The organism is Nonomuraea sp. NPDC050153, from assembly GCF_044460125.1.
Taxonomy (GTDB): Bacteria; Actinomycetota; Actinomycetes; order Streptosporangiales; family Streptosporangiaceae; genus Nonomuraea.
The window spans coordinates 53,719-110,576 of the sequence record NZ_JBITJQ010000026.1 but is presented as its reverse complement, the minus strand read 5'-3'; the positions used below and the strand labels follow the sequence as shown (position 1 = coordinate 110,576).

50 protein-coding genes (2 of these 50 only partly in view) are annotated in these 56,858 nt (G+C 70.6%); 28 read left to right on the top strand and 22 right to left on the bottom strand.

The annotated features are described in order from the left end of the window. Together ACIBQ1_RS43220 and ACIBQ1_RS43215 are read right to left on the bottom strand one after the other, a co-directional pair. Nucleotides 1-730, bottom strand: partial view of a 3' terminal RNA ribose 2'-O-methyltransferase Hen1 gene (locus ACIBQ1_RS43220; RefSeq protein ID WP_397286482.1) — the start only. The gene continues 776 nt to the left of window position 1, outside the view; the window shows 730 of its 1,506 coding nt (coding positions 1-730); the start codon lies at nt 728-730; its stop codon lies beyond the left edge, outside the window. 44 nt (nt 731-774) lie between these two features. Then, nucleotides 775-1,689, bottom strand: a complete 915-nt coding sequence (locus tag ACIBQ1_RS43215) for an LLM class F420-dependent oxidoreductase (protein ID WP_397286481.1) — start codon at nt 1,687-1,689, stop codon at nt 775-777. A 118-nt stretch (nt 1,690-1,807) separates the two neighbouring features. On the opposite strand from ACIBQ1_RS43215, the gene ACIBQ1_RS43210 reads away from it, so the two are divergent. The 5 genes from ACIBQ1_RS43210 (at nt 1,808) to ACIBQ1_RS43190 (ending at nt 6,409) form a co-directional block, all read left to right on the top strand. Continuing rightward, nucleotides 1,808-2,818, top strand: a complete 1,011-nt coding sequence (locus tag ACIBQ1_RS43210; protein ID WP_397286479.1) for a hypothetical protein — start codon at nt 1,808-1,810, stop codon at nt 2,816-2,818. A 51-nt stretch (nt 2,819-2,869) separates the two neighbouring features. Further along, nucleotides 2,870-4,024, top strand: coding sequence for a sensor histidine kinase (locus ACIBQ1_RS43205; RefSeq protein WP_397286477.1), 1,155 nt, complete (start codon nt 2,870-2,872; stop codon nt 4,022-4,024). Next, complete coding sequence (locus tag ACIBQ1_RS43200) at nt 4,021-5,112, top strand: sensor histidine kinase (protein WP_397286475.1); 1,092 nt, start codon at nt 4,021-4,023, stop codon at nt 5,110-5,112. Before ACIBQ1_RS43205 ends, ACIBQ1_RS43200 begins: the two co-directional genes overlap by 4 nt. Beyond that, nucleotides 5,109-5,708, top strand: coding sequence for a response regulator transcription factor (locus tag ACIBQ1_RS43195; RefSeq protein WP_397286473.1), 600 nt, complete (start codon nt 5,109-5,111; stop codon nt 5,706-5,708). The genes ACIBQ1_RS43200 and ACIBQ1_RS43195 overlap by 4 nt, the downstream gene beginning before the upstream one ends. Nucleotides 5,709-5,830: 122 nt before the next feature. Next, the gene (locus ACIBQ1_RS43190; protein WP_397286471.1) at nt 5,831-6,409 is read left to right on the top strand and encodes a hypothetical protein; all 579 of its coding nucleotides are present in this window, start codon (nt 5,831-5,833) and stop codon (nt 6,407-6,409) included. A 33-nt stretch (nt 6,410-6,442) separates the two neighbouring features. Here ACIBQ1_RS43190 and ACIBQ1_RS43185 read toward each other — a convergent pair whose 3' ends face one another. Continuing rightward, the gene (locus ACIBQ1_RS43185; RefSeq protein WP_397286469.1) at nt 6,443-7,348 is read right to left on the bottom strand and encodes an LLM class flavin-dependent oxidoreductase; all 906 of its coding nucleotides are present in this window, start codon (nt 7,346-7,348) and stop codon (nt 6,443-6,445) included. A 355-nt stretch (nt 7,349-7,703) separates the two neighbouring features. Here ACIBQ1_RS43185 and ACIBQ1_RS43180 point away from each other — a divergent pair, with 355 nt between their 5' ends. The 5 genes from ACIBQ1_RS43180 to ACIBQ1_RS43160 all read left to right on the top strand — a co-directional run bounded on the left by ACIBQ1_RS43180 (nt 7,704) and on the right by ACIBQ1_RS43160 (nt 13,214). Then, nucleotides 7,704-9,461, top strand: coding sequence for an ABC transporter substrate-binding protein (locus ACIBQ1_RS43180; RefSeq protein WP_397286467.1), 1,758 nt, complete (start codon nt 7,704-7,706; stop codon nt 9,459-9,461). A 63-nt stretch (nt 9,462-9,524) separates the two neighbouring features. Further along, entirely contained in the window at nt 9,525-10,520 is a 996-nt protein-coding gene (locus ACIBQ1_RS43175; protein WP_397286464.1) for an ABC transporter permease, read from the top strand. Then, the gene (locus tag ACIBQ1_RS43170) at nt 10,517-11,401 is read left to right on the top strand and encodes an ABC transporter permease (RefSeq protein WP_397286462.1); all 885 of its coding nucleotides are present in this window, start codon (nt 10,517-10,519) and stop codon (nt 11,399-11,401) included. Before ACIBQ1_RS43175 ends, ACIBQ1_RS43170 begins: the two co-directional genes overlap by 4 nt. Further along, nucleotides 11,398-12,339 (top strand): ABC transporter ATP-binding protein, encoded by a 942-nt coding sequence (locus ACIBQ1_RS43165; protein ID WP_397286460.1) that lies wholly within the window; start codon nt 11,398-11,400, stop codon nt 12,337-12,339. The genes ACIBQ1_RS43170 and ACIBQ1_RS43165 overlap by 4 nt, the downstream gene beginning before the upstream one ends. Continuing rightward, the gene (locus ACIBQ1_RS43160) at nt 12,339-13,214 is read left to right on the top strand and encodes an ABC transporter ATP-binding protein (protein WP_397286458.1); all 876 of its coding nucleotides are present in this window, start codon (nt 12,339-12,341) and stop codon (nt 13,212-13,214) included. The genes ACIBQ1_RS43165 and ACIBQ1_RS43160 overlap by 1 nt, the downstream gene beginning before the upstream one ends. A gap of 19 nt (nt 13,215-13,233) precedes the next feature. On the opposite strand, the gene ACIBQ1_RS43155 is transcribed toward ACIBQ1_RS43160, so the two are convergent. From ACIBQ1_RS43155 to ACIBQ1_RS43145, 3 genes are all read right to left on the bottom strand, one after another. Further along, a complete protein-coding gene (locus tag ACIBQ1_RS43155) occupies nt 13,234-13,914 on the bottom strand; it encodes a DUF6879 family protein (RefSeq protein ID WP_397286457.1) in 681 nt (226 codons plus the stop codon). Nucleotides 13,915-14,001: 87 nt separating this feature from the next. Next, entirely contained in the window at nt 14,002-14,568 is a 567-nt protein-coding gene (locus ACIBQ1_RS43150) for a DUF1707 domain-containing protein (RefSeq protein WP_397286455.1), read from the bottom strand. Next, entirely contained in the window at nt 14,569-15,300 is a 732-nt protein-coding gene (locus tag ACIBQ1_RS43145; RefSeq protein ID WP_397286453.1) for a PadR family transcriptional regulator, read from the bottom strand. A 363-nt stretch (nt 15,301-15,663) separates the two neighbouring features. Here ACIBQ1_RS43145 and ACIBQ1_RS43140 point away from each other — a divergent pair, with 363 nt between their 5' ends. Continuing rightward, nucleotides 15,664-16,392 carry a metal-dependent hydrolase gene (locus tag ACIBQ1_RS43140; protein WP_397286451.1) on the top strand — a complete coding sequence of 243 codons (729 nt, stop codon included), beginning with the start codon at nt 15,664-15,666 and terminating at the stop codon, nt 16,390-16,392. A gap of 147 nt (nt 16,393-16,539) precedes the next feature. Further along, nucleotides 16,540-19,269 (top strand): aconitate hydratase AcnA, encoded by a 2,730-nt coding sequence (gene acnA, locus ACIBQ1_RS43135; protein WP_397286449.1) that lies wholly within the window; start codon nt 16,540-16,542, stop codon nt 19,267-19,269. A gap of 262 nt (nt 19,270-19,531) precedes the next feature. Here acnA and ACIBQ1_RS43130 read toward each other — a convergent pair whose 3' ends face one another. The 3 genes from ACIBQ1_RS43130 to ACIBQ1_RS43120 form a co-directional block, all read right to left on the bottom strand. Further along, nucleotides 19,532-20,296, bottom strand: a complete 765-nt coding sequence (locus ACIBQ1_RS43130; protein ID WP_397286447.1) for a neutral zinc metallopeptidase — start codon at nt 20,294-20,296, stop codon at nt 19,532-19,534. Nucleotides 20,297-20,378: 82 nt separating this feature from the next. Further along, nucleotides 20,379-20,714, bottom strand: a complete 336-nt coding sequence (locus ACIBQ1_RS43125) for a type II toxin-antitoxin system PemK/MazF family toxin (RefSeq protein ID WP_397286445.1) — start codon at nt 20,712-20,714, stop codon at nt 20,379-20,381. Beyond that, the gene (locus tag ACIBQ1_RS43120; protein WP_397286443.1) at nt 20,695-20,925 is read right to left on the bottom strand and encodes a hypothetical protein; all 231 of its coding nucleotides are present in this window, start codon (nt 20,923-20,925) and stop codon (nt 20,695-20,697) included. Before ACIBQ1_RS43120 ends, ACIBQ1_RS43125 begins: the two co-directional genes overlap by 20 nt. A gap of 197 nt (nt 20,926-21,122) precedes the next feature. Here ACIBQ1_RS43120 and ACIBQ1_RS43115 point away from each other — a divergent pair, with 197 nt between their 5' ends. From ACIBQ1_RS43115 to ACIBQ1_RS43095, 5 genes are all read left to right on the top strand, one after another. Further along, the gene (locus tag ACIBQ1_RS43115) at nt 21,123-21,857 is read left to right on the top strand and encodes a TSUP family transporter (protein WP_397286442.1); all 735 of its coding nucleotides are present in this window, start codon (nt 21,123-21,125) and stop codon (nt 21,855-21,857) included. Nucleotides 21,858-22,010: 153 nt separating this feature from the next. Beyond that, nucleotides 22,011-23,129, top strand: a complete 1,119-nt coding sequence (locus tag ACIBQ1_RS43110; protein WP_397286440.1) for a sugar ABC transporter substrate-binding protein — start codon at nt 22,011-22,013, stop codon at nt 23,127-23,129. Nucleotides 23,130-23,179: 50 nt separating this feature from the next. Next, nucleotides 23,180-23,944: an ATP-binding cassette domain-containing protein gene (locus ACIBQ1_RS43105; protein WP_397286438.1), complete on the top strand. Its 765-nt coding sequence runs from the start codon at nt 23,180-23,182 to the stop codon at nt 23,942-23,944. Further along, nucleotides 23,941-25,203, top strand: coding sequence for a sugar ABC transporter permease (locus tag ACIBQ1_RS43100; RefSeq protein ID WP_397286436.1), 1,263 nt, complete (start codon nt 23,941-23,943; stop codon nt 25,201-25,203). Before ACIBQ1_RS43105 ends, ACIBQ1_RS43100 begins: the two co-directional genes overlap by 4 nt. Nucleotides 25,204-25,238: 35 nt before the next feature. After that, on the top strand, nt 25,239-26,444 hold the full coding sequence (locus tag ACIBQ1_RS43095; protein WP_397286434.1) for an ROK family protein: 1,206 nt from the start codon (nt 25,239-25,241) through the stop codon (nt 26,442-26,444). Between the two features lie 19 nt (nt 26,445-26,463). Here the strand turns inward: ACIBQ1_RS43095 and ACIBQ1_RS43090 are convergent, their stop codons facing one another. From ACIBQ1_RS43090 to ACIBQ1_RS43080, 3 genes are read right to left on the bottom strand one after another with little or no spacing between them, the layout of a single operon-like run. Further along, entirely contained in the window at nt 26,464-27,219 is a 756-nt protein-coding gene (locus tag ACIBQ1_RS43090) for a neutral zinc metallopeptidase (RefSeq protein WP_397286432.1), read from the bottom strand. Between the two features lie 22 nt (nt 27,220-27,241). Next, the gene (locus ACIBQ1_RS43085) at nt 27,242-28,054 is read right to left on the bottom strand and encodes a neutral zinc metallopeptidase (RefSeq protein ID WP_397286430.1); all 813 of its coding nucleotides are present in this window, start codon (nt 28,052-28,054) and stop codon (nt 27,242-27,244) included. Between the two features lie 43 nt (nt 28,055-28,097). Further along, a complete protein-coding gene (locus ACIBQ1_RS43080; protein WP_397286428.1) occupies nt 28,098-28,982 on the bottom strand; it encodes a neutral zinc metallopeptidase in 885 nt (294 codons plus the stop codon). A 133-nt stretch (nt 28,983-29,115) separates the two neighbouring features. Between ACIBQ1_RS43080 and dxs the strand changes: the two genes are divergently transcribed. Further along, the gene (dxs, locus tag ACIBQ1_RS43075; RefSeq protein ID WP_397286597.1) at nt 29,116-30,996 is read left to right on the top strand and encodes a 1-deoxy-D-xylulose-5-phosphate synthase; all 1,881 of its coding nucleotides are present in this window, start codon (nt 29,116-29,118) and stop codon (nt 30,994-30,996) included. A 138-nt stretch (nt 30,997-31,134) separates the two neighbouring features. Beyond that, on the top strand, nt 31,135-32,607 hold the full coding sequence (locus tag ACIBQ1_RS43070) for an amino acid permease (RefSeq protein WP_397286426.1): 1,473 nt from the start codon (nt 31,135-31,137) through the stop codon (nt 32,605-32,607). A gap of 44 nt (nt 32,608-32,651) precedes the next feature. On the opposite strand, the gene ACIBQ1_RS43065 is transcribed toward ACIBQ1_RS43070, so the two are convergent. The 4 genes from ACIBQ1_RS43065 to ACIBQ1_RS43050 all read right to left on the bottom strand — a co-directional run bounded on the left by ACIBQ1_RS43065 (nt 32,652) and on the right by ACIBQ1_RS43050 (nt 37,178). After that, nucleotides 32,652-33,038 carry an SSI family serine proteinase inhibitor gene (locus ACIBQ1_RS43065; protein WP_397286424.1) on the bottom strand — a complete coding sequence of 129 codons (387 nt, stop codon included), beginning with the start codon at nt 33,036-33,038 and terminating at the stop codon, nt 32,652-32,654. A 91-nt stretch (nt 33,039-33,129) separates the two neighbouring features. Next, nucleotides 33,130-35,232: a 3-hydroxyacyl-CoA dehydrogenase NAD-binding domain-containing protein gene (locus tag ACIBQ1_RS43060; protein WP_397286422.1), complete on the bottom strand. Its 2,103-nt coding sequence runs from the start codon at nt 35,230-35,232 to the stop codon at nt 33,130-33,132. Beyond that, nucleotides 35,229-36,392, bottom strand: coding sequence for a thiolase family protein (locus ACIBQ1_RS43055; RefSeq protein WP_397286596.1), 1,164 nt, complete (start codon nt 36,390-36,392; stop codon nt 35,229-35,231). Before ACIBQ1_RS43055 ends, ACIBQ1_RS43060 begins: the two co-directional genes overlap by 4 nt. A 57-nt stretch (nt 36,393-36,449) precedes the next feature. Next, a complete protein-coding gene (locus tag ACIBQ1_RS43050) occupies nt 36,450-37,178 on the bottom strand; it encodes a hypothetical protein (protein ID WP_397286421.1) in 729 nt (242 codons plus the stop codon). Between the two features lie 222 nt (nt 37,179-37,400). On the opposite strand from ACIBQ1_RS43050, the gene ACIBQ1_RS43045 reads away from it, so the two are divergent. From ACIBQ1_RS43045 to ACIBQ1_RS43020, 6 genes are all read left to right on the top strand, one after another. Continuing rightward, nucleotides 37,401-38,882, top strand: coding sequence for an LCP family protein (locus ACIBQ1_RS43045; protein ID WP_397286419.1), 1,482 nt, complete (start codon nt 37,401-37,403; stop codon nt 38,880-38,882). 339 nt (nt 38,883-39,221) lie between these two features. Continuing rightward, nucleotides 39,222-40,460, top strand: coding sequence for a hypothetical protein (locus ACIBQ1_RS43040; protein WP_397286417.1), 1,239 nt, complete (start codon nt 39,222-39,224; stop codon nt 40,458-40,460). 65 nt (nt 40,461-40,525) lie between these two features. Further along, entirely contained in the window at nt 40,526-41,518 is a 993-nt protein-coding gene (locus ACIBQ1_RS43035) for a LacI family DNA-binding transcriptional regulator (protein WP_397286415.1), read from the top strand. Beyond that, entirely contained in the window at nt 41,515-42,288 is a 774-nt protein-coding gene (locus tag ACIBQ1_RS43030; RefSeq protein ID WP_397286414.1) for a sugar phosphate isomerase/epimerase family protein, read from the top strand. Before ACIBQ1_RS43035 ends, ACIBQ1_RS43030 begins: the two co-directional genes overlap by 4 nt. 26 nt (nt 42,289-42,314) lie before the next feature. Then, complete coding sequence (locus ACIBQ1_RS43025) at nt 42,315-43,241, top strand: alkaline phosphatase family protein (RefSeq protein ID WP_397286412.1); 927 nt, start codon at nt 42,315-42,317, stop codon at nt 43,239-43,241. A 60-nt stretch (nt 43,242-43,301) separates the two neighbouring features. Next, nucleotides 43,302-45,872 (top strand): PEP/pyruvate-binding domain-containing protein, encoded by a 2,571-nt coding sequence (locus ACIBQ1_RS43020; protein ID WP_397286410.1) that lies wholly within the window; start codon nt 43,302-43,304, stop codon nt 45,870-45,872. 128 nt (nt 45,873-46,000) lie between these two features. Here the strand turns inward: ACIBQ1_RS43020 and ACIBQ1_RS43015 are convergent, their stop codons facing one another. From ACIBQ1_RS43015 to ACIBQ1_RS42995, 5 genes are all read right to left on the bottom strand, one after another. Next, the gene (locus tag ACIBQ1_RS43015; protein ID WP_397286408.1) at nt 46,001-46,873 is read right to left on the bottom strand and encodes a sugar phosphate isomerase/epimerase family protein; all 873 of its coding nucleotides are present in this window, start codon (nt 46,871-46,873) and stop codon (nt 46,001-46,003) included. Then, nucleotides 46,870-48,039 carry a dihydrodipicolinate synthase family protein gene (locus tag ACIBQ1_RS43010; RefSeq protein WP_397286406.1) on the bottom strand — a complete coding sequence of 390 codons (1,170 nt, stop codon included), beginning with the start codon at nt 48,037-48,039 and terminating at the stop codon, nt 46,870-46,872. Before ACIBQ1_RS43010 ends, ACIBQ1_RS43015 begins: the two co-directional genes overlap by 4 nt. Next, complete coding sequence (locus ACIBQ1_RS43005; RefSeq protein ID WP_397286404.1) at nt 48,036-49,181, bottom strand: Gfo/Idh/MocA family protein; 1,146 nt, start codon at nt 49,179-49,181, stop codon at nt 48,036-48,038. The genes ACIBQ1_RS43010 and ACIBQ1_RS43005 overlap by 4 nt, the downstream gene beginning before the upstream one ends. Nucleotides 49,182-49,524: 343 nt before the next feature. Further along, entirely contained in the window at nt 49,525-50,751 is a 1,227-nt protein-coding gene (locus tag ACIBQ1_RS43000; RefSeq protein ID WP_397286402.1) for an HRDC domain-containing protein, read from the bottom strand. A gap of 45 nt (nt 50,752-50,796) precedes the next feature. Then, the gene (locus tag ACIBQ1_RS42995; protein WP_355367711.1) at nt 50,797-51,393 is read right to left on the bottom strand and encodes a DUF3000 domain-containing protein; all 597 of its coding nucleotides are present in this window, start codon (nt 51,391-51,393) and stop codon (nt 50,797-50,799) included. Between the two features lie 598 nt (nt 51,394-51,991). Here ACIBQ1_RS42995 and hemE point away from each other — a divergent pair. The 3 genes from hemE to katG all read left to right on the top strand — a co-directional run bounded on the left by hemE (nt 51,992) and on the right by katG (nt 55,833). Continuing rightward, nucleotides 51,992-53,020, top strand: a complete 1,029-nt coding sequence (gene hemE, locus ACIBQ1_RS42990) for a uroporphyrinogen decarboxylase (protein WP_397286400.1) — start codon at nt 51,992-51,994, stop codon at nt 53,018-53,020. Between the two features lie 135 nt (nt 53,021-53,155). Further along, nucleotides 53,156-53,578 carry a Fur family transcriptional regulator gene (locus ACIBQ1_RS42985; RefSeq protein WP_397286398.1) on the top strand — a complete coding sequence of 141 codons (423 nt, stop codon included), beginning with the start codon at nt 53,156-53,158 and terminating at the stop codon, nt 53,576-53,578. Nucleotides 53,579-53,607: 29 nt separating this feature from the next. After that, the gene (gene katG / locus ACIBQ1_RS42980; protein ID WP_397286396.1) at nt 53,608-55,833 is read left to right on the top strand and encodes a catalase/peroxidase HPI; all 2,226 of its coding nucleotides are present in this window, start codon (nt 53,608-53,610) and stop codon (nt 55,831-55,833) included. Nucleotides 55,834-55,888: 55 nt separating this feature from the next. On the opposite strand, the gene ACIBQ1_RS42975 is transcribed toward katG, so the two are convergent. Continuing rightward, a protein-coding gene (locus ACIBQ1_RS42975; RefSeq protein WP_397286394.1) for a DUF4349 domain-containing protein crosses the window boundary here: on the bottom strand, nt 55,889-56,858 show its 3' portion. The gene runs 8 nt beyond the window's last position; 970 of the gene's 978 nt are visible here — the last part of the coding sequence; its start codon lies beyond the right edge, outside the window; its stop codon occupies nt 55,889-55,891.

Below are 56,858 nucleotides of genomic sequence, written 5' to 3'. Positions count from 1 at the left end.
GCTCGGCCAGGCGCGCGAGCGCCGTGCGGGCCAGCGCCCAGCGCCGCCCCAGGTAGCGCCGGGTGATCAGGCCGCGTTCGGGGTGCCCGTGCAGCCAGCCCTCGCCCGCTCTGACCAGCTTGTCGACCTCGTCGGGCGCGATCCAGTAGTGCTTGCCGTCGTCGAGCACCGGCAGCAGCACGTAGAGGTGGTTGAGCGCGTCGGCCAGGCGCACCGTGCCGCGCAGGGTGACCTGGACATAGCGCGAATCGCCCCACTCGGGGAAGCCCTGGTCGAGCGGCACCGCCCGCGCGTCCACCGCCCACCCGAGCGGCTCGAACAGCCGGGCGGCCAGCTCGGGGCCGCCCCGGCAGGGCAGCGCGGGCAGCCGCAGCTCCAGCGGCAGCGGCGTGCCCGGCAGCTCGGGCCTGGCCGTGCAGCGGCCCGCCCGCGCCGTGCGGAACACGTCGGCCAGCGCCACGGCCAGCAGCGAGGAGGCCGCGTAGGGGCGGTCGTTGACGTACTGCGAGAGGCTGAAGTCGGGCGAGTTCTTGCCGCGAGACCTGACCAGCGCGATCGGATCCACCTCGAGCAGGAGCGCCGCCGTGCAGCGCTCCTCGTCCGCCTCGGGGTAGAACACCGTCGCCGTGCCGAACGACTGGCCGAACTCCTGCACGCGCCCGGGGTGCTTGTGCAGGAGGAAGCCCAGGTCGGTGGCGGGCCTCGCGGTGGTCGTGATCGTCAGCAGCACGCCCCAAGTCTGCCGTACCGTCGCGAAGCGCCGCCAATGATTACTTATACGTGCGGGAGCACCTCGGCGGCGATCAGCTCCAGGTGTTCGAGATCGCTCAGGTCCATGATCTGGAGGTAGACCCGCTCGGCGCCCAGTTCGGCGAACTTGCCGATCTTCTCCACGATCTCGGCCGGGGTGCCGCACAGGCCGCCCACGGGCAGGGTGTCGGGGTTCTCGCCGATGGCGGCCACGCGCCGCTCGACCTCCGCCCGGTCCGCCCCCACGACCGTGGTCTGCGCCACCGAGTAGGTGAGGCTGCGGCCCGTGGTCTCGCAGGCCGCGCGCACCCGCGCGAACGCCTTCTCCGTGTCGTCCAGGGTGTGGAACGGGAGGTTGTACTCGTCGGCGTACGTGGCCGCCAGCCGCGGCGTGCGCTTGGCGCCGAACCCGCCGATGATGATCGGCGGCCTGGGCCGCTGAACCGGCTTGGGCAGCGCGGGCGAGTCGGCCACCCGGTAGTAGCTGCCCTCGAACGAGAAGCTCTTCTCGGCGGTCCACAGGCCCGTGAGAATCTCGAGCTGCTCCTCGAACCGCCCGAACCGCTCGTTCTGCGGCGGGAACGGGATGCCGTACGCCGCGTGCTCCGTGTCGAACCAGCCGGTGCCGAAGCCCAGCTCGACCCGGCCGCCGCTCATCTGGTCGACCTGCGCGATGCTGATCGCCAGCGGCCCGGGCAGCCGGAACGTGGCCGGCGTCACCAGCGTGCCCAGCCGGATCCGCGAGGTCTCCCTGGCCAGGCCGGCCAGCGTGATCCACGCGTCGGTCGAGCCGACGCCGGGGTCGCCGGGCCCGATGCGCATGTAGTGATCGGAACGGAAGAAAGCGTCGAAACCCAGCCGTTCGGCGGCCTGGGCGACGGTGAGCAGGTCGTCATATGTCGCGCCCTGCTGGGGCTCGGTGAAGATCCGCAGCTTCATGACGACATTATCCGCACAGAACGGACGCGTGCCGGAAAAGGCCCGCACAGCGGCTGACACGCTTGCTACCGTTCGTTTCAGCGCCGGTACGTAGCCGAATGACCACGTGGGGTGGCCTATGCCGCGGCACAAGAGGGAGCCGGGCACGCTTCCGCGCCCGCTCGCGATCCTCGGGGCCCTCGTGCTCACCGGCGCCACCGGAGCGATCATGCGCCTGCTGCCCGCGGGCGCCACGCTCGCGCCGAAGCCACCGGTGGCGGGGCACACCCCTGCCGCCTCGCCACCGGCGGTGGTGGAGCCGCAGGCGGCGTTCGTGGAGTTCGTCGACACCGCTCGCGAGCCCGAGTTCGACCTGCCCAAGGAGTCCAAGCGCACCGGAGTGCGCCGGTACGCGCTCGGCCACCTCGTCGCGGGCGACGACGGCTGCGCGCCCAAATGGAACGGTCCTTCCGCCGCCGACCCGCTCGATCCCGGCAAGAACCCCGTGGCCAACCGGATCGGCCGCCTCAGGGCGCTGGGCGGCGACGCCGCGCCGGTGTTCGGCGGACCGGAGGGGGAGGAGCTGGCCGACACCTGCACCAGGCCGGGCGGGCTCGCGGCCGCCTACCGCAGGGTGGTCGGCGCGTTCGACGCCGACGCCATCGACTTCGAGGTCAGCGACAGCAAGGACGAGGCCGCCGTGCTGCGCCGGGCGCGCGCCATCTACGCCATGCAGCGCGAGCGGCGGCTCCGGGTCAGCTTCACGCTGCCGCTGAAGTCGAACGGGCTGGGCTCCGGCGACGTGGAGATGCTGCGGGCCACCCGCCGGGAGGGCGCCGAGATCGGCACCGTCAACCTGCTGGCCGAGATCGAGCCGCGCGACGCCCCGGACGGCCGCCTGCGCCGGGTGGCGGAGGCCGTGCTGGTGGCCAGGGACCAGATCGCGCGGGCCCAGGGCCTGGCCGACCCCGACGAGGCGTGGCCGCGCATCGCGCTCACCCCGGTGCTGGCGGGCGAGGGCGACCTGAACGAGGTCGACGCCCGGACGCTGGCCGCCTACGCCGCCCGCCACGGCCTGGCGTGGCTGTCGCTGCGCGGAGTCGCCCCGAAGCCGGACGTGTCGCGAATTCTTTGGCAGACCTCTCCCTGACTATAGGATTTTCGCGACCGGCGAGGTTTCCAGGGGCAGGGGGAGGGCGTGATGGCGGCGCGTCCGGAGACGGCGCGGAAGATCCTGCTCTACTGGATGGACGCCGCGGTCATGCTCATGGGCGTCATGTTCGTCGTGTTCGCCGTCCTGTACGTGCGGGGCGGCCGGATCTCCCCGCTCAACGCCGCGGTCGTCCTCGTCTGCCTGCTGGGGTGCTTCAGCCTTTTCCCCTCCCTGCTCAGGGACGCCTACGACACCAGGCCGCGGCCCACGCCGAAGCTGGTGGCCACGGGGCTGCTGGCGGCGGTCGCGGTGCTGCTGGTGCCGCGCCAGCCGCTGGAGGGCGTGGCCACCTGGCTGGAGATCGGCGTCCTGTGGCTGTCGATGGCCGCCCTGTACCTCCCGCTGCCCGCGACCCTCTGCCTCGGCGTGGCCGTGGTCGGCCTGGCCAGCGGCTATTTCATGGCCGTGACCGGAGAGCCCTGGTTCGAGGTGCTCGTGCCCGAGACGCTCAGCGCCGTCGCGCTGACGGCGGCCATGCTGCTCTGGCGCTGGATCTGGTGGACGATCAGGGACGCCCATGACGGCAAGGAGGCCAAGGCCCGGCTGGCGGTGTCGGAGGAGCGGCTGCGCTTCGCCCGCGACCTGCACGACCTGCTCGGGCACAGCCTGTCGGTGATCACTCTGAAGAGCGAGCTGGCCGCCAAGCTGGCGACCAAGGACACCGGGCGCGCCGCCTCCGAGATGGCCCAGGTGCACCGGCTCGCCGGCGAGTCGCTGGCCGAGGTGCAGCAGGCGGTGCACGGCTACCAGACGCTCGACCTCGACGACGAGCTGGCCGGCGCGCGCGTGGCGTTGGAGGCGGCCGGCGCGCGCTGCCTGATCGACGCCAGGGCCGACGGGCTGTCGCCGGCCGCCAGGACGCTGCTGGCGTGGGCGGTCCGCGAGGGCACCACCAACGTGCTCAAGCACAGCGCGGCCACCCGCTGCGCGATCACGATCGACGGCGGCGTGCTCGAGATGCTCAACGACGGCGTGGACGGACGCCCTTCCGCCCCCGGCGGCGACGGCGTGGAGGGGCGTTCCTCCGCCCCCGGCAGCGGCCTGCGCGGCCTGTCGGAGCGGCTGGCCACGGCGGGTGGCTCCTTCTCCGCCCAGCCGACCCCGACAGGCGAGTTCCTGCTGCGAGCGGCGGTGCCCGCGTGAGACGCCGTGCGACGAAGCTGGACAAGATCCGCTGGGTGATCGTCTACTCGACCGACCTGGTCAATCTGTTCTCCCTAATCGGCTACTACGACCTCTACCTCCGCTGGGAGCTCGGACTGCCGTGGCCGGTGGTCCTCATCGGCGCCGCCCTGCTGCTGGTCTTCAACGTGCTGTCGACCCGGCCGCACCGGGTGGCCATGCGGGGCGGCCGGCGGCCCACCGCGATCCTGGCGGTGACCGGCGTGATCATCGTGATCATGTTCGCCGCCACGTTCATGTGGGCCATCGCGGCGTGGCTGGGCATGCTGGGGCCCTTCGTCCGCAGGCGCACCATCGTGATCCTGTCGGTCCTGTCGATCGTGCTCTTCAACCTCTACGTGGCGCTGCTGGGCGCGCCCATCTGGGCCACACTCCTGGTGCAGTCGGTGTTCACCGCCGTGGGCGTGGGCGGCGTGCTGACGAACCTGTGGCTGTGGCGGGTGGCCAAGGAGGCGTACGAAGGGCAGGAGGCGCAGGCCAGGCTGGCGGTCTCGGAGGAGCGGCTGCGCTTCGCCCGCGACCTGAACTCCCTGCTCGGGCAGAGCCTCACCGACATCGCCGCCCGCGCCGAGGGCGCGTCGCGCACGCTGCCCGCCGACCCGGCCGCGGCGGCCGAGGAGATGTTCGCGGTGCGCGACCTGGCCAGGCGGTCGCTGCGCGAGGTGCGCTCCGCCGTGCAGAACTACCGGACCGTCGACCTGGACGAGATGCTCGCCAGCGTACGGGCCGTGCTGGAGGCGGCGGACGTACGATGCACCGTGCGCGCCGAGACGGGCTCGCTGTCGCCGGAGACCCGCACGCTGCTGGCCACGGTGGTGCGCGAGGGCGCCACCAACGTGCTCAAGCACAGCACGGCCGAACGCTGCACGATCACGATCGAGGATGGGGTGCTGGAGATGTCCAACGACGGGGTGAGCGGGCCGGCGGGGGAGCACGCGCCGAACGGCCTGGCGGGGCTGGCCCAGCGCGTACGCGCGGCCGGCGGCACCCTGGAGGCCGCGCCGACGCACGAGGGCCGCTACCTGCTGCGGGCGGCGGTGCCGGCATGACGACCCGGGTGTTACTGGCCGACGACGAGCACCTGATCCGCGGCGCCATCGCGGCCCTGCTGGACCTCGAGGAGGGCATCGAGGTCGTCGCCCAGGTGGGCAGGGGCGACGAGGTCGTGGCCGCCGTGGCCGAGCACCGGCCCGACGTGGCCGTGCTCGACATCGAGATGCCCGGCATGGACGGCCTCAGCGCGGCCGAGCGGATCAGTTCCCAATGCAAGATCGTCATCCTGACGAGCCTGGGCCGCCCCGGCTACCTGCGCAGGGCCATGGCGGCAGGGGTGAGCGGCTTTCTCGGCAAGGACGCCTCGGCGGAGGAGCTGGCCATGGCGATCCGGAAGGTCCAGGCGGGCGGCCGCTACCTCGACGCCGAGCTGGCCGCCGCCGCGATGGCCGCCGGCGACAGCCCGCTGACCGAGCGCGAGCGCGACGCGCTGCGGCTGGCCGGCGACGGGGCCACGATCTCGCGGATCGCGGCCGAGCTGCACCTGACCGAGGGCACCGTGCGCAACTACCTGTCGAGCGCGATGACCAAGCTCAACGCCCAGAACCGGCTGGAGGCCATCCGCACGGCCCAGCGCATGGGGTGGCTCTGAGCACCGCGTAATAAGGCACACAACGCCTGTGGGCTCGGGCACTGAGCCACCCCCGGCGTTCGCGCTGTACTCGTCCTCGGCCCCTCCGACCGGCGGAGCGGCCGACTCCGAAGGGGGATTCGATGAGTACACGGGGGAACGACCGGCGCGCCAGGGCCACCGTTCTGCGCAGGCACGGCGTGCGCGCCCTGACGGCGGGGGCCGCTCTGGCGGCCGCGATGATCGCCGTCGCCGGGCCCGCGCACGCCGCCACCGGCGTGAGCGTCACCGGCTCCGCGCTGGAGATCACGGGGGATCGCGTGTCCGACGGCATCGTCGTGTTCGTCGACGCCGACGGCTCGCTGCGGGTCAGGAACACGGGCGACACGGTCGTCCCGGGCGCGTCCTGCGTGGCCGTGACCGCCAACGAGGTCGACTGCGCCTCCGCGGGCGTCATCGCCGTCGTGGCCGGCACCGGCGCCGGGAACGACTCGTTCAGGAACCGGACGTCGCTGCCGAGCAAGGTGGCCCTGGGGCTCGGGGCCGACAGCTTCATCGGCGGGCTCGGCCGGGACTCCGCCTCCGGCGACGAGGGCGACGACAAGCTCGGCGGGCTCGCCGGGAACGACGTCCTCGTGGGGGGCGCGGGCGTGGACACGACGGACGGCGGCGACGGCACCGACAGGTGCGACGCCGAGACCGAGTTCTTCTGCGAGAGCTGACGGTCGCGCCCTCTCGGCCGGCCGTCGAGGACGTCACCGCAGCAGGGCGCGTACCTCCGCCAGCAGGTCCACCTGGGCGCGCCAGTCGCCGCCGGCCACGCCGACGACCGCGTGGCCGGCCCCGGCGTCGCGGTAGGCGGCCAGCCGCTCGGCGGCCTGCTCGGGCGGGCCGGTGAGCGGGATCGGCAGGACCTCCTCCAGGGGGCGGCCGTAGGCGGCGGCGATCCCCGACGCGGTCTCCTCCCGCGACGGGACGCCGTCGCCGGTCCCCAGGGCCGCCGTGCCGCCGATCGCGACGACCGGCGCGGGACGTCCCCGGCCCGCGGCCAGCTCCGCGAGCCGGGACCGGCCTTCGGCCACCTCCTGCGGCGAGATCAGGGACGGGAACCACCCGTCGCCGAGCAGCGCCGCCCGCCGGATCGCCGCGTCGGACGCGTTGCCGACCCACACCGGCGGCATCGTGGCGGCGGGTGCCAGCCGCACGGGCGGCTCGCCGGGTTCGTCCCGCAGTCGCGTCTCCTCGCCCGCCAGCAGCCGGGGCAGCAGTTCGAGGGCCGTGTCGGTACGCCGGCCGCGCGAGCGGTAGGGCACTCCGGCGGCGGCCCACTGCTCGGGCCCGCCACCCGAGCCCACACCCAGGACCAGGCGGTCGCGGGTGACGTGCTGCAGGGTCGCGATCTGCTTGGCGGCCCACGCGAGGGGCCGGATGGCGGGGACGAACACGCTCATGCCGACCTTGATCCTCCGGGTGCCCGCCGCCGCGGCGGCCAGGGCGACGGGCCCGTCCAGCGTCGGCCCGCCGATGGCCAGGTGGTCGCCGTGCCACACCCCGTCCAGCCCGGCGTCCTCGGCGTGCCGCGCGGCGGCCGGCAGGTCGATGCCGTCGCGTCGCTGCACGGCGATCCCCGGCAGGACGACCCCGATCGTGAAGCTCTCCATGCGCTCCACCATGCAACCTCAAGTGCGATCGAGGTCAACTTCGGAGGTGTTCTCAGGCTTCGGGTTGAACCGGTTAGTTGAACATCCGCGGCCCGTGAGAGCGTTTGCGGGGCACGTCTCGAAAACGTCACGGCTATTGACGGCGCGGACATCGTGAACTTACGTTCGCGGTACTTATCCGGTTCAGCAGGTCCCGTGGCCTGTGACTACTCCAAAGTGATCGCTCACCGGTCTCCAGGGCGGGAGCGCGTTCCGCGTCCTTCCTGGGAGCGCTCCCAGAGAGCAAGCCGGCCCATCGGGGGTCGATGGAAGACGTGCGAACCTTCGCGCCCCGCGCGGAGGAAGGAGAGAAGCGATGCGAAACCGGGCTCGGATCATGATTCCGCTCGTGGCGGCGGGCCTGCTCGCCGCGGCCTGCACCGGCGGCGGAGCCACGCCGGCCCCACAGGCCTCCCAGTCGCAGAGCCAGGGCGCGGTGGCCGACGCCAATCCCGACTCGCTGCCGCGCAACGAGACGCTCTACACGACCGGCACCCAGTGGGGGCCGCCCGCCAACTTCAACCCCATCAGGGAATGGGACCACGCCACGGGCACCAAGGGCCTGGTGTACGAGACGCTGTTCCACTACGACGCGACCGCCGGCAAGCTGACCCCCTGGCTGGCCGAGAGCGGCTCGTGGGCCGACGACAAGACGTACCAGGTCAAGCTCCGCCAGGGCGTCAAGTGGTCGGACGGGCAGCCTCTGACGGCCAAGGACGTGGTGTTCTCCTTCGAGCTCGGCAAGATGGAGACGATCCCGTACCACAACCTGTGGACCTGGCTGAAGAGCGTCGAGGCCGTCGACGACCAGACGGTGAAGTTCAGCTTCTCCACGGCCAACTACCAGCAGTGGGACTTCAACCTGTTCAACCGGTCGATCGTCCCCGAGCACATCTGGAAGGGCCGCTCGGAGAAGGAGGTGCTCGACGGGGTCAACGAGAACCCGGTGGGCACGGGCGCGTACAAGTTCACGGCCAAGGACCAGGACCGCGTGGTCCTGCAGCGGCGCGACGACTGGTGGGGCAAGAGCGCGCTGAACATGGAGCCCAAGCCGCGCTACATCGTCGACATCGCCACCCCGAGCAACGAGGTCGCGATGGGCCTGCTGCTGCAGAAGGGCATGGACCTGAGCAACAACTTCCTGCCCGGCGTGGCCAACCTCGTGAAGGGCAACTTCGGCCTGACGACCTTCTACAGCGAGCCGCCGTACATGCTGTCGGCCAACACCGCGTGGCTGGTGCCCAACACCGCCAAGAAGCCGATGGACGACCCCGCCTTCCGCAAGGCGCTCGCCTCCTCGGTCGACGTCAAGAAGATCGTCGAAGGCGTGTACGGCAACCTCGTCAAGGCCGCCAGCCCGACCGGCCTGCTGCCGCAGTGGGAGCAGTACGTCGACCAGAACGTGGTGGCCAAGTCCGGGTTCTCCTTCGACGCGGCCAAGGCGAAGAAGATGCTGGCCGACGCCGGCTACAAGGACACCGACGGCGACGGTTACGTCGAGAACAAGGACGGCTCCAAGATCAGCCTGAGCATCATCGTTCCGTCCGGCTGGACGGACTGGATGGAGTCGGCCAGGTCCATCGCCGCCAGCGCCAAGACCGCCGGGATCCAGATCACCCCGGACTTCCCCGACTTCAACGCCCTGGTGGAGAAGCGCGCCAAGGGCGACTTCGACCTGCTGATCAACAACGAGCGGCAGCTGTCGAACTCGCCGTACACCTACTACGAGTACCTCTTCCAGCTCCCGATCCAGAAGCAGCAGAACACCGTCAACTTCGCCCGCTACGAGAACAAGCGGGCCTGGGACCTGACCAAGCAGCTCGACCAGGTCAAGACCGACGACATCGAGGGCATGAAGAAGATCACCTCCCAGCTCCAGCAGATCCACCTGGACGACCTGCCGGTGATCCCGCTCTGGTACAACGGCCTCTGGGCGCAGTCGAGCAACCAGGTCTGGAAGAACTGGCCGGCCGCGGCGGGCAGCACGCCCAAGACCCCGGCCGTGATGTGGCACAACTGGCTCGAACTGGGTGGTTTCGAGACCCTCACGCAGCTCCAGCCCTCCGGCTCCTGACCCATCGTCCCCCGCTCCCGTGGGAGCGGGGGACTTTCACGGCTCTAACGGAGAAAGCATCACGTGCGTCGATATTTCGGCAGAAAACTGCTCATATACGGGCTGACCTTCTTCGTCGCTGTCACCGTCAACTGGATGATCCCGCGTTTCATGCCCGGCGACCCGGTGGCGAGCATGGTGGCCAGGGCCAACGTCACCCAGCCGGCCGCCGCCGAGGCGATGCGGGCCTACTACAGCAACCTCTTCGGCTTCGACCAGCCGCTGGTCACGCAGTACCTCAACTTCTGGGCCGCGCTGTTCAAGGGCGACTTCGGGATCAGCATCTGGCTGTTCCCGACCCCGGTCAGCTCCGTGATCACGGCCGCGGTGCCGTACACGCTGGGGCTGATCATCCCGTCGGTGCTGCTGAGCTGGGTGGTGGGCAACCGGTTCGGCGCGTACGCGGCCCGGCGCAAGCTGCTCGACAACACCGTGCTCCCGGTCGGGTACGTCCTGACCGCGATGCCGTACATGTGGCTGGCCGTGCTCCTGGCCTGGGCGCTCGGCGTGATCGCGGGCCTGTTCCCGGTGGCCGGCGGCTACAGCTTCTCGATGCGGCCCAACTGGTCGTGGGCGTTCCTGCTCGACCTGCTGCACCACTGGACGCTGCCGTTCCTGTCGCTGTTCCTGGTGGCGCTGGGCGGCTGGGCCATCGGCATGCGCAACATGATCATCTATGAGCTGGAGTCCGACTACTCCAACTACCTGGCCGCGCTCGGCGCGCCGGCCAGGCTCATCCGCAGGTACGCCTTCCGCAACGCCGTCCTGCCCCAGATCACCGGCCTGGCCCTGCAGCTCGGCGTGATCGTGGCCGGAGCCCTGGTCACCGAGATCGTCTTCGCCTACCCGGGCCTGGGCAGCCTGATACTCAACGCCATCAAGAACAAGGACTTCTTCCTGCTCCAGGGCACGTTCCTGTTCATCGTGCTCGGCGTGCTGATCGCCAACTTCATCATCGACATCGTCTACGTCGTGGTCGATCCGCGTACCAGGGCGGGAATGGCGGGTGCGCAGGCATGACGGCACTCCAGGAAGTCGCCCCGCGCGAGCGGGCCGGGGTCCGGCGCGAGGCGCTCTACTTCGCGGTGCGCAACGGCAAGCTGATGTTCGGCTTCGGCCTCGTGCTGGTGCTGCTCCTGCTCGGCCTGATCGGGCCGGTGCTGACCGGCGGCACGCCCAACGAGTACGGCCCCCAGCCCATGAGCCCGCCCTCGGCGCGGCACTGGTTCGGCACCACCACCTTCGGCCAGGACATCTTCCTCCAGTTCGTGCACGGCCTGCGCAGCACCTTCGCCGTGGGCGTGGTCGGCGGCGGCATCGCGGCGGCCATCGGCATGCTCGTCGGCTTCGTGGCCGGCTACCGCGGCGGCATCGTCGACGAAGTGCTCAACATGCTGACCAACGTCATCCTCGTGATCCCGACCCTGGCCGTCCTGCTGATCGTCAACGCCTATCTGGGGATCAGGAGCGTGGCCGTGCAGGGCCTGTTCATCGGCCTGACGCAGTGGCCGTGGGCGGCGCGGGCGATCAGGGCGCAGACGTTCTCGCTGCGTACGCGCGAGTTCGTGGACCTGGCCAGGATGAGCGGCTCGGGCACCTGGAAGATCATCACCAGGGAGATCGCGCCGAACATGAGCTCCTACCTGTTCATGACGTTCATCCTGCTGTTCGGCGGCTCGATCCTCATCGCCTCCTCGCTCGACTTCATCGGCCTCGGCCCGACCGAGGGCGTCTCGCTCGGCCTGATGCTGCAGAACGCCAACCAGTGGAGCGCGCTCCAGCTCGGCATGTGGTGGTGGTTCGTGCCGCCGGGCGCGGCCATCACCGCCATCGTGGGCGCCCTGTACGTGGCCAACGTCGGCCTCGACGAGGTCTTCAACCCGAAACTGAGGGAGACATGAGCCTGCAGGTCAGCGAGCTGAGGGTGTACTACCGCACGCTGAGGGGCGAGGTCCGCGCCCTCGACGGCATGTCGTTCGAGCTGTCGGACGGCGAGATCCTCGGCCTGGTCGGCGAGTCCGGCTGCGGCAAGAGCACGCTCGGCAAGAGCCTCATCCGCATGGACGGCCGCATGCGCCACGTCGGCGGCCGGGTCGTGCTCGACGGCCGGGAGTTGCCCATCGCCGACGACCGCGGGATGAACGACTTCCGTTTCAAGGAGGTCTCCCTCATCCCGCAGTACGCCATGAGCGCGCTCAACCCCACCCGCAAGATCCGCAGGATGGTCGGCGAGCTGCTCAGGTCCAGGGGCGCGCAGCTGGACGCCGCCGAGCTGGAACGCCGCATGGACCAGGTGGGCCTGCCCCGCGAGGTGCTCGACCGCTACCCGATCGAGCTGTCCGGCGGCATGAAGCAGCGCATGGTGATGGTCATCTCCACGCTGCTCGACCCGTCCCTGCTGATCGCCGACGAGGTCACCTCCGCGCTCGACGTCTCCACCCAGAAGGCCGTGGCCCGCGCCCTGCTCGGCTTCCGCGCGAGCGGCTACGTCAAGAGCATGATCTTCGTCACCCACGACATCGCGCTCACCCACCACATCGCCGACACGATCATGGTCATGTACGCGGGCCGGCTCGCCGAGAAGGCGCCCGCCGACGTGATCGTCAAGGCGCCCCGCCACCCGTACACGAAGCTGCTGCTCGACTCCCTGCCCGAGGTCGGCGTCCGCTACGCCGACCGCAGGCTGGAGGGCATCGCCGGCAGCCCCCCGTCGCTGCTGGACCCGCCCGCCGGCTGCCGCTTCCGCGACCGCTGCCCGATCGCGGGAGACGAGTGCGCCGAGGACCCGCCCGTGGTCGAGCTCGCCGCCGACCACCACGTCGCCTGCTGGAAGGCCTGATGCTGAAACTCGACGACGTCACCAAGGAATTCCGGATCGGCGCGTTCGGCGGCAAGAGCGTCGCGGCCGTCAGGAACGTGAGCTTCGAGGTCGTGCCCGGCGAGGTCGTCTCCCTGATCGGGGAGAGCGGCAGCGGCAAGAGCACGATCGGCCGCATGATCCTGGGCCTGAACCCGGTCACCAGCGGCACGATCACCTTCGACGGGCGGCCCGCCCGGGGCGGCAAGGAGTACTACCGCCACATCCAGGGCATCTTCCAGGACCCGTTCAGCTCGTTCAACCCGGTGTTCAAGGCCGACCGGGTGTTCGAGCTGGTCAAGGAGGCGTACCACCCCTCCGTGCCGGCGGCCGAGTGGGCCGGACGGGTCGCGGCGTGCCTGCGTGACGTGCGGCTCAACCCCGACCAGGTGCTCGGCAAGTACCCGCACCAGCTCAGCGGCGGCCAGCTCCAGCGCCTGCTCATCGCCCGCGCGCTGCTGCTGGACATCAAGCTGCTGGTGGCGGACGAGATCACCAGCATGCTGGACGCCTCCACCCGCATCGACGTGCTCAACCTGCTGGCCGAGCTGAAGACCAGGGGGCTCGGCGTGCTCTACATCACGCACGACCTGTCCCTCGGCAACTACCTCGCCGAGCGGACGGTGGTGCTGCGCCAGGGGAGCGTGGTCGAGATGGGCCTGACGGACAAGGTCTTCGGCGATCCGCTGCACCCGTACACGCGCGAGCTGCTGTCGGCCGTGCCGCGCCTGCACCAGGCCTGGGACGACGCCACGCCCGTGGAGAGCTGCCTCTACCACGAGCGCGGGGGCATGGGAACGCTGCTGGAGGCCGAGCCCGGACATCTCGTGGCGTGCGCCCGCCTCGCGACCTGCTGAGGAGACCTGAAGACGGCGGTCAGACCCTGAACTCCTCGGTACGGTGCGCGTAGGCGGGCAGCGCGGCCCGCATCTCGTCGGTGACCAGCGGCGGCGGCAGCGGCACGATCTCCCGCTCGTGGAAGTCGAGCACGTCCTCCCCCTCGGCGAACAGCTCCCGCACCGTCCGCAGGCACGGCTCCACGACCGCGGGATCGGTGATCCGCCGGCCGCCCCTGCCCCCGCCGTACCGGTCGTACAGCACTTCGTACATCAGGGACGGAGAGAAGATCACCAGCTCCGGCATCGGGTCGAGGTGCGCCGTCCGCTCGCCCCGCACCACCCGGCACGGGGAGCCGGCCCTGGCGCGCAGCGCCAGCACGTGCAGCTCCCACTGCAGGTACGCGGTGATCGGGAACTCGACGACCCGCACCCGCCGGACCGGGACGCGATGGCGGAAGTAGTCGGCCACGGTCGACGTCATGGGCTCTGTCAGGGCCAGGGAGCGCTCCCAGTCGCCGTCCATCATGGCCCGCCAGCTCGCCACGTCGGGCTCGTAGAAGCTCTGGGCCCGTTCGAGCTTCCACATCGGCTCGGGGCAGATCGCATGGTCACGGTCGAAACCGGCCTGGTACTCCGGCGCGTCCAGGACGAGAGCGTCGGCTCGGGCGACGGCGGCGAACGGGTTCGTGCGGCGGGCCGGAGCGCCCTGCTGGGTCATGCGACGTCCCTTCGACTCTGAAGATCCGCCCCGATCATCAAATGAGCCCTTGACAGGGTCAAGGCCCAAAACGATCTGGGCGGATCGTCAGCGCCGGTGGTGGAAGCGCCGGTGGATCAGGCCGAACAGCATGGCCCCCAGCCACACCACCAAGAGCACCTTGAAGATCCCGAACCCACCGAAGATCAGCCCCAGCACCATGAACACGAACAGCACGCCCAGGAACGGGTGCGGCCCCCGGTGGTGGTGCCGCCACGGGTGGTTGCCGCGCTGCTCGCGCCACTGCCGGCGCATCTCGCGGTGCGCCTGGTGCATGGAGTGGCGCATGTCCCGCTGGGCCTGGTGCATCGACTGCACCTGGTGCCGGTGCGCGGCCATCGCGTCCTTCCAGTCGCCCATGCCGTACTGGGGGAGGGGGTCGCGGTAGCCGGGCGCCTGCTGGTGCGCCCCCGGCAGGTCGGCCGTCACCTTGGCCAGGTCACGGGCCGTCTTCGAGGCCAGTGTCTGGTCGAGGCGCTCGTCGAGCTCCTCGTGGGTCAGGCGGCCCTGCGCGAAGTGCTCGCGCAGGACGGCCATGGTCTGCTCACGCTCGGCGTCGCCGATGCGAAGGTCGTGCGAGTCCATCCCCAGGTCCTCCAGGAATCCGCCGCTCACTCACTCCTCGCCCGGTTCGTCGTCCGCCAGGATCTGGTAGAGCTTGCGCCGGGTCTCTATAAGAGTCTTACGCGCTTCGCGGATTTGTGCGTCGTTCCCGGTCTGCAAAACCTGCATCATGGCGAAGGCCGACTGCCGGGCGATGTGCCAGAGATCGGCGGTGTTGTCGTCGATGTCGGGGCGCATCTCGTCCCACGGGGCACGGACCTCGTCCGCGTGCGACTCGATGTAGTTGCGCCCTTCCTCGGTGAGGCGGAAGGTCTTGCGGCCCTCGCTCTCCTCCGAGACGACCAGGCCCTCGTCGGTGAGCTGCTGCAGCGCCGGGTAGACGGCGCCCGGGCTGGGCTTCCAGCCGCCCTCGCTGCGCTCGGCGATCTCCTGGATGATCTGGTAGCCGTTGCGCGGCTCCTCCTGGAGCAGGGCCAGGATCGCGGCGCGCACGTCGCCCCGCTTGGCCTTGCGGCCCCGGCCGCCCCAGCCCCTGGGGCCGCCCCACGGCCCGCCGGGGCCGCCCCACGGGCCGCGCCCCCAGTCGAACGGGAACGGTCCGGGACCGCCACGCCCTCTGCCGCGCTGGCGGTGCTCGTGATGGTGGCGGTGGCCGCCCATCTCGTCGAAGGCCTCGGAAACGGCCCTGAACGCCTCGCGTGCCGCCTGCTTGGCCTCACGCGCGGCCTGCCTGTACTCGTGCGCGCCGGGCCAGTGCCCGCCTGCTGCTTGTGCGGAAGTCATTTTTCCCCCTATATCGTGATCTATTCTCGATGCGTCAACGATATATCGATAGTATGTCGTTCGCAAGCCCGGGGTGAGAGTGAGCCAGATCACGAAAAAGTTGCGGAATCCGGGAACAGGATTGAGGAAGGGCTCGTTATCTAGAGCAGACGAGGTCGTTCCGCGTCGGCAGGGCTGGGGGGTGCTGTCGCCGCGGAGACGGCCTCGTCTGCGTTTTCCCGGAGGGTCGAAGCGCCGGAAGGTGCGGGGCCGGTCCCATGTTTTCGCCAAGTCATGCGTCGCGGATCGGGCTCAGGCCATCGGGGAGGCCCCGCCAGGCGGGTCCCGGCGCGTAAAGCGCTTCTTTGCCGTACAGTCCGGATCATGATGGGGCACACGCACGCGATGACCGGGGCCATCGCCTGGCTGGGGCTGGCGCCGCCCCTCGCCGCACTGCCGTTGCTGACCGAGTCGTCCCGGTTCGTCGAGACCGGAATCATGGCCACCGCGCTCAGCCCGGCGGAGCTGATCGCCGGCGCCATCGTCTGCGCGGGCGCCGCGATGCTGCCCGACCTCGACCATCCGAGCGCGACGATCGCGCAGACGTTCGGGCCGGTCACGTGGGCGATCAGCAAGGCCGTGTCCTGGGCCAGCGGTGGCCACCGCGGGGCGACCCACTCGCTGGTGTTCGCGGTGGCGCTCGGGGTCGGGGCCCACTGGCTGGCCAACACCTATCCCATCGGGCGCGACATCATGGTCGTGCTGCTCATCGGCCTGGCCCTGCGGGCGGTCGGCGTCGGGATCCCCGGTAACAAGATGGGCTCCGCGATGATCAACATCGGGCTGACCGCCGGGCTGTACGCCGTCTTCCTCTCGCTCGGCGTGGGATACGCCTGGCTGGGGCTCGCGGTGGGGATCGGGTGCCTCATCCATGTCGTCGGCGACTGCATGACCGAGCGGGGGTGTCCGGTGCTGTGGCCGCTGGGGGCCAAGTTCGTGCTGCCGTGGAAGATCGGCATCAAGACCGGCCAGAAATTCGAGCAGAAGATCCTCGCGCCGATCCTGTCGGTGGCCATCGTGGGGCTGCTGTTCTGGCGGTTGGCACCCGGTTAACTTGATGTCGAGATATCCTAGGAGATATCTTGACGTCGAGACATCCGCCGCCGGGCTCGCTGGTTAGGGTCACCTAACGTGCTGGTCGTGCGAAGAGTGCGGCAGGATTTGGTCTGAGCAAATGTCTGATGGAGGAGGCGAATCACCGTGTCCGCGAACAGCTTCGGCAGCCGTGACACGCTACGCGTCGGCGACGCGTCATACGAGATTTTCCGGCTGGATGCTGTCGAGGGCGCCGCACGCCTCCCGTACAGCCTGAAGATCCTGCTGGAAAACCTCCTCCGCACCGAGGACGGCGCGAACATCACCGCCGACCACATCCGGGCGCTGGGTGGCTGGGACCCGAAGGCGGCGCCGAGCGTGGAGATCCAGTTCACGCCCGCGCGCGTCATCATGCAGGACTTCACCGGCGTCCCCTGCGTGGTCGACCTGGCCACCATGCGCGAGGCCGTGCGTGACCTCGGCGGCGACCCCGCCCGCATCAACCCGCTCGCGCCGGCCGAGATGGTCATCGACCACTCGGTCATCGTCGACTACTTCGGTCACCCCGACGCCTTCCAGCGCAACGTCGAGCGCGAGTACGAGCGCAACCGCGAGCGCTACCAGTTCCTGCGCTGGGGCCAGACGGCCTTCGACGAGTTCAAGGTCGTCCCGCCCGGCACCGGCATCGTCCACCAGGTCAACATCGAGCACCTGGCGCGCGTGGTGATGATCCGCGACGGGAAGGCGTACCCCGACACCTGCGTCGGCACCGACTCCCACACCACCATGGAGAACGGCATCGGCGTCCTCGGCTGGGGCGTCGGCGGCATCGAGGCCGAGGCCGCGATGCTCGGCCAGCCGATCTCCATGCTCATCCCGCGCGTGGTCGGCTTCAAGCTCAACGGCAAGCTGCCCGCCGGGGCCACCGCCACCGACCTGGTGCTCACGATCACCGAGATCCTGCGCAAGCACGGCGTCGTCGGCAAGTTCGTGGAGTTCTACGGTGAGGGCGTCTCGTCCGTGCCGCTGGCCGACCGGGCCACGATCGGCAACATGAGCCCCGAGTTCGGCTCCACCTGCGCGATCTTCCCGATCGACGGCCAGACCGTCGACTACCTGCGCCTGACCGGCCGCTCCGAGGAGCAGATCGCGCTCGTCGAGGCGTACGCCAAGACCCAGGGCCTCTGGCTCGACCCGTCCGCGCCCGAGCCCGTCTTCTCCGAGTACATCGAGCTCGACCTGGCCACCGTCGTCCCGTCGATCGCCGGCCCCAAGCGCCCGCAGGACCGCATCGCGCTGTCGGCCGCCAAGGCCACCTGGCGCCACGACGTCCAGAACTACGTGAGCGACGACGTCGACGAGGAGGGCGAGGAGAGCTTCCCGGCCTCCGACGCGCCCGCCTCCAACGCCACCGCCAACGGCGGCCGGCCGCACAAGCCGGTCCCCGTCACGCTGGCCGACGGCACGTCGTTCGAGATCGACCACGGCATCGTCTCGATCGCCGCGATCACCTCGTGCACCAACACCTCCAACCCGTACGTCATGCTCGGCGCGGCGCTGCTGGCCCGCAACGCCGTGGAGAAGGGCCTGACCCGCAAGCCGTGGGTCAAGACCTCGCTGGCCCCCGGCTCGCAGGTCGTCACCGGCTACTTCGAGCGCTCGGGGCTCCAGCCGTACCTCGACAAGATCGGCTTCAACCTCGTCGGCTACGGTTGCACCACCTGCATCGGCAACTCGGGCCCGCTGCCCCCGGAGATCTCCGAGGCGGTGCAGGCCAACGACCTCGCGGTCACGGCCGTGCTGTCGGGCAACCGCAACTTCGAGGGCCGCATCAACCCCGACGTCAAGATGAACTACCTGGCCTCGCCGCCGCTCGTGGTGGCCTACGCGCTGGCCGGGACCATGGACGTCGACCTCGACACCGAGCCGCTGGGCCTCGGCGCCGACGGGAAGCCGGTCTACCTGAGGGACATCTGGCCGTCGCCGGAGGAGATCTCCGCGGTGGTCAACTCCTCGATCGGCCGTGACATGTTCGAGCGCGACTACGCCGACGTGTTCAAGGGCGACGACCACTGGCGCTCGCTGCCGATCCCGACCGGCGACACGTTCGAGTGGGACCCGTCCTCGACGTATGTGCGCAAGGCCCCTTACTTCGACGGCATGCCGTCCAAGCCGGAGCCCGTCACCGACATCGCCGGCGCCCGCGTGCTGGTCAAGGTCGGCGACTCGGTCACCACCGACCACATCTCGCCGGCCGGCTCCATCAAGACCGGCACCCCGGCCGCGCAGTACCTGCAGGCCAACGGCGTCGAGGTGAAGGACTTCAACTCCTACGGCTCGCGGCGCGGCAACCACGAGGTGATGATCCGGGGCACGTTCGCCAACATCCGCCTGCGCAACCAGATCGCGCCGGGCACCGAGGGCGGCTACACCCGCGACTTCACCCAGCCCGACGGGCCGGTGTCGTTCATCTACGACGCCTCGGTCAACTACGCGGCGGCCGAGACGCCGCTGGTGGTGCTGGCGGGCAAGGAGTACGGCTCCGGCTCCTCGCGCGACTGGGCGGCCAAGGGCACGGCGCTGCTGGGCGTGCGCGCGGTCATCGCCGAGTCGTACGAGCGCATCCACCGCTCCAACCTGATCGGCATGGGCGTGCTCCCGCTGCAGTTCCCGGAGGGCGCCACGGCGGAGTCGCTCGGGCTGACCGGCGAGGAGACCTTCGACATCACCGGTGTCGAGGAGCTCAACTCCGGTGGCATCCCGAGCACGGTGCACGTCAAGGCCAGCGATGTGGAGTTCGACGCGGTGGTGCGCATCGACACGCCGGGCGAGGCCGACTACTACCGGCACGGCGGCATCATGCAGTACGTTCTTCGCTCGTTGCTCGCGAAGTGACTTCCCGGGCTCCCACGCGGTCATGAGCCGCGTGGTGGCCGGGAACCCTTGGCCGCTCGTCGAAGCCGGGGGTGGGGTGCGATCCTCACGCGCCCGTATCGGGGGAACCACCCGACACAGAGAAGAGCCGCCCGGCGGGACAACCCCCGCCGGGCGGCTCTTCGTCATCGGGACATCGTCCGGTAGCGGTGGACGGCCGGCGCCTGTCGTTCGAGGGCGGGCTGCAGCTGATCCTCGACGGCATGGAGCTCCGCCTGAAGACTCAGGCCACCTTGGCGGCGGGCGCGGACCAGGTGTCGCAGGCGGAGGGGGAGACCGCGCGGTAGCCGCGCAGCAGCCAGTAGACGCGGGTGGCGCCCTTGCCGTGGCTGCGGTAGCCGTCCTCGTCGCCACTGGCCCGGGTGGCGTCGAGCAGCGCCGCCCAGTCGTCCCCGCTGCGCCGCAGCGAGCCCCACACGCTGCCGAGGAACACTCCCGACAGGCAGTCGGCCTGCAGCTCGAAGCGCCGCTTCAGCTCGCCCTGGCGGTCGGTCCGGATCTTCGCCTTGTACGACCGCCAGACGCCGAGCAGGCTCTGCAGGTGGTGCCCGTACTCGTGGGCGGCCACCTTGAACGGGTACAGATCGGTCCTGTCCTCGATCCACCGGCCGGTGAGCGGGAACACCAGAGTGCCGCGCTCGGTGCAGTAGAAGGCGGCCGCCTGTTCGGGCCACGCCACCCCGCACACGGTGCTCGCGGGCTCCTCGTAGTACCGCACGACGGGCTTGCTGAACGCCCATCCGGCCCGCCCGAAGTACGCGCCCCACGACTTATCCAGACATTTCATGACAGCGTCAAGGTACTGCCGCGCCCGCGGGATCCCCCCGTACGTGATCGCCGTCTCGGGACAGGCGGTGGCGCGCAACTTCCCGGCCTTCTTGGAGAACGGGCTGGTGACAGGGGCGGCGTGGGCGATCTGAGCGGGCACGCAGGCGGTCGCGAGGATCGCGACGAGGGCGATGACGCGCTTGAGGGGGAGGGACTGCACAGGGGGCAGCCTAACGATCAGCGGCGATGTGGCACGATGGAGGCGCCACCCGGCGAACCACAATTTCGCCGGGCGGCGAACTTCACAGCATCCGGTCGAGCGCGGTGATCGCTGCCGCGACGACGTCGTCGGACACGTTGCCGATGAAGAAGTCGAGCCTGTCGGGCGAGATCGCGCGCACCTGCTCGATCATCGCCCAGCTGGTCCTGGTCAGCCCGGTGCCCTTCCAGTCGATGCGGATATGCGAGGGATATCCACGCTCGCGGCTGGTCAGCGGCACCGCGAAGACGAGCCCCAGCCTCGATCGGTTGAACCGGTCGCTGCTGAGGATCATGGCTGGGCGGTCAAAGCCTTGCTCGCGGCCGACCGGATGGTGGTCGAATTGCGTGAACCAGATCTCACCTTGGGTTAGTTTCATTCTTCTCCTCGGGGAATGTGATCAGTCCCTCCCATTCGGGCGCGACCCGGCGGGAGGATGGCCGTGGCCCCAACCAGGCCTCGCGCTCGGCGAGGTAGTCACCCCAGCCCTCGGGGTCTTCGTGCTGAGTCCGCTCGATCTGCTCGTCGAGCGTTTTCCAGAACAGCTTCTGTTCGTAGTCGGCGATGGCGTCGTTCAGCACCTCGGTCATGGCTCGGCCCTCCTTGCGGGCGATTGCGGCTAGTCGATCTCGGGTCTTGAAGCTGACGCGTATCGATGTCCCAGCAGCTTTAGGTTTCATAGCCATGCTCCAGACACTACGTCGGCGTCGTGAGAGGGACGCTACACCTGCTTGGTCACCCTCGCAGCCGGAATGGCAACAGAGAGTAAAGATGATTGACTCACACCATGACTGATGTGGCATTGGTGCTGATTGTTGGTGGTCTGGCGGTCTTTGTCGGGGCGATTGTCCAAGGTGGTGTGGGTTTCGGGCTCGGGCTGGTCGCCGCCCCCGTGCTCACCATGCTCGACCCCGACCTCATGCCGGGCGCCATCCAGGTCGTCAACGTGACGCTCCCGCTGTTCACGCTGGCCGCCGAATGGCGCACGGTGGACTGGCGCGGGCTCGGGTTCGCGGTGCTGGGGAGGCTGCCCGGAAGCGTCATCGGCGCAGTCATCGTCGTCTACGTTTCCGCATACATCCGAGGCGTCCTCGTCGCCGTCATGGTGCTCGTCGCGGTGGCCCTGACGGCCAGGGCGCTGAGCGTGCCGCGCAACGGGCTGACCGTCGCCTCCGCCGGGTTCGTCTCCGGGATCACCGGGACGGCGACCGGCATCGGCGGGCCGCCCATGGGGCTGGTGTACCAGCACGCCAAGGGGCCGCAGATCAGGGCGACGCTGGCGATGTTCTTCTTCCTGAGCGCCGCCCAGTCGCTGGTCATCCTCGCGGTGGTGGACGAACTCCCGGCCGGGGCGCTGACGACGGGGGCGCTGCTGATCGTGCCGATGGTGCTCGGGTTCCTGGTGTCGGGGCCGCTGCGGCGGTATCTGGACGGCGGCAAGGTGCGGGTGGCCGTGCTCGTGGTCGCCGCCGGGTCCGCCGTGGCGCTGCTCGTGCAGAACGTGATCGCACAGCTCGCCTGAGGCCGGCGAGCGAAAGATTGAGCTGACGTTTCTGGATTGTTACCCGAAACAACAAACTCCCGACCGACAGGGTCTTCCAAAGCAGGCCATCCCGGAATACGTTGCCGCAAACAACATTCATCCGGGCCCCTCCGGAAGAAAGGACCCTGCACCATGCGCAAGGGGATCCTCAGCCTGACCGCCGCGGCAGCCACGCTCGCCCTCGGTCTCACCGCCTGCGGGGGCAACAGCGGTCAGACCAACGCGTCGACCTCGTCGGCCTCAGCCTCAGCCCCGGCGGCGAAGGCCGGGAAGGTCGGCGTCATCCTGCCGGACAGCAAGTCCTCGGCCCGGTGGGAGACGGCGGACCGCAAGTACCTCGAAGAGGCGTTCAAGGCCGCCGGTGTCGAGTACGACATCCAGAACGCCCAGAACGACAAGACGGCGTTCCAGACCATCGCCGACCAGATGATCACCAACGGCGCCACCGTCCTGATGATCGTGAACCTGGACAGCGGCAGCGGCAAGGCGGTCATCGACAAGGCCAAGTCCCAGGGCGTGGCCACGATCGACTACGACCGCCTGACGCTCGGCGGCGGCGCGGCCTACTACGTCAGCTTCGACAACACCAAGGTCGGCACGCTGCAGGGCGAGGGCCTGAGCAAGTGCCTGGCCGACAAGAAGGCCGGCAAGCCGATCGTGGCCTACCTGAACGGGTCGCCGACCGACAACAACGCCACCCTGTTCAAGCAGGGGTACGACGGCGTGCTCAAGCCCAAGTTCGACTCCGGCGAGTACGTCAAGGGCCCCGACCAGGCCGTGCCCGACTGGGACAACACCCAGGCCGGCACGATCTTCGAGCAGATGCTCACCCAGCAGCCGAAGATCGCGGGCGTGCTGGCCGCCAACGACGGCCTCGGCAACGCCGCCATCACCGTGCTGAAGAAGCAGAACCTCAACGGCAAGGTGCCGGTCACCGGCCAGGACGCCACCGTCCAGGGCCTGCAGAACATCCTCTCCGGCGACCAGTGCATGACCGTCTACAAGGCCGTCAAGAAGGAGGCCGACGCCGGGGCCAAGCTCGCGGTGGCGCTGGCCAAGGGCGAGAAGCCCACGGCGAGCGGCAGCGTCAAGGACCCCGAGAGCGGTCAGGACGTCCCCTCCGAGCTCCTTGAGCCGCAGGCCATCTACCTCGACAACGTCAAGGACGTGGTGGCCGACGGTTACGTGACCAAGGAGGAACTGTGCACGGGTGACTTCGCCAAGAAGTGCACCGAGGCAGGCATTCAATAAGAACCAAAGGGGGCGCGGCCCGACCGGTCGTGCCCCCCTTAGGGAGCCCCATGACCCCCCTCCTTGAAGTGCGCGGGATCGACAAGAGCTTCGGGCCGGTGAAGGTCCTGCACGACGTCGAGTTCGCGGCGTACGCCGGCGAGGTGACGGCCCTGGTCGGAGACAACGGCGCGGGCAAGTCGACGCTGGTCAAGTGCATCGGCGGCATCTACCCCATCGACGCCGGCGAGATCCTGTTCGACGGCCGGCAGGTGCACGTCCACAGCCCGCGCGACGCGGGCGAGCTCGGGATCGAGATCGTGTACCAGGACCTGGCCCTGTGTGACAACCTCGACATCGTCCAGAACATGTTCCTCGGCAGGGAGCGCAAGACCGGGCTCCTGCTCGACGAGGACAGCATGGAGGAGCTGGCCGAGAAGACCCTCAGCAGCCTGTCCGTGCGCACGGTGAAGTCCATCAGGCAGCAGGTCTCCAGCCTGTCCGGCGGGCAGCGGCAGACCGTGGCCATCGCCAAGGCCGTGCTGTGGAACAGCAGGGTCGTCATCCTCGACGAGCCGACCGCGGCGCTGGGCGTGGCCCAGACCGCGCAGGTCTTGGAGCTGGTGCGCAGGCTGGCCGACACCGGCCTGGCCGTGGTGCTCATCTCGCACAACATGAACGACGTCTTCGCCGTCTCCGACCGGATCGCGGCGCTCTACCTCGGCAGGATGGCCGCCCAGGTCAAGACCGCCGACTTGACGCACGCCCAGGTCGTCGAACTGATCACCTCAGGCCGCAGCGGGGAACTCGGCCTCAAGAACGGGGTCACCCCATGAGCAAGGTCAAGGAACTCCCCGGCGAGGCCATCGCCACGGCGACGCAGTCGCCGTCGATCGGCAACAGCTTCCTCGCCTACGTCGAGCGGGTACGCGGCGGCGACATGGGCGCGCTGCCCGCGGTGCTGGGGCTGATCGTGCTCTGCACGGTCTTCGCCGTCGCGCGCCCCGCCTTCGTCACCTCGATCAACTTCGCCAACCTGTTCACCCAGGGCGCCGCGATCACGCTGATCGCGATGGGCCTGGTGTTCGTGCTGCTCCTCGGCGAGATCGACCTGTCCGCCGGCTTCGCCAGCGGCGTGTGCGCGGCGGTGCTCGCCGTCACGCTGACCAGCCTGGGCCTGCCCTGGTACGTGTGCGCGCTGGCCGCCGTCGTCACCGGCGTGATCATCGGCACGGTGCTCGGCACGCTCGTCGCCAAGGTCGGGATCCCGTCGTTCGTGGTCACGCTGGCCGCGTTCCTCGCCTTCCAGGGCCTGGTCCTGGTGCTGGTGCAGGAGGGCACGAACATCTCCATCAGGGACAGCGTGATCGTCGCCATCGCCAACAAGAACCTGCCGCCCGGGCTGGGCTGGGCGCTCTACGCGGTCTGCGTGGCGGTCTTCGCCGCCGTGCAGCTCCTGCGGGCCAGGAAGCGCACCAAGCGCGGGCTGGTGGCCGACCCGATGTCGCTGATCGCCGCCCGCGTGGGCGCGCTGGCGGTGCTGGCCGGGCTCGCGGTCTACGTGCTCAACCTGGAGCGCAGCCGCAACCCGGCGCTGGTCTCGCTGACCGGCGTGCCGATCGTGGTGCCGATCATCCTGGTGCTGCTGGTCGCGTGGACGCTGGTGCTGCGCCGTACCGCGTTCGGACGCCACATCTACGCGGTCGGCGGCAACACCGAGGCCGCCCGCCGGGCCGGCATCCCGGTCGACCGGATCAGGATCAGCGCGTTCGTGATCTGCTCCTCGATGGCCGCGATCGGCGGGATCGTGGCCGCGTCCAGGGCCAGCTCGGTCGACCCGAACACGGGTGGCAGCTCCGTCCTGCTGTACGCGGTCGGCGCGGCGGTCATCGGCGGCACGAGCCTGTTCGGCGGCAAGGGCAGGGTGCTGGACGCCGTGCTCGGCGGCGCCGTGGTGGCCGTCATCGAGAACGGCATGGGTCTGATGGGGTATGGGGCCAGTGTGAAGTACCTGGTCACGGGGTCCGTCCTGCTGCTCGCCGCGGGCGTCGACGCCCTGGCGCGCAAACGGGCGTCGGCCGCTGGTCTAAGGTGATCAGCGACTCTCAGCCCCCGAAGGAATCCCAGACGATGCGTGCCGGCCCCTCCCAAGAGGACATCAGGCGCCACAATCTCGGCGCGCTGCTCCGTCATGTCCATCTGGGCGGGCCGATCTCGCGCGCCGAGCTGACCTCGCGGATGGGGCTCAACCGCAGCACGATCATGGCGCTGACCTCGGACCTCACCGCCGCGGGGCTGGTACGCGAGGAGCTGCCGCGCGAGACGGGCCGCGCGGGGCGGCCCTCGCTCGTGGTGCGGCCCGAGTCGGCCCGGGTCTACGTGTTCGCGTTCGACGTGGGTCCCGACCGGCTCGCGGTGGCCCGCGTGGGGCTGGGCGGGGTGATACTCGACCAGCGCGAGACGACCCGCGAGCGCGGCAAGTTCGAGCTGGACGAGCTGACCGGGGTGCTGTCCGGCTTCGCCCGGCAGATGCGGCGCAAGACCAGGGACGACACCGTCTGCGTCGGCGCGGCGGCGGCCGTGTCCGGCGGCGTGCGCAAGGCCGACGGCGTGGTGCGGTTCTCGCCCAACCTGCTGGCCGAGGAGATCCCGTTCGGCGAGGAGCTGGGCCGACGGCTCGGCCTCGGGCTGCCGGTCAGCGTGGGCAACGACGCCAACCTGGCCGCCCTCGCCGAGCACAGCCGGGGTGTCGGAGCCCTGGTCAGGGACCTCATCTACCTGCACGGCGACGTGGGCATCGGCGGCGGCATCATCGCGGGCGGCCATCTGCTCGGCGGCCACGACGGCTACGGCGGCGAGGTCGGCCACATGGTCGTCAACCCCGGCGGGCGCGCCTGCGGCTGCGGGTCGAACGGGTGCCTGGAGGCGGAGGTGGGGGAGCGGGCCCTGCTGGAGGCCGCGGGCCGCATCGGCCCCGGGCAGCACGGGCGCGACGCGGTGCGCGCCGTGGTGGAGGCCGCCGACCGGGGCGACATCGAGGCGCAGGACGCCCTCAAGAAGGTCGGCGACTGGCTCGGCCTCGGAGTGGCGAACCTGGTCAACATCTTCAACCCCGAAATGGTCGTCTTCGGGGGCATCCTCCGGGAGATCTACCTGGGGTCGGCCGCGCAGGTGCGTACCCAGCTGGCCCTGCACGCGATGGCGCCGCAGCGGGAGCGGCTGCGGCTGCGCACGGCGTCGCTCGGGGACGCCGCCCCGCTGGTGGGCGCGGCCGAGCTGGCCTTCGCCAACGTCCTGGCCGATCCCCTGGAGGTCCTCGCCCGAGCCAACGGCTGACGCCTGACGCCTGACGCCGTCAGCCGACTTTCGACCTGGTGGCCGTCCAGGTGTTGCAGAAGCCCGTGGCCCCGCCGCGGTAGCCGCGCTCCTGCCAGAAGGCGAGGTTGCGAGGCTTGCCGTGGATCTTGCTCTCGTCGGCCCTGCGCACCGCGTCGATCCAGTCCTCCCACTCGATCCCCGGCTTGATCGACTCGAGGGCGGCGCTGTAGAAGACGCCGGCGAAGCACTCGGCCTGCATCTCCAGCCGGTGGCTCAGCAGCGTCTGCGCCCCGTCCGACGCCTGCTGGTACAGCGCGTTCTGCGCGTCCAGCACCCCGATGAGCTGCTGGACGTGGTGCCCCCACTCGTGGGCGACGGAGTGCGCGATGTTCATCCTGAACGGGTCGCGCAGGTCGTGCTTCATGATCCGGATGGCGATCGTGCGCTGCTCGGGGCAGTACTGCGCGCCGTTGCTGGTGATCTCCCCGCAGACGGAGTCGCTGCCCGTCGTGATCGTGACCTCGGGCGGGGTGTACGGCAGCCCGGCCGCCGCGAACCGCCCGGCCCAGAAGCGGTCGGCGCACCCGGCCATCGCCCGGTGGAACGCCTTGAGAGAGGCGGCGCTCCCCATGCGGATCTCCGGGATCTCGCAGGTCTGGGCGACCACGTCCCCGCCCATCGCCCCCAGCAGGCCGGCCTGCGCGATCCGCGACGCCGCCCAAGCGGGTCCGGAAAGGAGCCCGGAGAAAAAGAGCAGACCCGCGACCATGCCCGCTAAGAGGGATATGCGCACGATCGCGGATCTTAGAGGACTTCTAGGACACTTGGGACTTCGGAGCCTTCCAGGTGTTGCAGCCGCCGGCCGACTCGGTGTCGAAGCCGCGCTTGAGCCAGGCGCCGGTGTTCTTGGCGTTGCCGTGCGTCTTCTCGCCCCAGTTGTCGACCTTCACCCCGATGGCGGACAGGTCGAGCCCGGTGCCGCCGTTCTTGACCCAGTAGGTGAACTCGGATTCCTGGCGACCGAGCGAGTGCCAGACGCTGCCGGTGAACACGCCGGACAGGCACTCCGCCTGCAGTTCGAGCCGCCGGATCTCGTCGAGCACCCGGGCCTCGTTCTTGCGGGTGTACGGCGTCAGGGCGTTGAACATGCCCGTGAGCTGCTGGATGTGGTGGCCGTACTCGTGGGCCAGGACCAGCATCAGCATGAGGTCGGTCGGCTCCTGGACGAGGTTGGCGCTGGCGAAGAAGGTGATCTTCTTGTTGGCCGTGCAGTACAGGGCCTGCACGTCGCTCTCGGGGAACTTGCCGCACCCGGTCTGTGCGCCGGGCTTGGTGATCACCTGCATGGCGGGCTTGGTGAATTTGAAGCCCGCCTTCTTCACCTTGGGCTCCCAAGCGGCATTGAGGCAGTCGAGCACGACGTCCAGGTAGCCCTTGACCTCCTCCAGGCTGCCGGACTGCACCTTCGGCTCCTCGCACGTGTCGAAGCCGAGCTTGCCCGTCTTGTAGATCGGGCTTTTCGCCAACACGGGCTTGAACGCCGGCGCCGCGGTGGCCGCGTGGGCCGTGCCGGCGAAGAGCAGGCTCGCCACGGCGCCTGCTATGAGCGCCAATCGGGTGATTCGCATGAGAAGGCACCCTATTGAATAGGGAGTTCCAGGTAAAGGAAGATTAAAGCGTGTTGCGGGCCGCGGCGGACCAGGTGTTGCACGCGCCCGGAGTGCCGCGGTTGAAGCCCCGCGTCATCCAGGCCGCCTGCGTCGGGCCCTTGCCGTGGTCGTTCTGGGGCCAGCCCTTGGCGCCGTTCTTCCTGAACCAGTCGACGGTGTACGCCCAGTCGGCGTCGGTGACGAGTTCCGTGCCCTTCATCGTGCTCATGAACGCCGAGGAGAAGCACTCCGCCTGCAGTTCCGAATTGCGCGAGAGTTGCAGCCGCTTCGCCTTGCCCGCGACATTCCTGGCGGTCCAGTAGTAGTTCCAGATGCCGGAGACCTGCTGGACGTGGTGCCCGTACTCGTGGGCGATCAGGCGGGTGATGCCCAGCGGAAACGGGTTCCGCAGCTGGTCCCTGCTGATCATCAGGTACATCGTGCGGTCGGTGGAGCAGTAGACGCCGTCGGCGCCGGTGTTCCACATGCCGCAGGGCGTCCTGACCTTGGCGGTGATGATGCGCAGCCGCGGCTTGGTGAAGGGCAGCCTGGCCTTGCGGAACTGGGCTCCCCACGCCTTGTTGAGGCAGTTGGTCACGCGGGTCAGGAAGCGCCGGTACGCGGTCATGCTCCCGGCGGGCAGGTCGCCGGGCGCGCAGTTGACATCCGCCAGGCGTCCGGTCCGGTAGAGCGGGTTGGCCGTGGCCAGCGCCCGGCCGATCATGGGCCCCTTCTTCGACTCGCTGGCGCCCTTGGCGGGCGGGGCGGCCTGCTGGGCCCCGTTCTGCGGCTCCGTCGAGGTGGTGGCGACGTCCGCCAGCACGAGCACCAAACCGGCCGCTGCCAGGGTAAGCGCCACCATGGCGGCCGCCAGCGCGACGAGTTTACTTTTGGGGGCAGAGTTCATATGTTCCGAAAAACTATCCCAAGATCAGACATATGTGGGTGGATTTGACTCGATGGAGTCAGTGAGGCACGAGCGAACTAGACTCGTGGTCGTCGGCGCACAAGAGCAGAGGGGAGTCGGATCCGTGAGCGGGTTGCTGGGCTCGATAGAGGGACCGCACGACGTCAAACGGCTCACTGTCGAGGAGCTGCCTCGGCTCGCGGGGGAGATCCGCGACCTGCTGGTCGACTCGTGCGCCAGATTCGGCGGCCATCTGGGCCCCAACCTGGGTGTGGTCGAGCTCACCATCGCCCTGCACCGGGTCTTCGACTCCCCGAACGACCCCATCGTCTGGGACACCGGCCACCAGTCGTACGTGCATAAAGTCCTCACCGGCCGAGCCTCCGGCTTCGACGCGCTCAAGCAGGAGGGCGGCCTGTCGGGCTATCCGAGCCAGGCCGAGTCGGAGCACGACTTCGTGGAGAACTCCCACGCCTCGACAGCGCTGTCCTACGCCGACGGCCTGGCCAAGGCGTTCAAGCTGCGTGGCGAGCAGGACCGCACGGTCGTCGCGGTGATCGGCGACGGCGCGCTGACCGGCGGCATGGCCTGGGAGGCGCTCAACAACATCGCCGCCGGCAAGGACCTCCGGCTCGTGATCGTCGTCAACGACAACGGCCGCTCCTACTCGCCCACGATCGGCGGCCTGGCCTCCCACCTGTCCTCCCTGCGGGTCAACCGCAGGTATGAGGACTTCCTCGACTACGTCAAGGACAAGTTGGGGAACGTTCCCGTGCTCTACGACGCCCTGCACGGCTTCAAGAAGGGCGTCAAGGACGTCCTGGCCCCGCAGGTCATGTTCGAGGACCTCGGGCTCAAATACGTCGGCCCCATCGACGGCCACGACGAGCAGGCCATGGAGGCGGCGCTGCGCAAGGCGCGCGACTTCCGCGGCCCCGTCATCGTCCACGCCCTCACCCAGAAGGGCCGCGGCTACACACCGGCGGAAAACCACGACGAGGACCAGTTCCACTCGCCCGGCGCCTTCGACCGGGCCACCGGCGCGGAGAAGCCCAAGCCGCGCATCTGGACCAACGCGTTCAGCGAGGAGCTCGTCCGGCTCGGCAAGGAGCGCGAGGACCTCGTCGCGATCACCGCGGCCATGCTCCACCCGACGGGCCTCAACGCGTTCGCCGAGGCCTACCCCGAGCGCATCTACGACGTCGGCATCGCCGAGCAGCACGCGCTGACCAGCGCCGCCGGCCTCGCCCTCGGCGGCATGCACCCGGTCGTGGCCGTCTACGCCACCTTCCTCAACCGGGCCTTCGACCAGCTCCTCATGGACGTCGCGCTGCACCGGCTGCCCGTCACGGTGGTGCTCGACCGGGCGGGTGTCACGGGCGACGACGGGCCCAGCCACAACGGCATGTGGGACCTGTCGATCCTCCAGGTCGTGCCGGGGCTGAGGGTCGCGGTGCCGCGCGACGGCGACCGGCTGACCGAGCTGCTGCGCGAGGCCGTGGAGGTCACCGACGGCCCGACCGTGCTGCGCTTCCCCAAGGGCCCGGTCGCCGAGGCGGTCGAGGCGGTGGGCAAGCTGGGCGAGATGGACCTGCTGCGCGCCCCCACGGGCGAGCCCGACGTGCTGCTGGTCGGCGTGGGCCCGATGGCGCAGGTCTGCATGGACGCCGCGGTCCTGCTCGACGCCCAGGGCATCGCGGCCACTGTGGTCGACCCCCGGTGGGTCAAGCCGCTCGACGAGGCGCTGGTGCTGGCCGCGAGCGCCCACAAGATGGTGGCCGTCGTCGAGGACAACGGCCGGGTGGGCGCCGTGGGCGACGCCGTGGCCCGCCTGCTGCGCGACGCCGACGTCGACGTGCCGGTGCGCACGTTCGGCATCCCGCAGGAGTTCCTCGACCACGCCAAGCGGGCCGCGATCCTCGGCAGGATCGGCCTGACCGGGCAGGACCTCGCCCGGCAGATCACCGAGGCGGTCGCCAAGCGCACCTCCCACCAGGTGCCCGCCCGCCACTGAGCCCCCGGAGCGCCGCGGCGGTGATCACCGGTACGACGATCACCGCCGCGTCCCGGGCTTCTATCCCCGCGGTGAGACTTCAGCGGGGCGGTTCCCGACCGCGCATGATCACTCAGGGCGTGGGAAGGATCACCGAGCGTGGACATCTTTCGCACGAAGAGCGTCGAGCAGTCGATCCGTGACACCGAGGATCCGGAGCACCAGCTGCGCAAACGCCTGACGGCCACCGACCTGACGGTTTTCGGCATCGGGGTGATCGTCGGCACCGGGATCTTCGTGCTCACGGGACAGGTCGCCAGGGAGGTGGCGGGCCCGGCGGTGGCGGTCTCGTTCATCGTCGCGGGCGTCGTCTGCGGGCTGGCGGCCCTGTGCTACGCCGAGTTCGCCTCCACGATCCCGGTCGCCGGCTCGGCCTACACCTTCGCCTTCGCCACCCTGGGCGAGTTCCCCGCCTGGGTGATCGGCTGGGACCTGACCCTGGAGCTGGCGCTGGCCGCGGCCGTGGTGGCGGTCGGCTGGTCGGGCTACTTCGCCGCGATGCTGGAGTCCGCCGGCATCCATCTCCCCAGCTCGATCGCGGGCGACAGCCCCGTGGTGAACGTGCCCGCCGTCCTGATCGTCCTCATCCTCACCGTGATCCTGGTGATCGGGATCAAGGTCTCCTCGCGGGTCAACCTCATCCTGGTGATCACGAAGGTCGCGGTCGTGCTGCTGGTGATCGTGGCCGGGCTGTTCTTCGTCAAGGCCGCCAACTACACGCCGTTCATCCCCGAGGCCGTGTCCTCGGCGCGCGTGGAAGGGCTGAAGGCGCCGCTGATCCAGGTGCTGTTCGGCGTCTCCCCGGTCGCGTTCGGGGTGATGGGCATCTTCTCCGCCGCGGCGATCGTGTTCTTCGCGTTCATCGGCTTCGACATCGTGGCCACCGCCGCCGAGGAGACCATCCACCCGCAGCGCGACGTGCCGCGGGGCATCCTCGGCTCGCTGGCCATCTGCACGGGCCTGTACGTGGCCGTCTCGCTCGTCGTGGTCGGCATGCAGCGTTACGACCGGCTCAGCACCTCCGCGCCGCTGTCCGACGCGTTCACCGCCGTCGGCTACGGCTGGCTGGCCGCGATCATCAGCGTCGGCGCCATCGCCGGTCTGACGACCGTGGTGCTCGTGCTGCTGCTCGGCCAGGCCCGGGTGCTGTTCGCGATGTGCCGCGACGGGCTGCTGCCGCGCCCGCTGGCCAAGGTCCACCCGAGCTTCGGCACGCCGGCCCGGCTCACGATCATCATCGGCCTGGTGACGATGGCGCTGGCCGGGTTCGTGTCGTTCGGCGAGCTGGCCGAGCTGGTGAACATCGGCACGCTCTTCGCGTTCGTGGTGGTCTCGATCGGCGTGGTCATCCTCCGGCGCACCCGGCCCGACCTGCCGAGGGCGTTCCGCGCGCCGTTCGTGCCGGTGCTGCCCATCCTGTCGGTGCTGGCCTGCCTCTACCTCATGCTCAACCTGCCGGTGCAGACGTGGCTGAGGTTCCTGGTCTGGATGGTCGTCGGCGTCGTCATCTACTTCGTCTACGGCTACCGCCACAGCAGGACGGCGAGACTCAGGGTCAAGATCGACGGCTGAGGGGCGGCGCGCCCCGGGCGGTGCGCGCCCCACCCCCGGGCGGATCAGAGCGAGAGGAGCGATCCCACCGCGGCCTTCATCATGCAGCCGTTGCCGAACACCTTGGCCCAGTTCACCGTCCTGCCGTGCCAGCGCCCGGCCACCACGACGGCGTGCGGCTGCAGCTCCTTCGTGCAGACGGCGTCCGGCGTGACGTTGAGCCGCTCGGGGTGTCCCTTGACCTTGTGCAGCAGGTGGCAGGCCGCGCGCGCGTGCGGGTGGCTGCCTCCCACGGGCCCGCAGTGGAGCCAGGCCGTCTTCGTCTCCCCGTCCTTGATCGCGTCGACGATCTTGAGCTGCACCCTCGGGTGCGGCGGGTCGGCGCGGGCGGGCGACGACGCGCCCAGCAGGAAGGCTCCGCAGAGGGCGATGCCGCCGAGTGCTCTCATCATGATTACTCTCCGTCCGTTGAACGGTACTCAACGCTACGGCGGAGCCTGATGAGGGTTGGGGAGGCCCGCCGGGCGGGCCTCCCAAAAGGATTCAGGCGGGCACCGAGGCCACGCCGGGCGGCAGGAAGCGCGGCTGGGCGATGCCGGTCCTGTCCAGGTACGGGGTGATCCCGCCCAAGTGGAACGGCCAGCCGGCTCCGAGGATCATGCACAGGTCGATGTCCTGCGGGGCGGCGACCACGCCCTCGTCCAGCATGATGCGGATCTCCCCGGCCAGCGCCTTCAGGACGCGCTCGCGCACCTGCTCGGCGGTGGACGGTGCGGTGCCGCCGGAGAAGAGGGCCACCGCCTCCGGGTCGAGCGTGAAGTCGGGCGCGTAGACGCCCGGCTTGCCGGCGGCGACCAGCTTGGCCATGTTCTCCGAGACGCCGAAGCGGTCGGGGAAGGCCTCGTGCAGCGTCTCGGCGACGTGCAGACCGACGGCCGGGCCGACGAGCTGCAGCAGCGCGAACGGCGACATCGGCAGCCCGAGCCCGTCCAGCGCGTGCTCGGCCACCTCCAGGGGCGTGCCCTCGTCCACGGCCGCCACGACCTCGCCCATGAAGCAGGTCAGCAGCCGGTTGACCACGAACGCGGGGGCGTCCTTGACCAGCACCGACGACTTCTTCAGCGACTTGCCCACCGCGAACGCCGTGGCCAGTGTGGCGTCGTCCGTCGCGGCGCCACGGATGATCTCCAGCAGCGGCATCACGGCGACCGGGTTGAAGAAGTGGAACCCGACCAGCCGCTCGGGGTGCGCCAGCCCGGCGCCCATCTCGGTCAGGGAGAGCGAGGAGGTGTTCGTGGCCAGCACGCACCCGGCCGAGACCACGGCCTCCACCTCGGCGAACACCTGCTTCTTGACCGCCATGTCCTCGAACACGGCCTCGATCACGAAGTCGGCGTCGGCGAAGGCGTCCTTCGTCAGCGACCCGGTCACCAGGCCCTTGAGCCGGTTGGCCTGGTCGGCCGAGACGCGGCCCTTGCCGAGGAGCTTGTCGACCTCGGCGTGCACGTAGCCGACGCCCTTGTCGAGCCGGGCCTGGTCGAGGTCGGTCAGCACGACCGGCACCTCCAGGCGGCGCGCGAACAGCAGGGCCATCTGCGAGGCCATCAGCCCCGCGCCCACCACGCCGACCTTGGTGACCTTGCGGGCCAGCGACCGGTCGGGCGCGCCCGCGGGCCGCTTGGCGCGGCGCTGCACCAGGTCGAACGAGTAGAGCCCCGCCCGCAGCTCGTCGCCCGTCAGCAGGTCGGCCAGCGCCTCGTCCTCGGCGGCGAAGCCCTCGTCGCGGGAGGCCGTGCGGGCCCGGGCGATCAGGTCGAGCGCGCGATAGGGGGCGGGCGAGGCGCCGCGCAGCTTCATGTCCACCAGGAAGCGCGCGTCGGCGACCGCCTTGTCCCAGTCCTCGTCCCTGTTCGCCTCGGGGGCCGGCCGCTCCACGGCCAGCTCGCCCTTGACCACGCGGGCGGCCCAGCGCAGCGACTCCTCCAGGAAGTCGGCGGGCTCGAACATCGCGTCCGCGACACCCAGTTCGTACGCCTCCTTGCCCTTGACCATGCGGTTCTGCGAGAGCGGGTTCTCGATGATGAGCTTGATCGCCTTCGCCGGGCCGATCAGGCGGGGCAGGAGCTGCGTGCCGCCCCAGCCCGGCACCAGGCCGAGGAAGCACTCCGGCAGCGCCACCGCGGGCACGCCCGAGGAAATGGTCCGGTACGTGCAGTGCAGCGCCACCTCCAGCCCGCCGCCCATCGCGGCGCCGTTCACGAACGCGAACGACGGGATCGGCAGCTCGCCCAGCCTGCGGAAGACGTGGTGGCCCAGCGCGCCGATGGCCAGCGCCTCCTCGCGCGTGGACAGGGCGGCCGCGCCGTTGAGGTCGGCGCCGACGGCGAAGATGAACGGCTTGCCCGTCACGCCCACCGCGGCCAGGTCGGTGCGCTCGGCGATCTCCGACAGCGCGCCGTTGAGCGCGAACAGGCCGAGCGGGCCGAACGTGTTGGGCTTGGTGTGGTCGAAGCCGTTGTCCAGCGTGATCAGCGCCATCGTGCCCGCGCCGTCGGGGAGCTGGACGTCGCGCACGAGCGCCTTGGTGACGACTTCGTCGGGGTTGCGCTCGCTCAGCAGCCCACGCCAGGTCTCGATGCCACTCATGCCAGGTTCTCCCAGATCACAGTGCCGCCCATGCCCATGCCGACGCACATGGTGGTGATGCCGTACCGCACGTCGGGACGCTCGCCGAACTGCCGCGCGAGCTGCGTCATCAGCCGCACGCCCGAGGAGGCGAGCGGGTGTCCGTAGGCGATCGCGCCGCCGTACTGGTTCACGCGGGGATCGTCGTCGGCGATCCCGAAGTGGTCGAGGAACGCCAGCACCTGGACGGCGAACGCCTCGTTGATCTCGAACAGCCCGATATCCGAAATATCCAGACCCGCCAGCCGGAGCGCCCGCTCCGTGGACGGGATCGGCCCCACGCCCATCACCTCGGGGTCCACGCCCGCGAACGCGTAGGAGGCGAGCCGCATCTTCGCGCCCAGCCCCAGCTCGTCCGCGACCTCCTTGGCGGCCACGACGCACCCGGTGGCGCCGTCGTTGATGCCGGAGGAGTTGCCCGCAGTGACGTTGCCGTGCGGCCGGAACGGCGTCTTGAGCGCGCTCAGCCCCTCCATCGTGGTGCCGGGTCGCGGCGCCTCGTCCTCGACGGCCAGGCCCCAGCCCTTCTCGGCCGTCCTGATCGCGGTCGGCACCAGGTCGGGCTGGATCTTGCCGTCGGCGTACGCCTTGGCCGCCCGCTCCTGCGACAGCACCGCGTACGAGTCCGCGCGCCGCTTGCCGATGCCCGGGTAGCGGTCGTGCAGGTTCTCCGCCGTCATGCCCATGACCAGCGCGCTCGGGTCGACGAGCTTCTCCGACAGGAAGCGCGGGTTGGGGTCGACGCCCTCGCCCATCGGGTGGCGGCCCATGTGCTCGACGCCGCCGGCGATGGCCACGTCGTACGCGCCGAACGCGATGCCGCCCGCGACCGTGGTGACCGCGGTCATCGCGCCCGCGCACATGCGGTCGATCGCGTAGCCGGGCACGCTCTTGGGCAGCCCGGCCAGCACCGCCGCCGCCCGGCCGATGGTCAGGCCCTGGTCGCCGATCTGCGTGGTCGCGGCGATGGCGACCTCGTCCACTCGCTCGGGGGGCAGGTTGGGATTGCGCCGGACGAGCTCGCGGATGACGCGGACGACCAGGTCGTCCGCGCGGGTCTCCGCGTACAGCCCTTTCGGCCCTGACTTGCCGAAAGGCGTGCGCACGCCGTCGACGAACACGACGTCACGAGAGGAAGGCACGGATTCGCTCCTCGTTGATAGGGTTCCGTGCCTATGCTACTCGTCAGTAACTACTCCGCAGACGAGGGCGGCGGTCAACAGGGTGTAGACGACCGTGGTGGCCGGCTCCCAGAGATGGGCGCGGGCCCCGACCAGGGCCGCGACCGCCACGGCCGCGACCGTCCAGAGCGCCGCGCCCTCTCTCTGGCGCGCGCCGTGGCCGGGGTCCCACGGATCGCCAGGTGACCCGCCCGACCGTAGGGCGCGCGCCAGTGTCCCCAGTGCGTCACGTGCCCACCAGAGGACGAACAACACCCCGGTCGCCAGACTCATCAGCGCCAGCGCCTCGGTGGCCCAGCCCAGGGAGTCGGCGAAGCCGTACAGGGCGGCCTCGCGGAAGAAGCGCGGCGCCGTCCAGCCGAGCAGCAGCGTCACCGCCCAGCCGCAGGCCACGACCAGCCTGCTGAGGGGGCGCACGCGGCCCGTTCGGGGGGCGGCGTACAGCTCGCGCTCCTTGTGGCGGACGTGCCGGGCATGGGTGCCCCAGACGTACTGGGTGATCGCCTGCGCGGGCACCGCGGCCGCGAAGACCGCCAGCGACAGCACGGCCAGCGGCAGCGTCTGCTCTCTCGTCTGCGCCCGGTCGGCGAGCAGCTGGGCGGTGGCCAGCAGCGCGATCGAGGCGGAGAGTGCGACGAAGGCCCGGCGGCGGGCGGTCCTGGCCCTGGCCCTCAGCCCGGCCAGCTCCTGGGCGCCTGGAGGGGGCGCCATCTCGGTCAACAGCATGAACGTCATCATGGCGTCACTCTGCGTGGCGACGCCCTGGGTTTCCGTGCTTTGGATGGAGCCCTCGCCGGCACGCAACAGTGGCAGCCCCGAGCATTGCCACTTTTATCTGCAAGGCGCGACAGTCCTGGAATCATCGGTAACTCGGTGAGCTACGCGTCGCCACCTGGCGCAACGCGTTTCTCTTGTGGGGTCTCTTGTGGGGTGGGTGAAGGGGGGCGCGTGAGGCAGAGTCCGGAACACGTGGTGGGTGCTCCGCCGCGGCGCAGGAGGCGCGAGCGAGGCCCGCGACGGCGGATCTCCACGCTGGGGTGGGTCGGCATCGGGCTGACGCTGGTGCTGGTGGCCGGCTCGATCGGGGCGTACGCGTACTACCGGCGCATCGAGGGCGAGATCCCCCGCGAGCCCATCATCGTCGGCAGCCGTCCGCCGGACACCGGCGCGCTCAACGTCCTGCTCGTCGGCTCCGACTCCCGCGCGGGCGAGAACAAGAAGTACGGCCCCAACCTCAAGGAGATCGGCGAGCGCACCGACACGATCATGTTGCTGCACATCTCCCCGAACCGGGACAAGGCCACCATGATCAGCTTCCCGCGCGACTCCATGGTCATGATCCCGGAGTGCAGGAGCCGTGCCGGCGCCGTGATCCCCGGCGGCCTGCGCCAGATCAACGCCGCCTTCAACGAGGGTGGCATCAACTGCACGATCAAGACCCTGGAGTCGCTCACCAACATCAGGATCGACCACTTCGTGAAGGTCGACTTCACCGGCTTCAAGGGCATCATCGACGCCATCGGCGGCATCGAGATCTGCCTGCCCAAGGCCGTCAACGACCCCAAGGCGAAGCTGGTGCTCGGCGCCGGCCGGCACGTGGTCAACGGCGAGCAGGCGCTGGGCTACGTACGCACCCGGTACGCGCTGGGCGACGGCAGCGACCTGAGCCGGATCCAGCGGCAGCAGGTCTTCCTCACCAAGGTGCTGGAGGCGGTCACCGACGGCGGCCTGCTCACCAACCCGGCCAAGCTGAACTCGTTCCTGCTGGCCGCCGCCAAGGCCGTCACCCTGGACGACCAGCTCACGCTCGACCGCATGCTGGACATCGCCTACAGCGTCAAGGGCCTGACGACCAAGGAGCTCAAGGGCATCACCGTGCCCACCGAGCCCTATCCGGCCGACCAGAACCGGGTCCAGTTCAGCCAGCCGGCCGCGGGCGACTTCTTCGAGAGCGTGCGCAACGACGTCGAGGTCACCGCCGCTCCCACGCCCGGCAAGTCCGCCACGCCCAAGGTCGACAACGGCCAGGTGCGCGTCCAGGTGCTCAACGGCACGGGGGAGCAGGGCAAGGCGCTCAAGGTGGCCGACGAACTGGCCGCGCAGGGGTTCGTGGTCACGGAGGTCGGCAACGTCGCCGCGACCTCGAAGACCGCCCTCCGGTACGCGAAGAAGGACACCGCCGACGGGCCCGCCTACGGGGACGCCGTGGCGGCGCGGCTGTCGAAGGAGAAGAGGACGCCCGTGGCCGGCAAGGTCCGGCCGATCACCACGCAGCCGTACAAGGCCAGGGCCGTCGCCGCCGCGGCCCCCCGCGGGCCGATCGTCCAGCTCGTCATCGGGGCGGACTGGCCCGGCGTGCGCGTCGTGTCGGCGATCCCCGACTCGCTCAAGGACAAGGTCGTCGACTCCAGCACCAACCCCTGTCTGTGACCCCTGACAGGCCGCCCGGACGCGTGCCGGGCGGCCGGCGACCCGCCGTGTGCCACGACCCCGGAGCGTGCCCGTGCGGGTGAATTCCGTGGTCAAAGGGCCTTTCGAGGGCCGATCGGCTTACCAACAGCGTGCCTCTGATTGCCTGGAGTGACGAATGTTACGGAGAGTGGTTTTAGGGAAACATGTGAAATTTCCGGACAAGTGGTGGTTGGGTCTGCTAGGAAAGGGCGCGGTCCGAATTCGTACTAGAGAGGTTCCACCGTGGCGCGCGACGAGAACGACAGGCCTTATGAGGAAGGGCAGGGGAGATCGTTAAACCCCGATCTGACGGGCGACGTGCTGTCCCCGCGGTGGAGCACCGATGACACCGACGAGCAGCCCGCCATCCAGGTCGTCGGCAACGAGACCTACATCCTCCCGCTCGACAAGAGCGAGCCGCAGCTCATCGGTGGTCGTGACCTGCTCGACGACGGCCCGCACGACGTCCTCGGCGGACAGAGCGACCCCCTCGACCGCCCGGGTCAGCGCGACGTGTACGGCGACCCGCTCGACTCCGGTCAGCGCGACGTGTACGGCGACCCGCTCGACTCCGGTCAGCGCGACCTGTACGGCGACCCGCTCGACGTGGGGCCCTCGCGTGACGTCTACGTGGCCGGTGACCCGCTCGACGGGAGCCACCGCGACGTCTACGTGGCCGGCGACCCGCTCGACGGGAGCCACCGCGACGTGTACGGCGGCGCCAGCGGCCCCCACGACGTCCTGGGCGCCAACGACCTGGGCGGCCCCAGCGGCCCGCATGACACGTTCGGCGGGGCCAGCGGGCCCCACCGCGTCGACGACGACAACCCGTACCTGCCGCTCGACCGGAGCTACGACTCCGGGTTCGACGACGACCGCGACGACGACCGCCCCAAGCGCGGCTTCCTCGGCGCGGGCTGGACGGAGGACTCGGACGAGAAGCGCCCGCAGGAGAGGCGCTCGGGCAGCCGTTCCGGCGGCGGCGGTGGCGGCGAGGACGGCGAGGTGCGCCGGCGGACCAGGAAGCTGCTGGTGGTCGCGGCCGCGGTGGTGCTGGTCGGCGTGGGCGCCGGCTTCATGCTCACGGGCAACTCCTCCGACGACCCCTGCAAGGGCGGTCAGTGCGCCAGCGCGGGAGAGGTGACGCGCCCGTCCGAGTCGGCGGCCCCCGAGGACACGACCTCGGAGGAGGAGGCTCCCGAGACCGAGGATACGGACACCCCGGAGCCGACCGATACTGAGTCCGATACCCCCGCCACGACCCCGCCCACGCGGGCGGCCCAGCGCACGCGCGAGCCCTCGGCCCGCCCGACGAACACGCGCATCGGCCAGCCGACGGCGAAGGCCAGCACCAGGCCCACCCGCAGGCCGCAGAACGAGTCGCCCGCCACCGGCGACAACGACACGGACACGACGGACAGCACGGTGTCGACCAAGGCGCCGGAGTCGAAGTCCACGCAGGCTCCCTCCACCCAGGCGCCGCAGACCCAGGCGCCCGTGCCCACGCCCACCAAGGAGAACAAGGGAATTCTGGACATCCTGTTCCCCTGGGCCTGAGACGTGCGAGGATGCGGATCCAGGTGCTGATCTGGCAGACTGGAAACCGCTTTCCGGGAGGTCTCGTGGTCACGCTTGAGGACGTCGCCAAGCAGGCGGGCGTCTCGCTCGCGACCGCCTCGCGGGTGCTCAACGGCAGCACCCGCCAGGTGGGCGCCACCCTGCGGGCGCGCGTCGAGCAGGCCGCGGACGAGCTGGGCTACCGTGCCAACATCGCCGCCCAGACGCTGGCCCGCGGGGCCGGCAACGTCATCGGCATCGTGGTCCACGACCTGACCGACCCCTACTTCGCGGCCCTGGCCGACGGGGCGATGCGGGCGGCCGCCACCGAGGGCCTGCTGGTCATGGTGGGCACCACGCATCGCGATCCCGAGCAGGAGATCGCCTACGTGGCCACGCTGCACGCCCAGCGCGTGCGGGCGGTGCTGCTGGTCGGCTCGCGCGTCGCCGACCCCGCCGTCACCGGCCGCCTGCGTGACGAGCTGGCCCGCTACCAGTCGGGCGGCGGGCGCGCCGCCTGCGTGGGCCAGGACCTCCTCGGCGTCGACACCGTCGCGCCCGCCAACAGGCAGGGCGCCGCCGAGCTGGCCCGCGCGCTGGCAGGGCTCGGGCACACCCGGTTCGCGGTGCTGGCCGGGCCGCCGCACCTGGTGACGGCGGCCGACCGGTGCGCCGGGTTCGCCGGGGCGCTGGAGGAGCTGGGGCTGCCCGCGCCGCACGTGATCCACGGGCCGTTCGACCGCGACGGCGGCTACGCGGCGGCCCAGCAGGTCAAGGACGCGACCTGCGTGTTCGCGGTCAACGACGTGATGGCGGTCGGGGCGCTCGCGGCCTACAGAGAGCGCGGGGTCCGGGTGCCGGAGGACGTCTCGGTGGCCGGGTTCGACGACATCGTCACCTTGCGGGACCACGTGCCCGCGCTGACGACCGTGCGGTTGCCCTTGACGAACATGGGGGCGCGGGCGCTGGAGCTCGCGCTGGGCGAGGCGGACACGGTCGTGGTCGAGCAGGTCGCGGGCGAGGTCGTGCTGCGAGAGAGCGTACGGAGGATGGCGTGAAGCTGGCCGTCAGCACGCTGGGCATGCCCGGCGAGGGGCTGGACAGGGCGATCGGGATCGCGGCCGAGGGCGGCTGCCAGGGCCTTGAGCTGCGCCTGCACCCCGACACCGGGGTCCACGGCGGCCTTGACGCCGCGGAGCGGCGCTCGGTGCGCGAACGGGTCGGGCGGGCGGGCCTGGAGATCGCGGCACTCGCCGGATATGTCAAGGTCTGTGGGCCTGGACCGGACGAGCCGGTCGTCGAAGCGCTCCTCACCGACCTCCGGCTCGCCGCCGACCTGGGCGCCCCCGCGGTGCGGGTGTTCCCCGGCGGCGACGATCCCGCCGTCGGCGCCCGCCGGCTCAAGGCGGCCTCCGGTACGGCCTCCGAGCTCGGCGTCCTCGTCCTCGTCGAGACGCACGACCACATGGCCACCGGCGCCGCCGTGGCCGGGCTGCTGGCCGAGGCGGGCTGCCCCGAGACCACCGGCGCGATCTGGGACCTGCTGCACCCGTGGCGCCACGGCGAGCCTCCGGCCGACACGCTGGCCGCGCTGGGCCCGTACCTCTCCTACGTCCAGGTCAAGGACGCGGTCTCGGCCACGGACACCACGCCCGTGCCCATGTGGACGGGCTCGGTGCCGCTGGAGGAGTCGGGCGAGCTGCTGCGTGCGGCCGGTTACGACGGATGGGTGTCGCTGGAGTGGGAGCGCACCTGGTATCCGCAGGTCGCCCCGGTGGAGGAGATCCTCCCGGGGGCGGCTGACTGGGTGCGGCGTTTCGCCCTCTAGATGCCTTCCGCCGCTTAGATAGGGGGATGTCCCTAACTAAGCGGAACAAGGTGCTCGTCGTCGGGATGGACGGCCTGCGGTTCGACCGGCTCCAGGCGCTGGGCGCGCCCGTGCTGGGCACGCTCATGTCCTCCGGCGCGTACGGCACCAGCAAGCTCCCCTACGGCGAGGCGGGAACGCCGCGTACGGAGTCGCCCGGCCAGGTCGTCCCCAAGGCCCCCGAGCCGGGCGGGCGCGTCATCGCGTCGCGTACGGACTCGGGCCCCGGCTGGTCGTCGATCGCCACCGGCGTCTGGCCGGACAAGCACGGCGTGGTGGACAACGGCTTCGCCACCCCCCGTTTCACGAAATATCCGGACTTCTTGACTCGGGCGAAGCATGCCCGGCCGGAGCTGAGCACCGCCGCGTTCTTCTCCTGGGCGGCGCTGGACGAGCACGGCGCGTTCAGCCCGGCCATCGACCACCGCTTCGTCCTGGACGGTTACGGGTTCGGCTCCTGGGCCCAGGCCGACGAGCAGATCGCCGAGGCCGCAGAGCGCCACCTGGCGGCGGCCGACCCCGACGCCGTCTTCGTGTACCTGGGCGACACCGACGAGGTGGCCCACGACCTCGGCCCCCATTGCCCCGAGTACTTCGAGGCGCTCCAGACCCAGGACGCCTACCTGGGCCGGTTGCTCGACGCGGTCCGGGGGCGGTCCTCGTACCCCGGCGAGCGATGGACGGTGCTGGTCACGACCGACCACGGGCACGTGGACGCGGGCGGGCACGGCGGGACGTCGGACGAGGAGCGCACGGTGTTCGTGATCGCGAACCGGCTGGAGGAGGACCTGGGCGGCCGCTCGCTCGGCGAGCCGCGGCTGGTCGACGTGGGGCCGACGGCGCTGGCCGTCCTGGGCGTGGGGCTCGACCCCGCCTGGGATCTGGACGGCGCGGATCTTTTCATCAACTGTTGAATTCCTGCCGGGGACGAGCCAGACTGAGTGTCAGGACGCTGAACGGCAGAGGAGCAGACGATGAAGACGGCACTGGACTTCTCGGACATCGACGCCGGGATGCTCGCCGAGGTGGGCGGCAAGGCCGCGAACCTCGGCGAGCTGACCAGGGCCGGTCTTCCCGTCCCGCCGGGATGGGCACTGACGACGGAGGCGTACCGGCAGGTCGCCGAGGGCCTGGAGATCACGAGTGGCGCCGGGCTCGCAGAAAAGGCCAGGCGCCACCTGCTGGAGGCCCCGGTGCCGGACGACGTGCGCGAGGCGATCGTGACGTCCTACGCCGCACTCGGCGACGACGTGGCCGTGGCGGTGCGCTCGTCCGCCACCGCCGAGGACCTGCCGTTCGCCAGCTTCGCCGGGCAGCAGGACACGTACCTCAACGTCGTCGGCGCCGAGGCGGTCGTGGACGCCGTGCGCCGCTGCTGGGCCTCGCTCTGGACCGACCGCGCGGTCGCCTACCGCGAGTCCAACGGCATCGACCACGCCGCCGTCCGCCTGGCGGTGGTCGTGCAGGTGATGGTGGACGCGCGGGTGGCCGGCGTGATGTTCACCGCCAACCCGGTGACCGGGCGGCGGCGCGAGACCGTCATCGACGCCAACCCCGGGCTCGGCGAGGCCGTCGTCTCCGGCGCCGTGAACCCCGACCGGTTCATCGTGTACGGCGGCGAGATCCTCGAACGCCACGCCGGCGACAAGCGCCTGACCATCCGCTCGGTGCCCGGCGGCGGCACGGAGCGCGTCGAGACCGCGCACGACGGTCTCTGCCTGACCGACGGCCAGGTGCGCGCGCTGGCCGAGCTGGGCGGTCGCGTGGAGGACCACTACGGCGCGCCCCAGGACACCGAGTGGGCCATCGACGAGGACGGCCGGCTCTGGCTCACCCAGGCGAGACCGATCACCACCCTCTACCCGCTGCCCGAGCCGACCAGGCCGGGCCTGCGCGTGTACTTCTCGGTCAACGTCGTCCAGGGCGTCATGGGGCCGCTCACCCCGATGGGGTTGTCGGCGTTCCGCTTCGTCAGCTCCGGCGCGGCGGGCGTGCCCGGCTACGGGCCGGCCGACCCGGCCGACGGCGCCCCGTTCATGGCCGTGTCGGGCCAGCGCATGTGGCTGGACCTGACCACGGCCGTGCGCAGCCGCTTCGGCCGCGCGGTGCTGCCGCGCATGCTCGCGCTGGGCGAGGCGCGCACCGTGCCCGTCTTCGAGCGGCTGGCGGAGGATCCGCGGCTCTCGGTGGTGCACACGTCCCCGCTCCCGGTCCTGCGCGGCCTGAGCAGGTTCGCCCGGCGCATCCACGCCCCCTCCCGGGTCCTGCTCGCCCTGACGAGGCCGAAGAAGGGCCTCGCGTACGCCGCCCGCCTCGGCGAGCAGCTGGACCGGCGCCTGCGGCTGCCCGAGCCGGCCACGCCCGCCCAGCGCCTGGACCACGCCGAACGCATCCTCACCGCCACCTTCCCGGCCATCCTCTCGATCATGCCCATGGTGATCACCGGCTACGGCCTGTTCGCGCTGGCCTCCAAGCTCTCCGGCGTCCCGATCGCCGACATGCAGGACGTCCTGCGCAGCGTCCCGCACAACCCGACCACGGAGATGGACCTGGAGCTGTGGCACCTGGCCACGCGCATCGAGCCGGAGCCGTTCAGGAAGGAGCCGGTGGCCGAGCTGGTCCGCCTCTTCGAGGCTGGGAAGCTCCCGCCGGTCGCGCAGCGCGAGATCACCGCGTTCCTGGCCGAGTACGGCCACCGCGGCGTCGCGGAGATCGACCTGGGCGTGCCCCGCTGGTCGGAGCATCCCGCGCACATCCTCGGCGTCCTGGCCAACTACCTGCGCATGAACGGCGGCACCGACCTCGCGCCCGCCGCGCTGTTCGCCAAGGGGGCCGAGGCGGCGCGCTCGGCCATCGCCCACGCGGTGTCCGAGGCCCGCCGCAAGGGCCGCTGGCGGGGCGCGGTCGTCCGCTTCGGGCTCCGGCGGACCCGGGAGTTCGCGGGGCTGCGCGAGCTGCCCAAGTTCTACCTGGTCAAGACCCTCGCCGGGGTGCGGCGGAGCATGTTCGTGGTGGGGGAGCACCTGGTGGACCGCGGCGTCCTGGACTCGGCGCAGGACGTGTTCTTCCTCGGCCTCGACGAGGCCAGGGCCGCCCTGGACGGGGGCGACCTGCGCGCGCTCGTGGCCGAACGGCGGGAGACGCACGAACGGGAGTCGCGCCGCAGGCACGTGCCACGGATCCTGCTGTCCGACGGCACCGAGCCCGAGGCGCTCGCCACCGTTGCGGCGGACGGCGCGCTGACAGGCACCGCCGCTTCTGCCGGCACCGTCACGGGCGTGGCCCGAGTGGTCCTCGACCCCATCGGCGCGCACCTGGAGCCGGGCGAGATCCTGGTCTGCCCCTCGACCGATCCCGGCTGGACGCCGCTGTTCCTGACGGCGGGCGGGCTGGTGATGGAGATGGGCGGCGCGATGTCGCACGGCGCCGTGGTGGCCAGGGAGTACGGCATCCCGGCCGTCGTCGGCGTCCCCGACGCCACCCACCGCATCGAGACCGGGCAGGAGATCGAAGTGAACGGCGCTGCCGGGACCGTGACGCTATGACGGACTGCCGGCGCGCGATCTGGCCGCATGAGTAGCCGCCGTGACGGCACCGACCGGCCGCCTGAGGAGGTGGCTTTGAACCCGCGGAAAGCGGCGGCACACAGCTGTACGCCGCCGCTCCCTGGGCGTTACGTCGCGGGGAGCACCACGTCCTCATAACGGGCTTTCATCGTGGCCACCACCTCGTCGGGATCGGCCGCCCAGATGTCGGCGTTGAAGATCTCGACCTCGACGTCGCCCGCGTAGCCGGCCTCCAGGACGGCCCGCGTGATCGGCCGGAAGTCGATCACGCCGTCGCCCATCATGCCCCGGCCGAGCAGGATGTCCTGCGGCAGCGGGTGCAGGTAGTCGCACACCTGGTAGGAGGCGATCCTGCGGCCGGCGCGCGCGATGTCCTCGAACACCCTCGGGTCCCACCACACGTGGAACGTGTCGACCACCACGCCGACCTGCTCCTCCGGGTGGGTCAGGCTCAGGTCGAGCGCCTGGCCCAGCGTGGACAGCACGGCGCGGTCGGGGCAGTAGATCGGGTGCAGCGGCTCCAGGGCCAGCTTGACCCCGCGCTCCCCGGCGTACGGCGCCAGCTCGGCCAGCGCCTCCGCCACCCGCTCGCGCGCCCCGGCCACGTCCCGCGAGAACCCGCTCGGGGGCAGGGCCTCGCCCGGCTTCACCCCGGGCAGGCCGCCGACCACCATCACCAGGCAGGCCGCCGACAGCTCGGCCGCCTCGTCGATGGCCCTCCGGTTGTCGTCCAGCGCCTGCGCGAAGGCCCGCCGCCCCTCCTCGCCGGGCAGCCCGCCCGCGGTGAGGAAGCCGCCCCGGCAGAGTGACGACACCCGCAGGCCGGCCTCGCGCACCAGCTTCACGCTCTGCGCGAGGCCCTGCTCGGCGACCTTCTCGCGCCACAGCCCGACCGCCTCCAGGCCGTGCCGCACGCACCCGTCCACAGCCTCGGCCACGGACCAGCGCCTGGTCGTCCACTGGTTCAATGAAAGGGTCACAGCCCGTTCACCGCCAGCAGCGCCTTCATCCGGCCCACGGCCAGCTCCTGGTCGGACAGGAGCCCGGCCTGGTCGGCCAGGCGGAACACCTCCGCCAGATGCCGCAGCGACCGGGCCGACTGGGCGCCGTTCACCATGGCGAACGCGTCCTGGTGGCCATTCAGCCAGGCCAGGAAGACGATGCCGGTCTTGTAGTTGTACGTCGGCGTCTCGAAGATCTTCCTGGACAGGGGGACGGTCGGCGCGAAGATCTCGTCGTAGCGGGCGAGGCTCCTGGCGGCCTCGTCGTCGTCCTCCGCCGACTCGGCCGCGTCCAGGGCCTGCAGCGCCGCCGTCGCCGCCGGGGCGATGGCGTCGAAGATGCCCAGCAGCGCGTGCGAGCCCGACTTGATCAGCGACGGGTAGTTGAAGTCGTCCCCGGTGTACAGCCGGACGCCCTCGGGGAGCGCGGCGCGCAGCCGTACCTCGTGCTCCTCGTCCAGCAGCGACACCTTGACGCCGTCCACCATCGCGGCGTGCGCGTGGATCAGCTCCAGGAACGACTCGGTGGCCGCCGCCACGTCGCCCGAACCCCAGTAGCCGGCCAGCTGCGGGTCGAACATCTCGCCCAGCCAGTGCAGGATCACCGGCCGCTCCGCCAGGCCGAACAGCTTGCCGTACACCTGGTGGTAGTCCTGCGGGCCCGCCGCCACCCTGGCGAGCTGGCGGGAGGCCATGACGATCACGCCGGCGCCGGCCGACTGGACGGTCTCGATCTGCTCGGCGTACGCGGCCGTGATCGTGTCGAGGCCGGCGGCCTGGGGCGCGTGGTCGGTGCCCGCGCCGCAGGCGACCAGCGCCGCCGGGTCCCCGTACGAGCGGGCCTCGGCGGCGCTGCGCCGGATGAGCTCCTTGGTCGCCGCCCAGTCCAGGCCCATGTTGCGCTGGGCGGTGTCCATGGCGTCCGCCACGCGCAGGCCGTGCGACCACAGGTGGCGGCGGAAGCGCAGGGTCGCGTCCCAGTCCACGGCGGCGGGGGAGCCGGGCGTGTTGTCGCCGAGCGGGTCGGCCACCACGTGCGCGGCCGCGTACACGACGCGGCCGGCGGGCGGCTTGCCGGGCGCCTCCCACGTGACGGGCTCGCGCAGGGTGTAGGCGCCGATCCCGGGCAGGTCGATCGTCGTCACAGCTGCGGCACCTCGATCCTGCGGCCCTCGGTGGACGAACGCAGCCCCAGCTCGGCGAGCTGCACGCCGCGGGCGCCGGAGGCGAAGTCGTTCGGGAAGGGCGCGTCCTCCAGCACGTGCCTGATGAACGCCTCCCACTGCACCTTGAACCCGTTGTCGAACTCGGCGTTGTCCGGCACCTCCTGCCAGCCGTCGCGGAAGCGGGCGGTGGCGGGCAGGTCGGGGTTCCAGACGGGCTTGGGGGTGGCGGAGCGGTGCTGCACGCGGCAGTTGCGCAGGCCCGCGACCGCGCTGCCGTGGGTGCCGTCCACCTGGAACTCGACCAGCTCGTCGCGGTTCACGCGAACGGTCCAGGACGAGTTGATCTGGGCGACGATGCCGCCTTCGAGCTCGAAGATCCCGTACGCGGCGTCGTCCGCGGTGGCCTGGTAGGTGTTGCCCTGCTCGTCCACCCGCGCGGGGACGTGCGTCACGGCGCGGGCGTAGACCGATTGGACGCGGCCGAACAGGTTCTCCATCACGTAGTGCCAGTGCGGGAACATGTCGAGCACGATGCCGCCGCCGTCCTCGGCCCGGTAGTTCCAGGACGGGCGCTGCGCCTCCTGCCAGTCGCCCTCGAACACCCAATAGCCGAACTCCCCGCGCACCGACAGGATCCGGCCGAAGAAGCCGCCGTCGATCAGCCGCTTCAGCTTGAGCAGGCCGGGCAGGAAGAGCTTGTCCTGTACGACGCCGTTCTTGACGCCCTTGGCCGTGGCGGCCTCGGCCAGCGCCATCGCCTCCTGCGTCGACTCGGCGGTGGGCTTCTCGGCGTAGATGTGCTTGCCTGCTTCGATGGCCTTCAAGACGGCCTTGACGCGGGCGCTGGTGACCTGGGCGTCGAAGTAGATCAGGTTGTCGTCGTCGGCGAGGGCGGAGTCGAGCTCCGTAGTGAAATCCGAAATCCCATGCTTCTCCGCTATATCTGCCAATTTATCGGCATTTCTGCCGACAAGTACTGGCTTGATCTTCACCCTGTCGCCGTCCGAGAGCGTGACCCCGCCCTGCTCGTTGATGGCCAGGACGGAACGGACCAGGTGCTGACGGTAGCCCATCCGCCCGGTGACGCCGTTCATCACGACGCCGATGGTGCGCACGCTCATTGAGGATCCCTTCAGGACAAACATGGGGAAAGCGCTTTCCCGAACCGTACGGCCGCCCCACCAACCCCGTCAAGTAGCCCCAACCCCCACACGCCCGGAAACCCGCCCACCCACCCCATCTCGGGCCCGGCCGGACGCCCCCTCGCGTAACGCAGCGTCGTGCCCCGTCGGCGCCACGTAACGCCGCGGCGCCGAGAGGACGCCGTGCGGCGCGTTGGCGCGCCTGCGGGCGTGCATCGGATCGCCTCATGGCGCCGCGTCGGTCGGGTGAGATGCGAACGGCGCCCCGCTCGTCCCGGGGGCCGGGAGGGCGGGGCGCCGGATGGTCGGGCGCCTGGGGCGGTTAGAGGTCGCCGCGGGTTTCCAGGCGGGCCAGAGCCTTGGTGATGGGGTGGGCGGTCAGGGAGAGCTGCCACTCGCGGGCCCCGAGCTCGCGCAGCCGGGCGGTCACCGTCTCCTCGGTGATCTCCTCCGGCGGCTCCCAGGTGAGCCGCCGCACCGCGTCCGGCTGCAGCAGGTTCTCGGTCGGCATGTGATGCTGCTCGGCCAGCCCCGCCACCACCGCCCGCGCGGCGGCGAGGCGTTTGGCGGCGGCCGGGTCGCGGTCGGCCCAGCGGTTGGGCGGCGGCGGCCCGTCGCCCGGGGTGCTCGGCTGCGGGAGCTGGTTGTCCGGCAGGCCGCGGGCCCGGGTGACGGCGGCGAGCCAGTCGCTCATGTGGCGGCGCGCACTACGTCCGGTGAATGCTGATATTTCGGTCAAGGCCTTCTTGGTGCGGGGTCCCTCCAGCGCCGCGGTGACGATGGCCGCGTCGGGCAGCACCCGCCCGGGCGCCAGGTCGGACTCCCGGGCGATCCTGTCGCGCATGGTCCACAACTCCCGCACGATCGCCAGGGCGCGTACGTTCCGGACCTTGTGGATGCCCGACGTACGCCGCCAGGGATCGGACCGCGGCACCGGCGGCGGCGTGTTGAGCACGGCGGCGAACTCCTCGCGCGCCCACTCCAGCTTCCCGCTGTCGGCCAGCTCCTGGTGGAGCACGTCACGGAGCTCGACCAGCACCTCCACGTCGAGCGCCGCGTAGCGCAGCCAGTCTTCCGGCAGCGGCCTGGTGGACCAGTCGGCGGCCGAGTGACCCTTCTCCAGCCGCAGCCCGAGCACGGTCTCGACCATGGTGCCGAGCCCCACCCGCTCGTAGCCGAGCAGCCGCCCCGCCAGCTCGGTGTCGAACATCTCCCGCGGCCTGAACCCCACCTCGAGAAGGCACGGCAGGTCCTGGGAGGCGGCGTGCAGCACGATCTCCGCGTCGGCCACGGCCGCGTCGAGCCCGGACAGGTCGGGACAGCCGATCGGGTCGATCAACGCGGTCCCCGCTCCGGCCCGGCGCAGTTGTACGAGGTAGGCGCGGTTGCCGTAGCGGTAGCCGGAGGCGCGTTCGGCGTCGACCGCGACCGGGCCCTTGCCCGCCGCGAAACGCGAAACGATTTCAGTCAGCGCGTCGGCGTCCGCGATGACCGATGGAATGCCCTCGCGCGGCTCAAGGAGCGGCACGACGGTGCGTTCTTCTGTCACGAGTTCACCGACCTCATGACGCTGATGCTGTCTTGACTGGTGCCCTCACTTCGTACGGTCACTCTCCGGATCATCACGGCGGCGGGGAAGGGCGGCCACGTCGGGCGGGAGCGGCGGGATCCCCGCTGCCAGGCACATCAGGTCGCACCAGGCGGCGACGTGGCCGGAGAGATCCTCCTGTGCGGGAGACCAGGACGCCCGCAGCTCGAGCTCGGTCGTGACCGGGTCTTCGGCTTTGTTGCCGAACCCCTCTGACACGGCTCTTGTCACGGTACCGCCAGCGGCGGAGTAGTCGGCTTGATGGGCGTCCAAGGCCTCGGTCAGCCAGCTCCAGGCGACCGGCCCGAGCAGCGGGTCGGAGGTGATCTCCGGCTCCATGTCGGCCCTGACGTAGGCCACCAGCCGGAACGGGCCCTCCCACCCGCGCTGGCCGTCAGGGTCGTAGAGCAGGATCAGCCTGCCCACCGCCAGCTCGTCGTCGTCGCGGTAGACCGACGCGCCGATGGCCGACGAGTAGGGGGCCAGCCGCTGCGGCGCGGGCAGGTCCTCCAGCTCGATCTCCGGTCTGACCTCGGCCAGCCGCATGCTCTCCGCCGCGCGGGTGAACGCCGCGGGGGGAGGAGGCTGGTCACTGAGTGTCATAGCGGAAGCGTAGGTCGAAGACGGACGGAAGGGGACCACAGGGGTGCTCATCCTTCGTGATCAAGCCGCTGCCGTAACCAGCCGGCGAACCTGTCGGACGGACTCGGCGGTGCCGATGATGATCGCGTGACCGCACTCGACACAGGCCCACTCCGGGCAGTGGCCGGGCTCGTGGCCGTCGAGGCACGGCGGCTGCTCGAACAACCGCTCATCGGCACAGGAAAGGCAGCGCTCACTGCGGCGCTCTGGGGAAGTCCACAACGCGGTGGTCGCACGAGTCATCGAACCGTGGCCTTTCTTCGGGTCGTGGCTCCGACGTTGGCACGAGCCGCTGACAATTCCCCGCAACGCGCTCGGCGTGTCCCGAAAGTGGTCTCTGAATCGATGCCGCGCGGTGGGTTGGCGAACATTTGGCCCAGTCGAGACCGGCTCTCTGGCCGGGCATGGGGTGTGTTCGACCCTCGTGCGGTGCCGATGCCGAGCAGACCGGTAAAACTTCATCTGGCTATCTGATCATGACTTGGGGTGTTCGATCGATGTTTTTCCGACACCTCGCGCCAGTGTCGGGACCGCCGCCCGGACGTGGCACCCTTGTGGGGTGAACCTCGCCGACTCAGCGTTCCTGCGTGCCTGCCGCCGCCAGCCCGTCCCCCACACCCCGGTCTGGTACATGCGCCAGGCCGGGCGGTCGCTGCCGGAATACCTGAAGGTCCGCGAGGGCGTGCCGATGCTCACCGCGTGCGCGACGCCCGACATGATCGTCGAGATCACCATGCAGCCCGTGCGCCGGTACGGCGTCGACGCGGCCGTCTTCTTCAGCGACATCGTGGTGCCGCTCCGGGCCATCGGCATCGACCTCGACATCAAGCCGGGCGTCGGCCCCGTCGTGGCCGACCCGATCCGCGACGCCAAGGGCGTCGACGCGCTGCGCCCGCTGGAGCCGGACGACGTGTGGTACGTGAGCGAGGCCATCCGGGCCCTGACCGGCGAGCTGGGCGGCACGCCGCTGATCGGCTTCGCCGGGGCGCCGTTCACGCTCGGCTCCTACCTCATCGAGGGCGGCCCGTCCAGGAACCACGACCACACCAAGGCCATGATGTACGGCGAGCCGCGGCTGTGGCACACACTCATGGAGCGGCTGTCCACGATCGTCCTGGAGCACCTGCGCATCCAGATCGCGGCCGGGGCCTCGGCCGTGCAGCTCTTCGACTCCTGGGTGGGGGCGGTGGCGCCGGCCGACTACCGGGAGTTCATCCTGCCGCACACCCGGCGGATCTTCGAGGGCGTGGCGGGCGTGCCGCGCATCCACTTCGGCGTCGGCACGGGTGAGCTGCTCGGCGTGCTCGGCGAGGCCGGGGCCGACGTGGTGGGCGTGGACTGGCGGGTGCCGCTCGACGAGGCGGCCCGCCGGGTCGGCCCGGGCAAGGCGTTGCAGGGCAACCTCGACCCGGCCGTGCTCATGGCGCCGTGGGAGGTCGTCGAGCGCAAGGCGCGCGAGGTGCTGCGCCAGGGCCGGGCGGCCGAGGGGCACGTGTTCAACCTGGGGCACGGCGTGCTGCCCTCGACCGACCCCGACCAGCTCAAGCGCCTCACCGACCTGGTCCACGAGGCGGGCATTCCCGGCTGACCCCTGATTGCCTTCAGATTCGAGGCCTGTCCCGCCGCGCGCGGGGCAGGTTTTTCGCGTCTTCGCATGTCCACGCAATGTTTTCCGGCGCGGCACTAGACTTGGATCATTCGTTATCTTGTATGATTCGTGTTTATGAAGACCACCGCCGAGGAGCTGCGCGGTGTTGGCCTGAGAGTGACGGCCGCCCGTGTCGCGCTGCTCGAGACCGTCCGTGAGGGCGACCACCTCGATGTCGAGGCGATCGCCTCCGGGGTGCGCGACCGTGTCGGCCATGTCTCCCTTCAAGCCGTGTACGAGGCCCTTCACGCGCTCACCGCGGCGGGGCTCGTACGCCGCATCGAGCCGGCCGGCAGCCCGGCCCGGTTCGAGGGGCGCATCGGCGACAACCACCACCACGTCGTGTGCCGATCGTGCGGTGTCGTCGCCGACGTCGACTGCGCGGTGGGCGAGGTGCCTTGCCTGACCGCATCCGACGCCCACGGCTTCATGATCGACGAGGCCGAGGTCATCTACTGGGGCCTGTGCCCCGACTGTTCCACCGCCCGCGGTTCCTGAGCACCGTGATCAAGTCCGGAAGGATTCCCATGTCTGAGAACCATGATGCAACCGTCGCAGACGCGAAGGCGGAAGGCGGCTGCCCGGTCGCGCACCAGCGCGCCCCGCACCCGACTCAGGGCGGCGGCAACCGCCAGTGGTGGCCGGACCGGCTCAACCTGAAGATCCTCGCCAAGAACCCCGCCGAGACCAACCCTCTCGGCGAGGCGTTCGACTACGCCGAGGCGTTCAAGAGCCTCGACCTCCCGGCAGTCAAGCAGGACATCGCGGAGGTGCTGACGACCTCGCAGGACTGGTGGCCGGCCGACTTCGGCCACTACGGCCCGTTCATCATCCGGATGGCCTGGCACAGCGCGGGCACGTACCGGATCAGCGACGGCCGCGGCGGCGCCGGGGCCGGTCAGCAGCGCTTCGCGCCGCTCAACAGCTGGCCCGACAACGGAAACCTCGACAAGGCCCGCCGCCTGCTCTGGCCGGTCAAGAAGAAGTACGGCCAGAAGCTCTCGTGGGCCGACCTCATGATCCTCGCCGGCAACGTCGCCCTGGAGTCGATGGGCTTCGAGACCTTCGGCTTCGCCGGTGGCCGCGCGGACGTGTGGGAGCCCGACGAGGACGTCTACTGGGGCCCGGAGACCACCTGGCTGGGCGACGAGCGCTACAGCGGTGACCGCGAGCTGGAGAACCCGCTGGGCGCCGTCCAGATGGGCCTCATCTACGTCAACCCGGAGGGCCCGAACGGCAACCCGGACCCGCTGGCCGCGGCCCGCGACATCCGTGAGACGTTCCGCCGGATGGCGATGAACGACGAGGAGACGGTCGCCCTGATCGCGGGCGGTCACACCTTCGGCAAGACCCACGGCGCCGGCCCGGCCGACAACGTCGGCGCCGACCCCGAGGCCGCCTCGATCGAGGAGCAGGGCCTGGGCTGGAAGAACAGCTTCGGCACCGGCAAGGGCGGCGACACGATCACCAGCGGTCTCGAGGGCATCTGGACGAACACCCCGATCACCTGGGACAACAGCTTCTTCGAGATCCTGTTCGGCTACGAGTGGGAGCTGTTCCAGAGCCCCGCCGGCGCCAACCAGTGGCGGCCGAAGGACGGCGCGGGCTCGGACACCGTCCCCGACGCCCACGACTCGTCGAAGAGCCACGCTCCGACGATGCTGACCACGGACCTCTCGCTCCGGTTCGACCCGGTCTACGAGCCGATCTCGCGGCGCTTCCTGGAGAACCCCGCCGAGTTCGCCGACGCCTTCGCCCGCGCGTGGTTCAAGCTGACCCACCGCGACATGGGCCCGATCGTGCGCTACCTCGGCCCGGAGGTCCCGGCCGAGACGCTGCTGTGGCAGGACCCGCTGCCCGCGGTGACGCACGAGCTCGTCGACGCCGCGGACGTAGCCGCCCTCAAGGGCCAGGTTCTGGCCTCGGGCCTGTCGGTGCCGCAGCTCGTCTCCACCGCGTGGGCGTCGGCCTCGTCCTTCCGCGGCAGCGACAAGCGCGGCGGCGCCAACGGCGCGCGCGTCCGCCTCCAGCCGCAGAGCGGGTGGGAGGTCAACGACCCCGACCAGCTCGCGACGGTGCTCGGCACCCTTGAGGGGATCCAGAAGGCCTTCAACGGCGCTCAGACCGGCGGCAAGCAGGTCTCGCTGGCCGACGTGATCGTGCTCGCCGGCGCCGCGGCCGTCGAGAAGGCCGCCAAGGACGCCGGCTTCGACGTCCAGGTGCCCTTCACGCCGGGTCGCGCGGACGCCGCGCAGGACCAGACCGACGTCGAGTCGTTCTCCGCGCTGGAGCCGACCGCCGACGGGTTCCGCAACTACCTCGGGAAGGGCAACCGGCTGCCGGCCGAGTACCTGCTCATCGACCGGGCCAACCTGCTGACCCTGAGCGCTCCCGAGCTGACCGTGCTCGTCGGCGGCCTGCGCGTCCTGGGCGCGAACTACCAGCAGTCGACGCTCGGCGTCCTCACCGCGACCCCCGGGTCGCTGACCAACGACTTCTTCGTCAACCTGCTCGACCTGGGCACGACGTGGAAGGCGACGTCCGAGGACGCGAACACGTTCGAGGGCCGCGACGACGCCACGGGCGAGGTCAAGTGGACCGGCACCCGGGCCGACCTCGTCTTCGGGTCCAACTCCGAGCTGCGCGCGCTCGCGGAGGTCTACGCGAGCGACGACGCGAAGGAGAAGTTCGTCACGGACTTCGTCGCGGCGTGGGACAAGGTGATGAACCTCGACCGGTTCGACCTGGTCTGATGGCTGACGTCCGGGCCGGTGCGGGCCGGCCCGGACGTCCACGCCTGGCGCGGGGTCAGGCCGTCTCGGGGCCGGGGCCGTCGGGCCGGGGGCCCGACGGGCGCGTGGCCGTCTCGGGGCGCCTGACGCGATTGCGCCGCGCCAGGTAGATCACCAGCGCGATCAGCGGCAGCGACGCGACCAGCCACGGCAGCAGCGCGCCGAGCACCGTGAGCGCCACCTTCGTGAACGACACCAGCGCGTTCCAGCCCGCCTTGAGCCCGCCCAGGAAGCCCGCGGGCTCCTCCTCGGGATCCTTGACCTCGGTGACCGGCCCGACCAGGCGGAGCGTCAGCGTGGCCATGGCGACCTGCGTGGCCAGCTCCTTCTGCTGCGCCTGCAGCGACTCCAGGTCCGCCTCGCGGGAGGAGATCTCCCGCTCCACCTGCAGCACCTGCCCGATCGTGTCGGCCTTCTTCATCAGCGTGCGCAGCGAGTCGAGCGACTGCTGCGCCGACTTGAGCCGGCTGTTGACGTCGGCCACCTGCATGGTGACGTCCTGGGTGCCCTGGTTCATGGACAGCTGCTGGCCCAGGTCCTGGCCGAGCCGGGCGAGCACGTCGGCGTACTTGTCAGGCGGGACCTTGAACTCCAGCATGGCCGTGTCCTCGGTGTCGCTGGCCGAGCTGGTCTCCTCCTTGGCGAGGTAGCCGCCCGCCGACGTCACGATCTGCTTGGCCTGCTGCACGGCGGCGGTGACCTGCTTGGCCCGTACGGTCATGCTGCCGGTGTAGATGACCTGGCGGTCCTGCTGCGTGACCTTGACGTTCGAGACCAGCCCGTCCTTGGCCCGCGCCTGCGGCTGAGGTCTTTTGGCGACGTTCTGGTCCATGGCCTCGGCCTGATCCTGGGCCTCTGGCGCGGAGGCCACGGCCGGTGCGGCCGCCCCGCTGCCCGCTTCGCTGGTGAGGGTATTCGTGCCGCCGCCGCACCCGGCCAGGAGCAGGGCCGAGCAGGCGGTTGCGAGTGCGATTCCGTACCGGATT

Coding starts and splice junctions, on each gene's coding strand:
- ACIBQ1_RS43215 (WP_397286481.1), bottom strand. CDS start 1,689: ATGAAGCTGCGGATCTTCACCGAGCCCCAGCAGGGCGCGACATATGAC.
- ACIBQ1_RS43210 (WP_397286479.1), top strand. CDS start 1,808: ATGCCGCGGCACAAGAGGGAGCCGGGCACGCTTCCGCGCCCGCTCGCG.
- ACIBQ1_RS43205 (WP_397286477.1), top strand. CDS start 2,870: ATGGCGGCGCGTCCGGAGACGGCGCGGAAGATCCTGCTCTACTGGATG.
- ACIBQ1_RS43195 (WP_397286473.1), top strand. CDS start 5,109: ATGACGACCCGGGTGTTACTGGCCGACGACGAGCACCTGATCCGCGGC.
- ACIBQ1_RS43190 (WP_397286471.1), top strand. CDS start 5,831: ATGAGTACACGGGGGAACGACCGGCGCGCCAGGGCCACCGTTCTGCGC.
- ACIBQ1_RS43185 (WP_397286469.1), bottom strand. CDS start 7,348: ATGGAGAGCTTCACGATCGGGGTCGTCCTGCCGGGGATCGCCGTGCAG.
- ACIBQ1_RS43180 (WP_397286467.1), top strand. CDS start 7,704: ATGCGAAACCGGGCTCGGATCATGATTCCGCTCGTGGCGGCGGGCCTG.
- ACIBQ1_RS43170 (WP_397286462.1), top strand. CDS start 10,517: ATGACGGCACTCCAGGAAGTCGCCCCGCGCGAGCGGGCCGGGGTCCGG.
- ACIBQ1_RS43165 (WP_397286460.1), top strand. CDS start 11,398: ATGAGCCTGCAGGTCAGCGAGCTGAGGGTGTACTACCGCACGCTGAGG.
- ACIBQ1_RS43160 (WP_397286458.1), top strand. CDS start 12,339: ATGCTGAAACTCGACGACGTCACCAAGGAATTCCGGATCGGCGCGTTC.
- ACIBQ1_RS43155 (WP_397286457.1), bottom strand. CDS start 13,914: ATGACCCAGCAGGGCGCTCCGGCCCGCCGCACGAACCCGTTCGCCGCC.
- ACIBQ1_RS43145 (WP_397286453.1), bottom strand. CDS start 15,300: ATGACTTCCGCACAAGCAGCAGGCGGGCACTGGCCCGGCGCGCACGAG.
- ACIBQ1_RS43140 (WP_397286451.1), top strand. CDS start 15,664: ATGATGGGGCACACGCACGCGATGACCGGGGCCATCGCCTGGCTGGGG.
- ACIBQ1_RS43125 (WP_397286445.1), bottom strand. CDS start 20,714: ATGAAACTAACCCAAGGTGAGATCTGGTTCACGCAATTCGACCACCAT.
- ACIBQ1_RS43120 (WP_397286443.1), bottom strand. CDS start 20,925: ATGACCGAGGTGCTGAACGACGCCATCGCCGACTACGAACAGAAGCTG.
- ACIBQ1_RS43115 (WP_397286442.1), top strand. CDS start 21,123: ATGACTGATGTGGCATTGGTGCTGATTGTTGGTGGTCTGGCGGTCTTT.
- ACIBQ1_RS43110 (WP_397286440.1), top strand. CDS start 22,011: ATGCGCAAGGGGATCCTCAGCCTGACCGCCGCGGCAGCCACGCTCGCC.
- ACIBQ1_RS43105 (WP_397286438.1), top strand. CDS start 23,180: ATGACCCCCCTCCTTGAAGTGCGCGGGATCGACAAGAGCTTCGGGCCG.
- ACIBQ1_RS43100 (WP_397286436.1), top strand. CDS start 23,941: ATGAGCAAGGTCAAGGAACTCCCCGGCGAGGCCATCGCCACGGCGACG.
- ACIBQ1_RS43095 (WP_397286434.1), top strand. CDS start 25,239: ATGCGTGCCGGCCCCTCCCAAGAGGACATCAGGCGCCACAATCTCGGC.
- ACIBQ1_RS43085 (WP_397286430.1), bottom strand. CDS start 28,054: ATGCGAATCACCCGATTGGCGCTCATAGCAGGCGCCGTGGCGAGCCTG.
- ACIBQ1_RS43080 (WP_397286428.1), bottom strand. CDS start 28,982: ATGAACTCTGCCCCCAAAAGTAAACTCGTCGCGCTGGCGGCCGCCATG.
- ACIBQ1_RS43065 (WP_397286424.1), bottom strand. CDS start 33,038: ATGATGAGAGCACTCGGCGGCATCGCCCTCTGCGGAGCCTTCCTGCTG.
- ACIBQ1_RS43060 (WP_397286422.1), bottom strand. CDS start 35,232: ATGAGTGGCATCGAGACCTGGCGTGGGCTGCTGAGCGAGCGCAACCCC.
- ACIBQ1_RS43050 (WP_397286421.1), bottom strand. CDS start 37,178: ATGCTGTTGACCGAGATGGCGCCCCCTCCAGGCGCCCAGGAGCTGGCC.
- ACIBQ1_RS43025 (WP_397286412.1), top strand. CDS start 42,315: ATGTCCCTAACTAAGCGGAACAAGGTGCTCGTCGTCGGGATGGACGGC.
- ACIBQ1_RS43020 (WP_397286410.1), top strand. CDS start 43,302: ATGAAGACGGCACTGGACTTCTCGGACATCGACGCCGGGATGCTCGCC.
- ACIBQ1_RS43005 (WP_397286404.1), bottom strand. CDS start 49,181: ATGAGCGTGCGCACCATCGGCGTCGTGATGAACGGCGTCACCGGGCGG.
- ACIBQ1_RS42995 (WP_355367711.1), bottom strand. CDS start 51,393: ATGACACTCAGTGACCAGCCTCCTCCCCCCGCGGCGTTCACCCGCGCG.
- ACIBQ1_RS42985 (WP_397286398.1), top strand. CDS start 53,156: ATGAAGACCACCGCCGAGGAGCTGCGCGGTGTTGGCCTGAGAGTGACG.
- katG (WP_397286396.1), top strand. CDS start 53,608: ATGTCTGAGAACCATGATGCAACCGTCGCAGACGCGAAGGCGGAAGGC.